We start from the raw sequence: 57,671 nt of genomic DNA, 5'->3' as shown, positions 1-57,671 counted from the left end.
ATTTTACATTAAGTTTTTAATCCCTGAAAATTAAAAGCCTGATTTAGAAAATATTGTAAAAAAATTAAGAAACATTTATTGAATTTTTATTCTTTTGGTACAAATTTTATTATTACATTTGATTGTATAACAACATTAATAAATATACAATATGAAAAAAACTATTGCAATGGCTGCATTAGCTGTAGCTGTATCTTTCGGTGCAATTTCTTGTAAAAAGAAAGTTTCTGATGCCGACCTTCAGACTCAGGCTACAACGGTAGTAACTTCTAATCCCAATGCTTCTGTTGAAGTAAAAGAAGGTGTAGCTCACTTAAGCGGTACTTTCGCAGATCAGCAGTCTAAAGACGCTATGATTGCAAAATTAAAAGCGATCACTGGAGTAAAAGATGTAATGGATATGTCTACTGTAGCTGCTGCTATTACTCCTGCAGCACCAGTTGAAACTGCTTCTGCTGTAGATCCTGCGGTTCAGAAAAAAGTTCAGGATGCGGTGAAGGATTTCCCTTCTGTAAAAGTAGAAGTTGTAAACGGACAGCTTACTCTTACAGGAAATGTTTCCGGCCTACAGGCTAGAAAAATCAAAGAATCTGTAGATGCTTTGAAAATCGGAAAGTATAACAACAACCTAATCGTAAAATAATTTAAAATGAGCGAATTACAAGATAAATATTCAAGCGTAGTTTCAGCAGCACAGTCTGCAGGGATCTCAAATCTTCAGGTTCAGGAGCAGGACGGAATTCTTTATGTTTCCGGAAATGCTTCCAACACTGCGGCTAAAGATGCTGTATGGAATGCTTTAGGAGCTATTGATTCTACTTATTCTGCTTCAGATATCAATATTGATGTACAGGTTGCAGGTCTTACTTCTGGAGCTTCTTTAACAGTAGCAACGGAAGATTCTAACCTGAATATCAGACAGGAACCTTCTACTGAAGCTGCCGTTGTAGGTAAAGCTGCTAAAGGTTCTTCTGTAACGCTGATTGAACAAACTTCTGATGACTGGTGGAAAGTGAAAACAGCTGACGGCCAGGAAGGATATGCTTATTCAAGATATTTAAGAGCATAATTTTTATTAAAAAATAATAAATTTTCACAAATAAAGCATAGAAACATCCCAATTTTGGGATGTTTTTATATTTTTACGGCTCTGAAAAAAAAACTAATGAAGAAAACTTTGGTGCTATTGGCTTTGATGTTCACAGCCTTTATTCTGCATGCACAAAAATTGCACATCGATGGAAAAATATCAGATTCTGAAAAGAAAGCGATAGAAAATGCCACCGTTTACCTTTTGAAAGAAAAAGATTCATCCATTATCAATTACACAGCCACCAATAAAGAAGGAAAATTTTCTCTGAAGATTGATGATGTAAAAGAACCTTCCATTTTGAAAATTGATGCTGATAAATTATCGTCTTATTCGAAAAAATTTGAAAAAATAGATCAGCCCTTATCTTTAGGAGATATCCAGCTTGAGAAACAAAGTATTGTCAACAATATTGATGAGGTAAAAATCACGGCATCGCCGGTAAAAATTAAAAAAGACACCATTGAATTCAGCGCAGCGGCAATAAAAGTAAGACCTGACAGTAAAATAGAGGAACTTCTGAAGCAAATTCCCGGTGTAGAAATCAGTAATGATGGAAAAATTACAGTCAACGGAAAGGAAGTGGATCAAATTATGATCAACGGAAAGCCTTTCTTTGATAAAGATGGTAAAATTGCCCTTCAAAACTTACCGGCAGATATCATCAAGAATATTCAGTTTACAACAACCAAGACAAAGGAAGAAGAATTGAGCGGGAAAGCTGCCCAATCTCAAAATACCACCATCAATTTTAATATTGACGAAAAGAAAAATAAAGGATTGCTGACAAGGCTTACGGTCGGCTACGGATCGGATAAACGGTATGAAGCAAGCGGGCTGGCCAGTTATTTTAAAGGCGATACCAAAGTAAGTATTCTTGCTTCTTCCAATAATATCAACTCACAAGGGTTTTCCAGGGATGAGGTTTTTGACAGTATGGGGAATGGCCGGAATGCATGGATGATGCAGGGTGGATCAGTATCAACGATAGGAAATGTGACGTATTACAACCAGGGAGGCGGTACAAGAGGAATTCAGCGTTCTACAACCATTGGATTGAATTACAGTGATAAAATGGGGAAAAATGCTGATCTGGATTCTTTCAGTCTGATGCATTCGGATTCTAATACAGAGTCGAGATCCAAAGTTTCCAGATCCACTCTTCTACCCAATTATACGCTTCAGACCAATTCTGAAAGTAATGGAGAAAATGAATCTAAGCAGTACAGCTTTGATACTTCGGTCAAAATCAAACTAGATTCTATGACAAGTGTTTATTTTTCCCCGAGATTTACTAAAAACAGCAGTTTTAGTTTCAATAATTCACAATCATCTACTTTGAAGAATGGCAGTCTTCTGAATGAAAGCAACTCCTATTCAAGTAATGATTCGGAAAACAATTCATTTAATCCTTACATCTATTTTTCCAGAAAATTCAAGAAAAAGGGACGTGTACTTTCAGCCAATATGAACAGTTCTATTTCTGAGTCTAAAAGGGATAATCTAAGCCAATCCCAGAATACATTTTATGATGAAAACGGGATAACAAAAGATAATCGTGATCAATTAGCCAAAAATAAAAATCAGAACAGCTCATTCAATTTCAGTGCAGGATATTCAGAACCCATTTCCGATTCGTCCAGTGTAAATTTTAAAATAAAATATGAAGCGAGATCAGCGAGGGATTTAAGGAATGTAAACGATTTTGATAATACTACCGGAGATTATACTAAATTCAATCAGCTTTTATCAAATAATATGAAACAGAGAATCAATCAGATCTCTCCTGAATTGAGCTATCAGATCAATAAAAATAAACTAAACTTCTGGGCTTCGGTGAATCTTGATATTTCTGATATGAAAGTTAACTCCATCTATAATGGACAGCAATATGACCTGCAGAAAAATTTCGTATTGCCTGAATATAATCTCAACCTTTACTATCAGCTTGGAGAAGGTAAAACCTTAAGTATCTATAATTACTCTAACTTCAACATTCCGACTGCAGAACAGCTGACTCCTTATAAAGATGAATCCAATCCTTTGATTACCTATCAAGGAAATCCCAATTTGAAAAATACCTGGATCAACAATCTTTACCTGTATTTCAATAATTATAATAAAGTAAAAAACCTCAGCTACTATTTCAATATTGGTTTTACTTACAGAAATAACGACATCATTAATTTTTCTACCTATGATAATGCAGGAAAACAAGTGGTGACTTATAACAACGTAAGCGGAAATAAAAGCATTAATGCCGGCGGGGGCTTCAGTAAAAACCTGAAATGGAAAAATAACAAACTGACCATTAACCCGACATTCAACATGAATTACAATTACAATAATGGTTTTGTTGACGGACAATCTTTTACCAGCAGCTCATACAATCTAAATCCTGGTCTTAATCTTGTGTATGAGATCAAAGATAAAATGACCATAAAACCTTCTTACCGACTTGGATACAGCTTCTCAAATTATACCAATTATAATTTAAAAAGTGTGAATACAGCCAACCAGTCATTAAAACTGGAACTGACCAATTATATGCTGAAGGGCGGATTTGTGTTTGGAAACGACTTTGAATATAATACCAATTCCAATATTGCTCCAGGGTTTAAAAAAGATTTCTATTTCTGGAATACCAGTCTGGGCTATTCATTCTACAAAAAACAGTTTACAGCAAAAGTGAAGATTTATGATGTTTTAAATCAAAATCAAAGCGTAAGAAGAACAATCACAGATTCTTATTTTGAAGACCGTGAAGATCTGATCCTGAAACGATACATCATGTTCTCTATCAGCATGAAACTGAACAAGTTTGCAGGTAAAAAACTGTAAAGAAAGCAACACCATACTTTTATATATATATTTTTGATAATGGCCGGATATTTCCGGCTATTTTTATGAATACAGAGAAGATTGATCAATAACAGTGTTTTTATTTTTAAATTAGCAGTAAATTTTTTTATGAAGATCCATATTTCAGTATTATGTATTCTTTTTTTCATTCTTGGAAAAGCTCAGAAGACGGAACAGAAAGATACTTTCGTTAAAGACAATTTCACCAAGAAAGAATTTTATATTCCGATGCGTGATGGAGTGAAGCTTTTCACAGCTGTATATATCCCGAAAGATATATCAAACAAAAACAAATATCCGTTTCTGATGCAGAGAACCTGCTACAGCATCGCCCCATACGGAGAAAATGAATATAAAACAAAGGTAGGTCCCAATACTTATCTTATGAAAGACAAGTATATTTTTGTGTATCAGGATGTACGCGGAAGATATATGAGTGAGGGTACTTTTACCAATATGACTCCACAGGTAGAACGTAAAACCAAAAAAGATGTTGATGAAAGTACAGATACGTATGATACCATCGAATGGCTTTTGAAAAATGTAAAGGACAATAATGGTAAAGCTGGTCAGTTCGGAACATCTTATCCGGGATTTTATACTGCTGTAGGAACATTGTCACAACACCCTGCATTAGTAGCTTCTTCGCCTCAGGCACCTATCTCAGATTTCTGGAATGATGATTTTCTTCACAACGGAAGGTTTATGTTAGGCTATTTCAGAACATTCCCTGTTTTTGGAGTTCAGAAAACACAACCTGAAAAACAGGCCTGGTATATGGATTCTTTCATCAAACAGACTTCTGAAGACGGATTAAAATTCTACAGAGACATGGGTACCCTGAAAGAGGGGTATGAAAAATATTATAAGAATAATTTCTTCATGACAGAAATAATGAATCATACCAATTATGATGAATTCTGGCAAAAAAGAGGCCTTCTTCCTCATTTGAAGAACATCAATCACGCTGTAATGACTGTTGGGGGATGGTTTGATGCAGAAGATCTTTCCGGTCCTCTGAATATTTATAAAACAATTGAAAAAACAAGTCCTAAGGCTAAAAACACGATAGTAATGGGACCTTTCTCTCACGGTGGATGGTCTCAGGAGCAAGGGAAACATTTCCACAGTGAAACCTATTTTGGAGACAGTATTGCAACCTACTACCAGAAAAATATTGAAACAAAATTCTTCAACCACTATTTAAAAGGAAATACAAAAGAAGATGCCGGACTTCCTGAAGCACTGATGTATGACACCGGAGCTAAAGAATGGAAGGAATTTACTTCTTACCCTCCTAAAAATGCTCAGAAAGTTAATTTTTATTTAGCAGATAAAACCCTGAAAAAAACTTCCGGGCAAGGATATTCTGAATATTACAGTGATCCTAATAATCCTGTTTTAAGTTCAGATCACTTAAAAGATTTCAATGGCTTTACTCCAAAAAATTATATGTCGGAAGACCAGAGATTTGCAGTCGGAAGACCTGATGTATTGACTTTCACAACAGATGTTCTGACGGAAGATATGGCATTTGCCGGAGAGATCATGGCCAAACTGAATATTGCATCTTCTTCTACAGATGCGGATTTTGCGGTAAAACTAATTGACGTTTACCCTGAAGATTTCAAACCTGCAGAAAAGAAAGATGGCGTTATCTATGGTAACTATCATCAGATGGTAAGAAGTGAAATAATGCCTGCCAGATTCAGAAATACTAAAGAAAAAGGAGAAGCTTTGATTCCTAATCAGAAAACAGCTGTTAATTTCAGACTTCAGGATGTGGTTCACACCTTCAAAAAAGGACATAAAATCCAGATTCAGATCAGCAGTACATGGTTCCCGCTTTTCGCTATCAATCCACAGAAGTTTATGGATAATCCCAATTTTGCAACCAAAGAGGATTATACCAAAGCGTTTATTAAAGTATATGATGACAGCTCTATAGAAGCTGAAGTTTTAAAATAAATTGGAAAAGCTGTTCAAACGAACAGCTTTTTTATTTTTCAGGTTTTGGCTAAAGCCGGATGAATTTATTCTTTTTGTTTAGTGGGCTAAAGCCCATTCCTATTGATAGAAATGATTAGCTTAATTTTCGATAATCAAAAATTAAAGTCTGCGTAATCGATCTAATCTGTATTGAGATTCCTACGGAATGACAAACGTTGTGGGTAACGTCTCTCTAAAAAAATTATTCTTCAATGGTTCTGAAAGTAAGGTTTACTCTGGGAGTTTTCACTTTTGTAGTGGGTGGAAGCCTGTGAAGCCAATGGTCCTGAGTAGTTCCTTTCATAACTAATAAACTTCCGTTTTCAAGGAATATTTCTACTTTTTCTTTGGTAGTTTTATGTTTAAATAAGAATTTTCGTTCTGCTCCAAAGGTCAGAGAAGCAATGGCACCATGTTTCTTCAAATCCGTTTCACCATCGCTGTGATAGGCCATTCCTTCGCTCCCGTCATGATATAAATTGAGCAGACATGAATTGTAGGTTTCTCCTGAAACCTCTTCACATTTTTTCTTTAATTCCAGTAATTCGGGAGTCCAGAATTTGGCATATTTTGTTCGTTTAGAATACGTATATTCAAAAGGCTTTTCGCCGAACCAAGCCACTTTACGTTTCGTTAAAATCAGTTTTCCAAAGATCATTGCTTCATCATTTTCCCAGGGAATCTGGTTCAGCAAATAGGTATAAAAAGAATCAGAAAGTTCTTTAGAGAAAACCTTTCCGTAATAATGAACAGTTCCGTCATTCGGAAGTATATTGATTGGATAGTCTGATATTTCTTCGAAGAGGCTCATCATAGTTTTTTAATTTAAATGCTTTTGTTTTGTAAAAGGTACGATGTAAAATGTATTTATTATTTCTATAATTAAACACAAATTACACCAATATTTTTCATAAATGACACAGTAACTTTTGTATCAATAGAAACTGACTTTAGCCCGTTTAATAAAAAATGATTTAATCTATTGGCTTTAGCCAAAACTTAAGGCTCAATATTTTTCAACCGCAAAAGTCATAAAAGTTCTAATATATTTAAGTAACAAGATTCATGCATAAAAGTATACTAAAGTCTTCAAAAATCTTTGATTTTCTTTTGTGAGCTTTATAACAGATAATTTTTAATCTTATTATCCATCTCTCAAAATCCTTTTGTGTCTTTTGTGGTAAAAATACGTTACGAATACATCTGTGAACCTTCCCAGCCAACAATCATCTGTTTTCTATCGCTTCCCCAACGGTATCCTCCAAGATGTCCGGTAGACTGAATCACACGGTGACATGGGATAAGAAATGCAACAGGATTACTTCCAATAGCTGTTCCTACCGCTCTGGATGCTTTAGGATTTCCTATTTTTTCAGCCAGGCTGCCATAAGTAGACAGTTTCCCCATAGGGATTGTCAGCAGACTTTCCCAGACTTTAAGCTGAAAATCGGTTCCTTTTAAATGTAATTTTATAGTATTGAGTTTTGTCCAGTCTTTATCGAATATGGACAGTGCATTCTTTTGAAGCGCATCCTGGTGCTCTGTAAAAGAAGCATTGGGAAACTTTTGTTTCAGCTCCCCGAATGCTGTTTCTTTATTGTCTTCAAAAGCCATATAGCAGATTCCTTTTTCTGTAGAAGCTACTATTATATTTCCGAAAGGACTTTCAGAAAAGCTGTAATGAATACTAAGGCTTTTTCCGCCATTTTTATATTCTGCCGGAGACATTCCTTCTACCTTCACAAACAGGTCATGAAGCCTGCTGGTACTGGAGAATCCTGTCTCGTAAGCGGTATCAAACAAACTTGCTTTTTCTTCCTTCAATAAGCTTTTGGCATATTCAAGACTGATGAACTGCAAAAACTTTTTCGGACTTGTTCCTGCCCAATCTGTAAAGATCTTCTGAAAATGGGCGGGACTTAAGTGAATATTCTCTGCCACTTCCTCCAAACTTGGCTGAAGCCTGAAATTGCTCTGGATATATTCTATTGCCTTCGCAATTCTGTTATAATCTATCTGACTTTGTGTGGACATTGTATTGTTATTTTACCTCACAAATTTCCAAAGAATATACGGCAGAAAAAATCCGATTCTTGCGGAATATTAGTTGTTGTTATAAATATCGTTATAAGCAAGCATTTTATAATATAACTTAGCCGCAAGGAAAGCGGTTGGCTTAGCCATTGGAGAATCCATTAATTCTACAATATCAAATGCTACTACGTTACATTTTTCAAATACTTTTCTTAACAATTCCAGCGTTGGATACCATTGTAGCCCACCTGGCTCAGGAGTTCCTGTAGAAGGAGCAATAGAAGGATCAAAAGCATCAAGATCTATTGTAATATATACGTTTCCTGAAACTTTTTCCAATACATCATTCACCCAGTTCTCGTTGTTTGCAATCTCGTGAGCAAAGAACACTCTACCTTCCGGTAAATACTGAGCTTCTTCCACATCCATAGAACGGATTCCCACCTGAACTAAGTTATGCTTCTGGTTAGCTTCAAACACTGCACAAGCATGGTTAGAAGTAGAACCGTGGAATTCAGGACGTAAGTCTGTATGAGCATCCAACTGAAGAACTGTAAGGTTTTCAAATTTCTCTCCTACTGCACGGATAGAACCGATAGACACAGAGTGTTCACCTCCAAATAAAGTAAATACTTTCCCTTCATGATTCAAAAGTTCTTTGGTTTTCTGGTAAACAGCTTCTGTCATAGCCTCCGGACTGGAGTTTTCAGAAATTTCTCCTGCCAGATATACTCCCTGAAGATAAGGTTCTGTTTGGGTTTCAATATCATAAAGCTCCATGTTTTCAGAAGCATCTAAGAATAATTCAGGCCCTTTATCAGCTCCTTTTCCCCATGTTGAAGTTCCATCGTAAGGAACAGTTACCAACATTACTTTCGAATTCTCTAGCGTTGCGTTTTCCTCGGGAATTCCTGCGTATGTTTTCATATATAATTATTAATTAAAAAATTAAATGATTGAAAGATTAAATGATTTCACAAAGATACAAAATAGTACCTGAGTTATAAATAATGAACGGTTTGTTATGAATTTTTAACCTTCCTTTCTGTTTTTTAAATTTTTAAATCTTTCAATGTTTAAATTTTAAAGTTATTTTTGCACAAAACTTTTAATATGTCTTTAAAAGCTGTTCTTTTCGATATGGATGGAGTGATTGTAGATACAGAGCCATTGCATAGAAAAGCTTATTTCAAAACGTTTGATGAATTGGAAATTGCGGTTTCCGAAGAGCTGTACACCTCTTTTACCGGAGCTTCTACCAAAAGAGTTTCTGAAACTTTAATCAATGAATTTAATTTAAATCAGACTTACGAATCCATTGCAGGAATCAAAAGGTCTCATTTCAAAGATTATTTTTATAATGACGATGAATTTGATTTAATTCCCGGGGTAAGAAAACTGATTGAACATTATCATGAAAATGGAATAAAGCTTATTCTGGCTTCTTCAGCTACCATGGTAACGATCAATATGGTTTTTGAAAAATTCGGTTTGGAAAAATATTTCAGCGGAAAAATCAGCGGTGCCGATTTAAAAGAATCAAAACCTCATCCTGAAGTTTTTTTACTGGCTGCAGAAATGGCAGGTGAACCTGTTGAAAACTGTATGGTAATTGAAGATTCTACCAACGGAATTCTCGCTGCACATCGGGCTAAAATTTTCTGTGCGGCCTACAGAAGTCCTCATTCAAAAAATCAGGATTATACATTGGCAGACACCGTAGTTTCTGATTATGAAGAATTGGAACTGGATAAAATTTCAAAATATTTCTAAATAAAAAGCTCTCAGAATCTGAGAGCTTTATTTTATAAGTTTTGGCTAAAGCCAATTGACTTTTTTATTGATTATAAAATTATTTATACCCAAGAATTTTCAGGATATCTTCCGGTTCCTGTTTCTCACGGAAAATTTCATATTGCAACTCTCCGTTTTCATCCTTTTGAATCAGGACGTGTCTCGGCTGGGGCATCAGACAGTGGTGTACACCACCATATCCTCCAATCGTTTCCTGGTATGCTCCTGTATGGAAGAATCCGATATACAATGGCTTGGTATCACTGAAAACCGGTAAATAAATTGCATTGGTATGCTGTTCAGAGTTATAATAATCATCTGAGTCACAGGTTAATCCTCCTAAGAATACCCTTTCATAAGAATCTTCCCAACGGTTTAACGGAAGCATGATAAAGTGTCTTGAAATTGCCCATGTATCAGGAAGAGTGGTCATGAAAGAAGAGTCAATCATATTCCATTTTTCTCTGTCATTCTGACGTTTCTGAGAAATGATCTTATAAAGATTCGCGCCGCTTTCCCCTACCGTAAAGCTTCCAAATTCCGTATAAATATTCGGTTCTTCTACTCCTTCTTCTTCACAGAATTTCTTGATCTGAGAAACAATCTCTTCTACCATATACTGATAGTCATAATCAAAGTTCAAAGAAGTTTTGATTGGGAATCCTCCTCCGATATTCAATGAATTCACTTCAGGAGCGATTTTCTTCAAACGTGCGTAGACACGAAGACATTTATACAATTCATTCCAGTAGTAAGAGGTATCCTTGATCCCCGTATTGATGAAGAAGTGAAGCATTTTCAATCTTGCATTCGGGTGTTCGGCAATCTTCTGACTGTAATAAGGAATAATATCTTTATATCCGATTCCTAATCTTGAAGTATAGAACTCGAATTTCGGTTCTTCTTCTGATGCGATTCTGATTCCGATATTAAAAGTAGAATCAATGCTTTCCGTAAGTTTGTCCAATTCTCTGTAATTATCCAGAATTGGGGTAATATTTTCAAAACCGTTGTTGATCATATCTGAAATATTTGTCAGATAATCATCAGTTTTGAAACCATTACAGATTACTTCAATGTTTTTATCTACCTTCCCTTTTTCGTAAAGAGATTTTACAATATCCATATCATAAGCAGAAGATGTTTCTATCGAAATATCATTCTTTAAAGCTTCTTCCAATACAAAATTGAAATGACTGGATTTTGTGCAATAGCAATAGGTATAATTCTTTTTATATCCGGTTTTTTCAAAAGCTTCTTTGAACCAGCTTTTGGCCTTCTGAATATTTTGAGAAATTCTCGGCAGATAGCTAATCTTTAGCGGAGTGCCAAATTGTTCAACTACATCCATCAATGGAACGTCGTGGAACAACAAATTGTTCTCAGATACATTAAATTCCTCTGTAGGAAAATATAATGTCTGATCAATAAGTTCCGAGTACTTTATTTTCATTTCTAAACAAGTGAATTAAGAAATGCAAAATTGCTAAAAAAGTTTGATTTTTGGGTGTTAAAATTATTATAATTTTAAATTAAGACCTAATATCATATCCTGCAAAAATTTATCTCTGATAATCAATAGGTAAACTTTTGAATATACGCTGTTCTTTTCGTATCTGAAATCCCTAATACCTGCTGAATATAGGCATCTGTAGAGCCATACTTTTTATTGATCTCTTCAAAAGCAGCATCAAGGTATCTTTTTTCTACCCAACTCAGTTTTTCAAGCACCTTTAAATCCATCTTTGGATAGATAAAATGTAAGCGATTGGCAAGACGAAGTCTTTTCTGAATAATATCTTTTCTGTAGTTATTGGATAGAAGATATTCATTATAAATGGTTTCTTTATCAAACTTCAAAATCGTTAAGATGAGCGCGGTGGTAATCCCGGTTCTATCTTTTCCCGCAGTACAGTGATACAAAACCGGATCTTCAGATTCCAGAATCTCTGTAATGATTTTCTTGATGGTTTCAGGATTTTCCGTAACATATTCACGATAGAAATCGATCATTCTTTTGTCTGCATCAGAAGCATTCACTTTACCTTTAAGGACAAGTTTTTTCGCCTGAGCAAGCTGATCACCTTCATCTTCAAACGCGGAATATTTTTTATAGGTTACCGATGCAGGAAGCTGATCCGGGTTCTGCGAGATTTCCTTAGAATTTCTAAGATCAATAACTTCTTTTATGCCCAGTTTTTCCATATCATCAAAGGATTTCTTTTTCAGCTGGTGAAGATGGGCACTTCTATAGAACCTTCCCTCTTTTAAAGTTCTTCCTTCTGTATTTTTAATATTTCCAACCGTTCGGAAATTATTCACTTTTTTAATATGAATTACTTTTTCAGTTTCATTTTTACCATATTCAGGTGTTTCAAAATGTTGTGTTTTGCATGAGAAAATACAGCATAATGAAATGGTGAAAACTGATATTTTAATTAATCTATTCAATTGTTTTTAATAAGTTTTGGCTAAAGCCAGTGGATTCGTATTTTTATCAAATGGGCTAAAGCCCATTTCTATTGATATATAATCAGATCCTTTTAATAGATTGCTGGATATTCTATTTCATTGATTCCTACAAATAATAAAACATCACCTGATTTATATTCTATGGAAATCTCATCTTCAACAGCAAAATTTCGGGTTCCTATTCTTGAGGTAATACTTAGAGTTTCATTCGTCAATGGCCAGTTGAGTCCTTGAATGGTTATATTATTCACCGATGGAAATGGATAGAGAGAAATCATTCTATTTTTCGTTCCTTCCAATTTAAAATGATTGGGAATAAAATAATATTCTGAAAATTCATCAAAAAATTTAATATTCATCCGATCTTTAAATGTATAAGCAACGGTGAGATTTCCAAGAAAATGATCCTGTTCGCCCCCACTTCCTCCAAAAACATCAATTTCCGAAAAGCCTCTTTCCAGAATAATTTCCAAGGCTTTGTGAAAATCTGTTTTTTCCTGATCCAATGTAAGGATAAATTTTCCTTGATACATATCTTCGTCTGATCCGGAATGCGAATCAAAATCACCAGATATAAAATCCAGCTTACCCAAGGGAAAGCTCAGTCTTTTTAGATAATGAAAAGCCCCGTCTGTACAGGCAATCAAACCATAGTTTTCCGGATTTGGTAACGAATTGGGAGCATCTCCGTTGATGAAAAGTAATGCTTTATCTTTCATTCGGGTTCCAGTATTCTTCCGGTTCGTTGTTCAGTTTTGAAATATATCTTGCCAACACAAAAAGATAATCTGAAAGTCTGTTTAAATATTTAATCAATTCAGGACGTACTTCTTCTGATTCATTCAAAAATACCAATGAACGCTCTGCTCTTCTGCAGATGGTTCTTGCAGCGTGCAGAAAAGTTGCAGATTTTCCACCTCCTGGAAGGATAAAATATTGAAGCGGTTCAAGTTTGTCTTCAAAAGCATCCATCCACTGTTCCAGTTCTTCAATTTCTGTTTCTGAAATAATGATCGGCAGACGTGATTTTCCGTTGGCCAGCATCAGTTTATCTACAGGTGTAGCAGCCTCAGAACCTACAGTAAACAAGTCAAACTGTATTTTCTTCAATTGTCTCAACACTTCTTCATCTTCAATATGGCTTTTTGCAATCCCAATGAATGAATTCAGTTCATCTATATTTCCATAACTGTCTACTCTTGCGCTGGCTTTGGAAACTCTTGTTCCGCCATATAATGCCGTCTGACCTTTATCTCCTGTTTTCGTATAAATTTTCATACTACTAAAATACCTTTTTTTGTATAAAGTACAATGTAAAAAGTAGTAATAACCGCCTATTCTGCCTGAAAAATAATTAGCTGACATTAGGAGTTAATGTCAGCTACTATTTGTATATCTGGGTTCTATATCTTTTGAGATTGCTTATTCTTTGTTAAACATGACCAAGCAAATGTCTATTCATTTATTTATAGATTAAAAAGTATAATTAACATTTAGCTGAAAAATTGTTCCGCTAAATCCAAACTGGTTCACCTCCCAAGGATATTTGAATCTTCCTCCAAGATCTGTTACTACATCTCCTTTACTATCTATTACATCCGGATAAATATTAAATAAATTATTCACAACTCCGGAAACTTTAAGGTCATTGGTGATTTTATAGGTTAAAACGATGTCTGTAATTACCTTACCAGAAAATGTCTGATCTTTGGCCGGATCAGTTGCGTGTTGCCATGTAACAGAACCAAAATAAGTATTATTTAAGTTAAAATTAAACTTTGAAATATCATACGAAAGACTAAGAATAGTTTTTGTTTTTGGTCTTGCAGAGGTAATTCTGGATTGTTCTTTTCTATCAAAAAAGTTTTCTGAGTAACCATTTTCAGCCAAAATATTCGGAACAGCAATATTATCTACTATTTTAGTTTCGTTATAATTGAAAGCAGCAATAACTCCCAATCTTCCTTTGCCAATAGCGGAAGTATAATAATTTGCGACGAAATCTACCCCTTGAGTAACTGTATTGACAGCATTCGTGAAAAACTTCAGGGAAGTTATTTTATTATTGTCTAATATTACTTCCACAGGGTTTGTTATGTCCGGACTTCCCGGAGCACCTGTTTTATAACCAATATCTCCTGAGAAAAGTACCCGGTCTTTAATTTTTATTCTATAATAATCGGCAGTAATCGTAAGGTTTTTAAAAGGTTTTATGGCAAATCCTCCAGTAATGTTAAAGGCTTTTTCAGCATTTAATTTTGGTACACCAAGATCAGATCTTACAATTTGAGAATCATTATTAAAAGTACCCTGATTAGCTACAGTATTCCCTGTAATTTTGGTTTGAACATTGGAATAATAAATCTGGTGTAATGAAGGTGCCCGGAATCCTGTAGAAACAGACCCACGGAAAACTAATTTATCATCTAACAATTTATATCTTGCATTTCCTTTCCAGGAAACGTTATTTCCAAAATCACTAAAGTTTTCATATCTCACAGTTCCTCCAATCAACAGGTCTTTCGTAATATCCCATTCAGCATTCATATAAGCTCCGATATTCTGACGATTTTTATTGACTTCATTCTGAGGCTGCAGTCCTGGAAATGATTCTGCACCACTTCCTATATAAGATGCTTCCTCTCCCGCTTTCGCCTGATAGTTTTCATTGCGCACTTCTGCTCCAGCTCCTAAAACAAGCGCACCAAAATCCCGGCTGATATCTATGTTTCCTATAATATTACTGAACTGATGGCCACCTGCTTTAAAACGGGTTGGTGAATTGTTACCCAAAGATGTATTAATAGTGTTTCCTACTACATAATCTACTGCATTAGAGCCAAAGGTTGCACTCCCATCAAAACTCCATTTACCAAACATTCCTTTCCATCCGGAAGTTAAATTATAATCATAAACATCTGTTTTAAATTCCGGTTGAAATCCATTATAAGGTTGTCCTTTTGGAGTTAATAAACCAAAATCTGAAGCTACCCAATAAGGTGTTCTATACAAACCATAGCTAGTTCCATTTCTGTAAGTTGTACCACCAAAAGCATAAAATTTGCCCGTTTCACCTGTCGGCAATTCAAAATTTACAAACATGTTAGCAACTCTTGTCTCCGGCAGCCCTATAATCATTCCTAAACCAGGATTAGCCTGCGTCCAGGCATTATCCACACCAAAAAGTCCGTCTTTTGTAACAGATCCCGCACGGTTAGTTTTATTTTGGGAAGAATATCCCAATGTAAGATTCAAACTTCCATTTTTTGCAACTTTGATTCCTGTATTAAAATCTGCTCCGATATTAAAGCCGTCTCCTTCCGAAGTAATACCTGAAAAAAGGTTGACTGTACTTTTTCCAACGCTGTTTTTAAGAATAATATTGATCACTCCTGCAATAGCATCAGAACCATATTGTGCAGAGGCACCATCTCTCAATACCTCTACATTCTGTAAGGCGGCAGATGGAATACTTTTCAGATCTGTACCTACCTCACCTTTTCCTGGTGTATCATTTACGTAAATTAAAGCACTTTGATTTTTTCTTTTACCATTTACCAAAACCAATGTTCTGGATGGCCCTAATCCTCTTAAATCTGCCGGATCAAAGTGAGCCGTTGCATCAGAAACAGTTTGTTGTGATGAATTAAAAGAGGGTACAGCATAGGTTAAAGCTTTATCAAAAGTAATTTGCCCTGTAGATTTTAGCTGTACTGCCGAAATATTATCAATAGGAATTGCTGAAGTAATGATGGTTCTGGGCTTAGTTCTACCCGTTGTAACCACAACTTCATCTATTTTATTTTGTTTTATGCTGTCCTGAGCATATCCCATGGCACCAGCTCCGCTTAATACCAGTGCACAAATTTTCTTATTAAATAATTCCTTTTTCATATCAATTGACAATTATTCAATAAATCTAGTAAAAATATCACTATTAAATATAAAAATAAATCATATGATATGAATAATATTCCATAACCACGCAAATGATGTTTATTTACAAAAATCAATAAATTCACAAACACCAAGTAATTTATTAATAATATAAAAAGAAATGTAGTAATAATTTCCTAATTATATCTGAAAAAGCGATTAACTTACACCAGAGAATAAATATGATTTCATTCTTTCTGATAAGTAGTTTTCCTAGCTTGAGATTGCTTCACCTATGGCTCGGAATGAGTGTATATAAAAAATGGCCGTTAAAACGGCCATATCCAAATTATTTATTTACCTCTACGTATTGTATGATGGTCTGATTTTTTGGGTTGTAGATAATTGTACTACTGTTGGGAAACCTTTTCAATTTATAATATTGAATGTTTTTATCGGATTTTATATCTTCCAGAATACTTGTATCAAAGGTATTATCAGGGAGAAATTTTGATAAAAGACTAATTTTATCAATAATGTTTTGCCCATCAATCTTACGGGCTGTCTTTTCTGATTTACTTTCATCAGACGTTGGCTGGCCTTCTAAAAACGGGAGTAACACGGCAATGTCTACTTTGTATTTAAAAATGTAACCTTCAGATCTTCCCGGGATTTTAATTTTTTTTCCTTTTTCTTCAGAAACAATGGCTGCACCTGTACCAGGGAAAACCGTATTAAACTTAACGTCTTCGGAGTTGGTTAAGGAATTTATAGATTCATTGACAGTCTTTTTTACTGTTTCTTCCACAACCTGCTGTGTTTTTTGCTGCACAGTTTCTGTTGTTTTTTGAACAGTCTGATCAATTTTCTCCTCTATTTTATTGCATGATACTAATAAAAAAGCGGTAACAACAGGCAAAATATACTTCTTCATAATTCTAATAATAGCGTTTTTTGTTATTAATATCCTTCCTTCTAACGGAAAAGTAGGTCAGGATATTTTAGCAAAGAAAAAAATATTTTTTCAAAATCAAAAATCCTACTGACAAACTGTTGTCATAACCATCTATTACCTTTGTATCAACAACAAACAAAACAAATACATTATGACAACTACAGCAACAGCCACAAAACAATTCATGACTTCTGAACAGATATTAAACGACTGGCAGGGACACAGAAATCTAACGAGAAGAGTAATTGAATCTTTTCCTGAAAAAGATTTGTTTGAATTTTCAATTGGCGGAATGAGACCGTTTGCAAAACTGGCAGTAGAGCTGATTGGTATTGGCGGACCTGCTTTAAAAGGAATTGTTGAAGGAACTATGGAAGCTTACAATGAAGAAGCTTTTAATCCAAAAACAAAAGAAGAACTTTTAAAAAAGTGGGATGAAGAAACAGGTGTAATCAACCATTATTTTAATATGATTTCTGAAGAGCGTTTCCAGGAAACTTTTAATTTATTTGGAGAATATGAATTCCCGGTATATCAGAACATCCTTTATTTTGTAGATAACGAGGTTCACCACCGCGGGCAGGGATATGTTTATCTGAGAGCTTTAGGAATTGAACCACCTTTCTTCTGGGAAAGATTTTAATTTTAAATAAAAGTGAAGCGGTAAAATTGCAAAAAGGCGGAAATCATGAAAAATACATCTGCAATGTCATTTATCAACAGTGGTTTTCCTCCATCTCAACAACTTATATCATTTTTTGCGACTAAACAAATTTAGCTTTTTTGCGATCTTGCCCTTGGCTTATTAACCATTTCATTTATTTGCCTCAATTAAGTCTTTAAACCTCAACAATTACTCTGTTGGGGTTTTATTGATGCCTTTCTGCCATTTTTACAAGCAGTTCGTTCAATCTGGCACGAAGACTTTCAGGCTCCAGGACGGTAGCGTAGTCTGCGAAAGTGATAAGCCAGCGGGGAAATCCATCACTGATCCATTCTGTTTCAAAAGTAAGTTCTACCCCTTGATCAGTTTCCACTTCTTCTGTCAATCCATAATATTTTTTAGAATTCACCAGATGAGACATTATTTTTTTGTCTACCAACAGTTTGGCTTTGACTTTATTTCCGTTCGATTTTCTCCGATAATCATTCACCTGTCCATATTCCTGTAAAAAGGGATTTAAGGTTTTTGAAATCTCTAAAATCCGGTCTATCCGGAATTGTCTGAAATCTTTTCTCAAGGTACAGAATGCCATGATGTACCAAAAATTAAACTCAAAGAACATCCCGACAGTTTCAATGGTTCTGTTGTCTATTCTTCCATCTACCGTCTGATATCTTATATTCAATTGGGTTTTGTCTGCGATGCTTTCTAAAATAATAGGAATCACATTTTTAAGAGAATCTCCGGAATCGGTATGAAAACTAAAAACATCAATCTGTTTTTCAATATTCTGAATCAAATTTTTATCAGAATTTCTCAATACTGAGCGTACTTTTTCCATGGCTGCCTGATAATGGCTTCCTAAACTTTGATGGGAAAATTTCTGCATCAGCTTTTCGGCAGTAATGAAACTTAAAACCTCTTCTTTGGTAAACATAATGGGAGGAAGTTTGTACCCATCCATTAAAGAATAGCCATTACCTGCTTCGCCTACAATGGGAATCCCCGCATTTTCCAGGGTTTTTACATCACGGTAAATGGTTCTGATACTTACATCGAACTTTTCAGCCAGATCCTGTGCCCGAACAATAGGTTTAGATTGTAATTGGGTAAGAATAGCGGTTACCCGATCAAGTTTTTTAAGGTAGTGATCGTTCATTATATCACAAAGCTAAAATTCTTTTTCGAGGTATGTCTTATAAATGGGATTGCTTTTTTTATTAATTTTATTTTTCACAAAACAGTCTCTTCTTTATGCATCACACTCATTTCATTCAGTCTATTGAAAAAATTTTAAAACCGGAACAGGCAGTGATAGACGGGCTTGTTTCTCATCTGGAATCCAAAACTTACAGAAAAGGTGATTTTCTGTTAAAAGGCGATGAAACCTGCAAATATTTTTATTTTATCGAAAAAGGACTTGTCAAACTATTTTTCGACAATGGTGATAAAGATTTTATTATGACATTTTTTGCAGAAAATGCTTTCTTCGCTGAGTTGAGTGGTTTTCTTACCGGACAGCCGTCAAAATACATGATCGTTGCTCTGGAACCCACTGAAGTTCTTCGTATACACAAAGATGTTATTGAAGGATTATGCAAAAAATATCACACGGCAGAAACACTTTTCAGCAAATTGTACTCAAAAGCTCCGGTGAATATGATGGGAAGAATCAGTGAAATGCTGGAAGACGACGGGAAAAAACGTTATCATAATTTCATGAAACAAAGACCTGATCTTATTCAGCGTATCAGTCTTGGAGATCTGGCAGACTATATTGGCATCACTCAGGTTTCTTTAAGCAGAATCAGAGCGCAGAAGTTTTAGAGGAAAGGAAGCTTCTCTCTTCCAGCTTTTAAAATCTTTCCTTATAAAATTTATCATTTGTAAAAAAAATCAGGAAAATACAGTTCTACATTTGTCACATAATTAATCAAAAACAAATATTATGTCACAAAGAATCAACGCATTTGCGATCGGAAACAAGGCTGTAAATGCACTTCACAACATGGGATTTCAGGTACAGAATTCATCACTGGACAATTCATTTCTTGAACTGATGTATTTCCGGGTTTCACAAATGAACGGATGTGCTTTCTGCCTGGATATGCATTCCAAAGAATTAATAGCAAAAGGTGAAACTGAACAGAGAATATTTCTGGTAAGCGCCTGGAGAGAATGTTCGTTTTACACAGATAAAGAAAAAGCAGGACTGCTATGGGCTGAAACTTTAACGGCTTTAAATGGTAAGGAAGTGAGTGATGAAATTTATACTAAGGTAAGTCATTATTTTTCTGAAACCGAAATCGTAGATTTAACAATGGCAGTTATTGCGATCAACAGCTACAACAGGATAAATATTGCTTTCGGAGCGGATGTAGGCACCTATCAGGTTCCGGAAAAAGCGCATTAAACGATTGTTATGAAAATCAAAAACTCAGCCTTTCCGCTGAGTTTTTTTATTTAATTTTCTTTAAAAGTATTCACCAGTTTATCAAGATTCAGGCTGCGGGCTGATGCATCAAATATCTCCCGGTAAGTACCTTCTTTATTGTAAAGTTCATCATGAGTTCCATTTTCTACCACTCTTCCTTTTTTCATCACATAAATGATATCCGAATCCAGAATCTGTGACAGGGAATGAGAAATGATGACAACAGTTCTTCCTTCTTTTATGGCATCCAGAGAATTCTTGATCTGTTCGGTGGCAATAGCATCAAGGCTGGCTGTAGGTTCATCCAGAAAGATAATCGGAGGATTTTTCAGAAACAGCCTGGCAATAGCAATTCTCTGCTGCTGTCCACCGGAAAGCTGCGTAGCATCATGCAGGTATTGATCCGGAAGATCCATGATCTGTTCATGGAGATAAGCTTTTTTTGCAGCCTCCTGAATTTCTTCAAAACTTGCATTCATGTCTCCATAGCGGATATTATCTTCTATGCTTCCCTGAAAGATGTGATTTCTCTGAAGTACCAGCCCAAGATCACTTCTCAGAAAAGTATTGTCAAATTCATTAAGATTTATGCCGTCCAGAAGAATTTCTCCGGAATCAGGAAAATAAAATTTGCACAAAAGATTAATGATCGTTGACTTTCCTGCACCGCTCAATCCTACCAAAGCTGTCGTTTTTCCGTTTTCAATTTTCATAGAAACATCATGTAGAGCTTTTGTACCATTGGGATAAGTAAAATCAACATTTTTAAGTTCAAAAGTTCCTTTGATTTGTTTTTCTACAAAGGTTCCGTTTGATTCGGTTTCGTTATCTGCATTCAGGATATCAAAATACCCTTCAGCATAGATCATGGCATCATTCATATCATCATAAATCCTGTGCAGCTGGCGGATAGGTGCCGAAACGTTGTTGAAAAGCATAATATGAAGCATGATAGCACCGATCGTCATTTGCTGATCCAAAACGAGATAAACGGTTAAAAGAATGATCAAAACAACTCCGAACTGTTCAATAAACGTTTTTAATCCATCGTAAATAAAATTAGTTCTTCTTGTGATCATCTGGCTTTCCATCAGTTCCATCTGAAGATCATACTGTTTTTTTCCTTCAAATTTTTCACGGACAAAACTTTTAATGACCATAATGGAATTGATCAGATTCAGAAGTCCCGAGGTCTTTTTTTCTCTCTGATTTCTAAGCTGCCGGCGTACTCCGTTCAGTTTTTTTGCCTGCAGGGAACTGATGTAGAAATAAATCGGAACAATAATCGTAGAAACAAGCCCCACATACACATTCTGCATATACATAATGATCAGCGCAATAATGGCATTGGAAAAGAGTGGTAGAATATCAATAAAAAAATTCTGTACCAGTTTTGTCAAGCTTTCTATCCCACGGTCTATTCTGATCTGTAATTTTCCGGATTCATGATTTTCATCGTTAAAATAGGCAACTTTATAAGTTAAAATTTTATCAATAGCTGACTGAGCTAACACAGAACTCACATTGATTCTGATTTTTTCACCATAAAACTTCTGTCCGAAATTGATGAAAATATTGAGCAGTTCTTTCCCCAGCAAAATAATTGAAATGATGATAAGAATATGAATTCCCTCTGTCATCGGATGTGGGAGATGGGTAAGATTGGTGACCTCATCTACCGTATATTTCAAAACAATCGGGTTTACCTGTGCTGCAAGAGCGCCCATAAAAGTAAGAAACAAGGTTCCGTAAATCATAGGTCGATAAGGTCTGATGAATGGGACAAGCTGTTTATAGATTCCGAATAAGGTTACGGTTCTGTTAAAAGGTTTAGCCATAGAAATCATTTTTAAATGAAAAACGTACCGCTTTCAAAAGAAAAAGGTACGTTTTATTATGATGTTCAGCAAATAAATGCTTTATATTTTATCCTTCAAACAGATAAGTTGTAAGATAGTGCAGTTCTTTTGTGCTGGCTTCTTTAGACTCTGACTCTGCCTGTTCCAGAGAATATTGGGAATTGATTTCTTTTTTCTGGAAAATAAATGAGTTGTTGGCATTCTTATCTATAACTTCATCAAAGATATGCTTAATTTCAGGGTTTCCTAGTGAAGCAAAACTAATATCTTCAAAACCGTACATCCGTCTCAAATCATCAAACTGACTAAAATTTTCACTGACAAATCCCTGCAGCTGCCCTTTTGAATCAAAGTTTCCTGCCCATATGTTGTAGGCGTATTTTTTCTTTTTAGGTTTATCCAAAATACTCTGATACACGAAGTTTTCACCAAGATAGGCTTCTCTTACCTGCGGATCATTGGCAAGGTCTTCCGGAAGTCCTTCTTTCAGGATCTTTCCTTCAAACATGATATAGGTTTTGTTGGTAATTGCCAATGTCTGCTGTACGTTATGGTCGGTAATCAGAATTCCGATATTTTTATCGACGAGGCTTCTTACGATTTTCTGAATATCTTCAACAGCAATGGGGTCTACCCCTGCGAAAGGTTCATCCAAAAGAATAAAGTTCGGGCTTGTAGCAAGACAACGTGCGATTTCGGTTCTACGTCTCTCTCCTCCGGAAAGAAGATCTCCTCTGTTTTTACGGACATGCTGTAAAGAAAATTCTTCCACCAGTTCATCGCATTTCATCTGTTGCTCACGTTTTGAAAGCTTGGTCAGCTGCAATACACCCATAATATTTTCTTCTACAGAAAGTTTTCTGAAAACCGAAGCTTCCTGAGCAAGATATCCGATTCCCTTTTGGGCTCTGCGGTACATTGCATCTGTAGTAATCTCCTGTTTATCCAGGAAAATTTTTCCTGAAGTGGGCTTAACCAACCCTACGATCATATAAAACGATGTGGTTTTTCCTGCTCCGTTCGGACCTAGCAAACCAACAATTTCTCCCTGTTGAACCTGTACAGAAACGCCTTTTACAACTTTTTTAGGACCATATTCCTTGATTAAGTTTTCTCCTCGTAAAATCATAGGACAAATATATCAAAAATATAAACTTCACTTCTATGTTAATATCAACTTGTTGATTTAAATGTAAACTTGTTCACTTCCAAATCATTGTAACTTTTCACTATTTTTAACTACTTATCGTAAAACATCACAATCAATTATAATCATTAAGAAATGGAAAATTACGGTTACACCAAAACAGAAAATGGACAAAACCAGCAAAGCAACGTCCCATACCGTTCGGAAAAGAAACTTCCTGCGGCTTTATTGGGAATTCTTGTGGGCTGGCTGGCTTTAAATAAGTTTTATCTGGGCTATACAAAAGAAGGCGTTATCCAGTTAATCCTAAATATTGTTACTTTAGGAGCAGCTTCTGTGATCCCTTTTATTGAAGGTATTTTATATCTTTTTATGAGTGACAAACAGTTTGACGACACTTATGTGTACGGGAAAAAAGGTTGGTTATAACAATATTAAATCATCAAGTTATTTAAAATAAACAGGCTGTTCTTATCTGAACAGCCTGTTTATTTTTATATTGAAATGATTAATCCGGCGGGCAAGCTAAATGATTAATTGTACATGGATGCCAGATTCCTTTACACCATGTCCCGCAGCTTGGATTATCAATAATCACTTCTCCACCTTTGATTTCCTTCAATTGATTTCTTTCAATCTTTTTTAGATTTCTCATAAATAAATTCTTTTGATGTTTTAATTATTTTCGTTTCTCGAAATTAGCTTTACTCAAAAGTATATTTTTTATTTACGCGGAAGTTTTCAAATCAGCCCATTAACTTAACATTAACGTTGCTATCTTAACCGTTTATTTATTCAAAAGGATAGCCGCTTCTTTTGCAAAATAAGTAAAAATCATGTCCGCTCCTGCTCTTTTGAAACAAGTTAAACTTTCAATGATCGTTTTGTCATTATCCAGCCAGCCGTTCTGAGCAGCCGCTTTTACCATGGCATATTCTCCACTTACATTGTATACTGCAATCGGAAGATCAATAGTTTCACGTACTTTGGAAACAATATCCAGATACGGAAGTCCCGGTTTGATCATAATAACATCCGCTCCTTCGTCAATATCTTTAAATACTTCATTCAGTGCTTCACGGGTGTTGTGGAAATCCATCTGATATGTTTTTTTATCTTTCGGAATTTCCATGTCATCTTTTGGAGCACTGTCTAAAGCACTTCTGAAAGGTCCATAGAAAGAACTTGCATATTTGGCAGCATAGCTTACAATTCCTACGTCTGTAAAACCGCTTTGTTCCAATGCTTCACGAATTACCTGTACTCTACCATCCATCATATCACTTGGCGCCACAAGATCTGCTCCTGCTTCTGCATGGGATACTGACATTCTTGCCAGGGCATCATTGGTAGCATCATTGATAACTTTTCCGTTTTCAATGATTCCGTCGTGTCCGTAAATTGAATAGGGATCCAGTGCTACATCAGGCATAACAATCATTCCCGGAACGGCATCTTTGATTGCTTTGATTGTACGCTGCATCAATCCGTCCTTGTTCCATGCTTCTTTTCCTGTATTGTCTTTTAGGTGTTCGGACACTTTCATGTACAAATTGACAGCTTTTACTCCTAAAGAAAATAATTCCTTACATTCTTTCACCGTTAAATCTATACTCCGCCTAAAAATACCCGGCATAGATGGGATTGCCTCCTCCTTGTTTTCGCCCTCCATTACGAAGATCGGCATTACAAAATCATCAGTTGTAAGCACATTTTCTCTTACCAAACTTCTGATAGATTCATTAACTCTAAGTCTTCTATTTCTTGAATGTATCATTTTGGAATACTTTTTGAATAAGTTTCTACAAATTTAATATAAGTTCTACAAAAAACTATTGTATGAAATTATAGAATTTATTACATTTGTTACATATATTCGAGAAATTATAAATTTGATGAAAAAACTTTTACTTTTATTTCTATTTGTAGGCACTTTTGTTGGATTTTCCAACAATTTAAAAGCTCAGCTTAGAGAGCCGGGTTCCATCACTCAGAAAGCGGATGATGGGGTGTTGCTTGCTTATCCAAATCCTGCAAAGGATTTCCTTATCATTAAGGCAAAAGATTCTTCTTTAAGAATCAAAAGTGTGACTTTTTATTCTATTTTGGGTATGCAGGTCGCTAACTATACAGTGAATATGAATTCCGGTGAGATTAATATTGAAAAATTGAAACCCGGAAAGTATATGATCCGATATATTTTAAGCGACAACACGCAGAAAGTTACTCAAATCGTGAAACAATAAATTAAAATCCTGATAATCATCAGGATTTTTTCTTTTACATTAATTCTGTTTTAATATTTCCGTAACTTTCGGGACTTTCTTATACTAATTGTAAAAAGAACAATTTAATGCTAAAAGCTGAACATATTAAAAAGACCTACAATGCCGGAAAAAAGGTCGCCCTGGATGATTTCAGCATCCATGTTCCAAAAGGCAGTATTTATGGCCTTTTAGGACCCAACGGAGCCGGAAAAACTTCTTTTATCCGTATCATTAATCAAATTACTCAGGCAGACTCCGGAGATATCTTCATCAACGGGCAAAAACTGAATCCAGATCATATTAAAGACATCGGCTATATGCCCGAAGAAAGAGGATTGTACAAAAACATGAGTGTTGGTGATCAAATCCTATATTTCGGGGAACTGAAAGGGATGAGTAAAAGCGATGCTCTGAATGAAGCCAAAAAATGGTTTGAAAAACTGAACATCGACCAATGGTGGAAGAAAAAGCTGTCTGAACTTTCTAAAGGAATGGCACAGAAGATCCAATTTGTAGTAACCGTTCTCCACAGACCACATCTTTTAATTCTTGATGAACCTTTTTCAGGTTTTGATCCCGTAAATGCCAACTTAATCAAAGATCAGATCATTGATCTTAAGAATAACGGAACAACCATCATTCTTTCTACCCACAGAATGGAAAGTGTAGAAGAGATGTGTGATTATGTTGCTCTGATCAACAATTCTAAAAAAATTATTGACGGAAGGGTTTTTGACGTAAGGGAAAAATTCAAGAAAAATATTTTTGGAGTTACACTTTCTGAAGTCAGTAACGACCAGTTTGACAATTTTAAGAATAAGTATGACATCTTCAATGTATCAAACGAAAATAATCTTGTTTCTTTTGATCTGAAAAATGAAGAGAGTCAGAATAATGTTCTTCTTGATCTTGTACAAGTGGGTAAAGTGAGATCGTTTGACGAAAGAATTCCTAGTATGAATGAAGTGTTCATTAATGCTGTAAGTAACCATCCTTAATTTTATGAATAATATTTTTTTAATTACCAAGAGAGAATTTCTTACACAGGTTAAGAAAAAATCCTTCATCATATTAACACTGCTGGCGCCCATAATGATCATTGCTTTTGGAGCGGTGGTTGGCTTAATGTTCAAGGCAAATGAGTCACACAGTATTATAGAAGTGGTTGATAAGAGCGGATTGTTTATGAATCAGCTTAAATCTAATGATAAATTAAATTACGTTTTTGTTTCTGCCGCAGATGAAAAATCCAAGATCAACAATTTAAAAGGAAATGAATCTCTGGATGGTATTTTGATTCTTCCGGAATTGAAAGATCAGAATTTCGATGCGCTTGAAAAAGAGGCAAGACTTGTGATCAACAGTAAAATAGGATTTGACACCAAGCAGAAAATTGTTTCTGACATCAGCAATGTTGTTAAAAAAGAAAAAATCAAACAATTGGGTATTCAGGAGACTCAGCTAATTGATCTTGATAAAAGCTTCGCATTAAAGACCATTAATGTTACGGATAATAATAAAGAGGATTCCGATCTGGCTTTTGGAGTGAAATCCGGACTGAGTATGATCCTGATGTATGTTACCTTTATGTTTATCATTATTTATGGGGTAAGGGTAATGCGAAGTGTACTTGAGGAAAAGAACAACCGTGTTGTAGAAATTATTATTTCTTCTGTAAAACCTTTTGAGCTGATGATGGGTAAGATCCTGGGGGTAACGATGGTTGCACTGACACAGTTTCTGATCTGGATCACCATGTCTATCATAGGAGCACTGGTCTTAAATACTGGTTTCTCACCTCTTCAGAAGGGTATTCCGGGTGGAAATGACGAGATTGCAAGTAAACTGGATGTGGGACAGCTGGCTACTCAGATCTCGCACAGTTTGCTGGAACTGAATTTCCCACTGATTATTTTTGTATTCATTGTTTTCTTCCTTTTAGGATATATTTTTTACAGTTCTATTTATGCAGCAATTGGTTCTGCAGTAGATAACGAAACAGAGACACAGCAATTTACTTTATTTGCAATTTTACCTTTAACATTGGGAATGTATGGAAGCTTCACTCTGATGAACAATCCTGACGGACCACTAGGCTTTTGGCTGTCAATCATTCCGTTTACTTCACCGGTTGCTATGATTGCGAGAATTCCATTTGGAGTTCCTGCCTGGCAGATTGCATTGTCCATTGGATTATTACTGACAACCACTATTTTCATGATCTTCCTGGCCGGAAAAATCTATCGTGTAGGTATTTTGATGTATGGCAATAAAGCTACTCTAAAAGAGCTTTGGAAGTGGATAAAAGGATAAATAAGCGAAAGGACTAAGAAGTAAATATTACCCATCAGCCTTTTTACAATTTTATAATAAAAAAATCCCGGAAAACTAAGTTTTCCGGGATTTTATATATTCTGAGATATTCTATTTGAATATATAGCTTAAAGTAAGTGCAATTACCTGTTCTGATTTTTTCTTATCACTACCTCCTTTTTCTTTTACAAGACCAGGGTAAGTATCAGAAAGTCCTAAATCATATTTCAAAGCTACTTCGAGTTGTCTCTTATAGCTATACCCTACGCCTAGTCCAAGTCCCCAGTTAAAGCTTTTTGCTTTTCCGTTTACTCCTGCCGGTTGTGTAGGATCAGTAACGTCCGGATCATAGTAAGGTCTTCCTACAGGAGGATTCTTTACGTCCTGACTTACCAAGAAGTTAAATCTAGGCCCAATCATTCCAAAGAATTCTGATTCAGCTTCAGAAAAGTATCCTTTGAAATAAAGTGGTACACTCAGATAGTTATTGGCATATACTGCATCGTAACCATCTTTACCTTTAGCATCTTTATCTTTCCCGGTTTCTCCAGCACCATAGTACAGGACTTCAGGTTGTATAAAGAATTGGTTTGCCTTCCCTACGGGGATCAAAGCCAAAGCTCCACCTTGGAAGGTATATCTTGGGCCAGAGGGATTGTGGGCATTTGCTACTCTTGAGTAGTTTAAACCTGCTGTAAGACCGAATCTTGTATTATTCCATTGCACCTGTGCAAAAGATAATGCAGAAAGCGTCAAAGCTGAGGCTAATAAAAGTTTTTTCATATGATGTGGTTTTATGTTATCCTAGAATTTTTGCTACAGTAGCGCCAATGTCAGCAGGAGAGTCTACAACGTTGATACCGTTTTCTCTCATGATTTCCATTTTAGCCTGAGCAGTATCTTCATCACCACCTACGATAGCACCTGCGTGTCCCATAGTTCTTCCTTTTGGAGCAGTTTGTCCAGCGATGAATCCTACAACTGGTTTCGTAGAACCACTTGCTTTGTACCATCTTGCAGCTTCAGCTTCAAGACCACCACCAATTTCACCAATCATTACAACAGCTTCAGTTTCAGGATCGTTGATGAATAATTCTAATGCTTCTCTTGTAGTTGTTCCGATAATTGGGTCACCACCGATACCGATAGCCGTAGAAATACCGTAACCTGCTCTTACAACCTGGTCAGCAGCTTCGTAAGTAAGGGTACCTGATTTTGAAACGATACCTACTTTACCTTTTTTGAAAACGAAACCTGGCATAATACCAATTTTAGCTTCTTCAGAAGTAATGATTCCAGGGCAGTTTGGTCCAATTAATCTGCAGTCTCTGTCAGCAATATAAGATTTTACTTTTACCATATCAGCTACAGGAATACCTTCAGTAATACATACAATCACTTTGATACCTGCTTCAGCAGCTTCCATGATAGCATCTGCTGCAAATGCCGGTGGTACGAAAATGATACTTACATTTGCTCCTGCTTTTTCAACAGCATCAGCCACTGTATTAAATACCGGTTTTCCTAAGTGCTCGCTACCTCCTTTTCCTGGAGTAACACCACCTACTACATTTGTTCCGTATTCAATCATCTGACCAGCGTGGAAAGTTCCTTCGTTCCCTGTAAATCCTTGTACAATTACTTTAGAATCTTTGTTTACTAAAATTGACATTTTATTGTTGTTTTAATTTATTTATTATTTTATTAATGCTCACAAATTTACTTAAATTTCTTTGATTTTGGATAAAACCTTTGGAATAGTTTATTTGAGATTTCTCAGCTTTACTTCTTTTTTCAGATAAGTCTTGAAATCTTCTGCAAACATCCCAATATAGGTTCCTTTTTCCAAATCTCTGTTCACTCCTGTTTTTCCCAAAAGTACAGATCCTGCTTCAATTTTATTGCCGGAAGCGATGCCTACCTGCCCCCATAACGTCACCTCATCTCCAATGATACAACATCCTGCAATTCCTACCTGAGAAGCAATCAGACATTTTTTTCCGATAACGGTATCATGTCCGATCTGAATCTGATTATCCAAAACAGAACCTTCACCAATGATGGTAGAATCTGTAACACCTCTGTCAATCGTGCAGCCATTTCCGATCTCCACATTGTTTTCGATGATCACATTTCCTACAGAAATAAGACGGTCAAAGTTTCCATTTAATTTTCTGTAATAAAACGCATCACCTCCCAAAACAGTATTGGACTGAATAATGACATTATCACCAATTTCCGTACGGTCACCAATCACTACATTAGGAAAGATAAGGGTATTTTTTCCAATTTTCACATTGTTACCAATCACTGCGGAAGAGTGAATCTTCGTACCCTCTCCTATTTCCACATCATGAAGTACTTCTGTGAAATTATATATTCTGGTAAAATGAGTATTGATTTTATTAAAGTCTCTGAAAGGATCATCAGAAACTAAAAGCGCTTTGCCTTCCGGGCACTCTACTTCTTTATCAATTAAAATAATAGTAGCGGCAGAGTTTAAAGCTTTGTCATAATATTTGGGGTGGTTTACAAAAACGATATCCCCTGGCTTTACCATATGAATTTCGTTCGTACCCAATACTTCAAAGTCTTCAGGGCCAACAAATGCTGAGCCTATTAAATCTGCAATTGTTTTAAGCTTTTGCGGAGAATGGAATCTCATAACAATAGATTTTCTTATAAAACAAAATTCGGAGTGCTAATGCAAACCGAATTTATGTAAATTTTATTTATTATTTCACTCTTTCTAAGTAGCTACCGTCTTCAGTGCTTACTTTAATTTTGTCTCCCGGCTCAATGAACAAAGGAACCATTACTCTTGCTCCTGTTTCAACGATTGCGTTTTTAAGAGCGTTGGTTGCAGTGTTTCCTTTTACACCCGGATCAGCTTCAATCACATCCAGATATACTGACTGTGGAAGTTCAGCAGAAAGTGGAGTTTCGTCAATTTCTTTCAAAATAATTGTTACTTCTTCACCTGCTTTCATCAGGTTTGAGTTTTCAATCATTTCTTTATTTAAATATAACTGAGAAAAATCATCGTTATTCATGAAGTGGAAACCGTTCTCGTCATCGTAAAGATACTGGAACTTTCTAGTGATTACTTTTACTTCATCAATTTTGTGGCCAGCAGAGAATGTATTATCTAATACTTTTCCGTTTGTCACAGATTTTAGTTTTGTTCTTACAAATGCAGGACCTTTCCCTGGTTTTACGTGAAGAAACTCGATTACTTTAAAAATATCGTTGCTAAATTCGATGCAAAGACCTTTTCTGATATCGTTACTTGTTGCCATTAATTATATAAATATTTATTTTCTTTTTTTAATTTCGATACCTTGTCCTTGAGGCATCATTCTATTAAATGTATTATTATTGAATGTATTCACGTTGTTATTCAACCTGATTACATTCATCTGAATATCAGATTTATACTGATCAGTTGTTCCTAATATTGAACTTCCGATACTTTTCTGTTTCAGAATACCATTTAAGTTATTCTTAGCAATACTATCATTAGACTCTTCGGAAATTTTTCTTTCTATAGTAAAAGGCTTTTCTTTTTTTCCTGTTTCAGACTTTTCTGTTTGCTGAGCAAACAAAAAAGATGTTGCAGAAAGTGCAATAAGTACAATTAAACCTTTCATTGTCTGATAGTATTTAAGTTAAATTAATCTCTATCCTTTCCGGTACCATATCCTTTTACGATACCTCTAGGTGAGTTTTGAATAAACTGTAGAATTTCATCTCTTTCAGCCGTTGGAAGCATTTCTTTTTCAATATATGCCAATGCTTGAGAAACATTCATCTTCATCTGGAAAATAGCTCTGTAGATCTTTTGAATTTCAAAGATTTTCTCGTTAGAAAAACCTCTTCTTCTTAATCCAACAGAATTGATCCCTGCATAAGAAATTGGATCTCTCGCTACTTTCACATAAGGTGGAATATCTTTTCTAATTAAAGATCCTCCGGAAATCATGGTATGTTTTCCAATTTTACCGAACTGCTGAACAGCTGATAAACCTCCCATTACGGTAAAGTCACCAATTTCAACATGTCCCGCAATACCGCAACCATTTGCAATAATCACATTATCTCCTATAATACAGTCATGAGCAACGTGTGAAGTTGCCATGATCAGGCAGTGGCTTCCTACTTTTGTATATCCTAGAGCTTTGGTTCCTCTATTGATCGTTACACATTCTCTTAAAGTAGTATGATCTCCAATAATTGTTTGTGTATCCTCTCCATCGAACTTCAAGTCCTGAGGGATCGCAGAGATTACAGTTCCGGGAAAGATTTTACAATCTTTTCCGATTCTTGCACCTTCCATAATGGTAACGTTAGGACCAATCCATGTTCCTTCTCCAATTTCTACGTCCCCTGCAATTGTAGTAAATGGTTCTACGATTACATTTTTGCTGATTTTCGCACGTTTATCTACGGCTGCTAATTGATGAATCATTTAATCAACTTTATTTTTTGCAACTTGAGCCATAAGCTCTGCTTCTACTGCTACTGTATCTCCTACGTATCCATATCCCTGCATATGAACAATTCCTCTTCTGATAGGCTCTATCAATTCAATTTTGAATATCAGAGTATCTCCAGGAATTACTTTTCTTTTAAATTTCACCTTATCAATTTTGATGAAATAAGTAGAATAGTTTTCCGGATCCGGAACGCTGGCCAGTACCAGGATACCTCCTGTCTGCGCTAATGCTTCTACCTGAAGTACTCCAGGCATTACAGGTTCTTTAGGGAAGTGTCCAACGAAGAATGGCTCGTTCATTGTCACATTTTTCAAACCTACTACGTGAGAGTCTGAAAGTTCAAGTACTTTATCAATCAATAAGAACGGAGGTCTGTGAGGCATAAGCTTCATAATTCCGTTGATATCAAATACGGGTTCTTTTGTCAGATCAAAATCTGGAACGTTTTTCTTTTTCTGCAATTTCCACTGACGATTTAATTTTTTCGCAAACTGAGTATTCACATAGTGTCCCGGTTTGTTGGCAATAACTTTACCTTTTATTTTCACTCCTGCTAAAGCCAGGTCACCAATTACATCTAATAATTTGTGTCTTGCAGCTTCGTTAGGATAATTTAAATTAAGATTGTCAAGAATACCGTTTGGTCTGATAGACACATTGTCTTTTCCAAAGGCTTTCTTTAGTTTTTCTGTAGTTTCAGGAGTAAGATCTTTATCTACATATACAATAGCATTGGAAATATCTCCACCTTTGATCAAACCGTGATCTAAAAGCATTTCCAACTCATGCAGGAAACTGAATGTTCTTGCTGATGAGATTTCGTCTTTAAATTCTGAAATATTTTTAAGAGTGGCATTCTGAGTACCTAATACTTTAGTCCCAAAATCTACCATTGTTGTTACTTCGTAAGTATCTGAAGGGATGATTGTGATTTCCGAGCCAGTTGCCGGGTCACTATAGGTAAGCACTTCTTTTACAACAAGATATTCTCTTGCCACACCTTGTTCTGCTACACCAACGCTTTCGATAGCTTCAACAAAGTATTTTGAAGATCCATCCAGAATAGGTGGTTCAGAGGCATCCATTTCTAAAACTGCGTTATCAATATCACAACCCACAAGAGCTGCCAAAAGGTGTTCGCAAGTGGTAATTTTTACCCCTAATTTTTCTAATGTAGTTCCTCTTTCTGTTGCTACAACATAATTTACATCTGCTTCTACCTGAGGATGTCCCTCCAAGTCTGTTCTTACAAATACAAAACCTGTATTTTCTTTAGCAGGTTTAATGGTAAGTTTTACTTCTCTACCTGTATGAAGGCCAATTCCAGAAAGAGTTACCTCTTGCTGAAGTGTTTTTTGCATATCACTCATTAGTATTATCTTTTGAGTTATTCTCAAGATTATTTATTCTATTTACTATTCCAGGCAGATTCCTGAAGTGAACATAACTTCTCAAATAGTCATTATAACTGATGGCTGGTGAGCCATACAATGTTTCTCTATCATTAACGCTGGAATTCACACCACTCTGAGCCTGAATTTTCACCTGATTTCCTATTTTGATATGTCCTACAACACCTACCTGTCCTCCAATCTGATTCCAGTCACCAATAGTAGTAGAACCTGCAATTCCGGCCTGTGCTGCAATTACATTGTTCTGTCCTATTTTCACATTGTGAGCAATCTGAATCAGGTTATCAATTTTGGTTCCTTTTCCTATAATTGTAGAGCCTATTGTTGCTCTGTCAATACTGCAGTTTGAGCCAATTTCAACATCGTCTTCAATAATTACATTTCCAAGCTGTGGTATTTTTTTGAAACCTTCGGCTGTTGGCTGAAAACCAAAACCGTCACCCCCAATTACCGTATTGGAATGAATTACACAGTTATCTCCAATGATACAATAGTCATAAATTCTGGCGCCGCTGTCTATTTTACAGTTTTTACCAATTTTCACTCCTTTTCCTATATATACATGTGGATAGATCTGTGAGCCTTCCCCGATTTTAGCTTTCTCAGAAACATAAGTAAATGCTCCGATATATGCTTTATCTCCTATTACCGCTGTATCATGAATGGAAGAACCATTCTCTATGCCTTCTTTTCTTCCCTGCATTTCCTGATATAAATTCATCAGGATCTGAAAAGAAAGATAGGCATCTTTTACAACGATTAAGGTAGGGTTATAATTATTTTTCTCCAGAAGATTTTCCGAAATGATGATAACAGAGCATCGTGAGGTATCCAAGAAATGAGAAAATCTATCTTGTGCTATAAAAGAAAGATGTCCTGATTCCCCATTTTCAATTGGTGAAACCCCGTTAATAAGTGCATTCTCATCACCTATTATTTTTCCGTCAATAAAACTTGCAATTTGCGAAGCTGTAAATTCCATATTCTGCAAAGATAAGAAATTCTAGAATTTGCAAACATTTTTTGGTTTCAGATCGTAAATTTTAATATTATTTAAGAGTCTAGCCTGGAGATATCTCTTGGAAACATAAGGATATAGCGGGTAGTCTTATTTACAATTAACCCTGATAAAAGTTGATCTTCCGACTCATGAAGCCTTGTTCTTTTACCATTTTTATGCAATAAATAGATTGGCTGCTTCTCCGCATGATAGGGTAAAAGTTTTCTTTTTATTTCATGAACCAATTCTTTTCCATTATTGATTTTGAAAAATTCATTGGTATTTTTTACTTTTTCATCAATTATTTCCTGCGCAAATGGATGTGATGAAATAATTGTTTTAGGTAAATTTCTCTGAATTACACATTTACACCAATATGATAACACAAAGTCATCCAAGTTCTGCCATTCTTTCATCGCCTGAATCACATCATTGTCATCAAGACTCGTAAATCTCTCCACATCTTCATCTGTTGCAGCACTCTTTTCACGGTATAAAAAATATTTAAGATTATCCGTTGCAGGAAGCTCTGTACCTTGGGAAATCAGATATTTTGCTCTTTCAAGGATTTTAACCAAAAGAAACTCTGCTAACGCTGAAGTTTTATGATAATAAACCTGCCAGTACATAAACATTCTGGCCGTCAGAAAATTTTCAATAGAATAAATTCCTTTCGCATCAATCACCAGTTCACCTTCTTCACAGACATTCATCATGGAAATAATTCTCTGGGTATTAATATTCCCCTCAGATACACCGGTAAAAAAACTATCTCTTTTCAGATAATCCAAACGATCCACATCCAGCTGGGAAGAGATCAATTGGTTGAAAAATTTTCTATGATATTTCCCCTGAAACATCTCAATAGCCATTGATAACTGACCCTCAAATTCCTCATTCAGCTTATTCATCAAGAGCAAAGAAAGATTTTCATGATGCCAGTCATCCATCAGCATACTTTCCAGCGCATGAGAAAACGGACCATGACCAATATCATGCATCAGAATAGCCAGCATTGCTCCTTTTTCCTCTTCTTCAGAAATTTTCACCCCTTTCTGCTTCAATGTCTCCAATGCGGTAAACATCAGATGCATTGCTCCCAGGGCATGATGAAATCTTGTATGAGTAGCTCCCGGAAATATCAGATTCAAAAGTCCGGTCTGCCCGATTCTTCTTAATCTCTGAAAGTAAGGATGCTCAATGATATCAAATAAAATTTCGTGAGGAATTTTGATAAATCCATGAACAGGATCGTTGATGATTTTTAGCTTATTCTGCATTGAAACGTCAATATTAGTAAACAAAGTTAGGCATTTTTAAATTTAGACTTTTATTAAATTACCATTAAAACAGGTGGTTTAAAAACTGATAACATTCATGTTTTTCACAAACAACAGCTACTTAATACCGTTAAAAATCTCTCCGATTCATTTTTAATTTTAATTCTATCTTTTTGGGGAAACCTTTTGCTGTTCTTGTAGTAAAGGACTATCTTTGAGAGAAAACACGCCAACCCTTAATGAGAAAGTATTCTCTTTTCTTTTTATTACTTTTAAGTTTAAATTTTTCCGCACAACTTATAACTGAAACACAAAAACTGGAATCCCTCTGCAGAGTTTGGGGATTTTTAAAATATTATCATCCTCATGTAGCAAAAGGAAACCTGAACTGGGATAAACAGTTATTTCAGAAGATTGACGAAATTGAATCTATTAATGATAAAGAAACGTTGAATGACTTCTATTCTGACTGGATCAAAAGTCTCGGAGAAGTTACACCCTGTAAAGAATGCTCAGTAAAGGATGATAAAGTGTATTTTCTTAAAAATTTTGATCTGAGCTGGATAGATAATCATCAAATTTTCTCCAGAGACCTTTCTCAAAAGCTTCATTATATTGAAAACAACCGCAATCTTGGTGACAACCATTATTTTGGAAAAGGCGGAAGAAAAATATATTTCAGAAACGAAAAATCTTATGGTTCAAAATTTACTTCAAAAAAAATCAGTTTATTGGAACTATTCAGATACTGGAATTATGTAGAGTATTTTTTCCCTTATAAATATGAAACGGATCAGAACTGGAATGATGTTCTTACGGAAATGATTCCCAAATTCCTTATGGTTGATCGTGATGAAAATTATCATTTAACATTGGCAGAACTGGTTACCAAAACAGATGATTCCCACGCCTATCTTTCATCAAAAGAAATACAACTTACTTTATATGGAAACCGGAAAGTTCCTGCAGAGTATTCTTATGCCGAAGGAAAACTCGTGATTACAAAAATCAATACCACAAGATCGCGGGATAAAAGTCCTTTACACGAAGGAGATGTTATTTATGACATTGAAGGAAAAACAATTCCACAAATAGTCAACAATTTTGGAAAATATATTCCCGCCTCCAATTCATGGGGTAAATTCAACAAGGCAAAAAGCAAACTTCTCTTCAGCAACAGCGATTCTATTTCTGTAAAAATTGAAAGAGAAGGACAAAATATGGAAATCAAAATCAAAACGTATTTTGCCAAAGATATTATTCACGAAAAAAGTAAAGCTCCCCGAAAATGGAAATTTATGGATAAGGAAAAGAAAATCGGGTATGTCAATATGGGGATTATAGAAAAGGAAAATCTGGATGAAATGTACAACAGTTTAAAATCTTCAAAATCTATTATCTTTGATCTTAGAAATTATCCCAAGCAAACGATTATCCCTTTAAGCTATCTTTTGCTCCCCGAACCTTCCGTTTATTATCAGTTTACTTTTCCTTCTCCTTATTATCCCGGTAAATTTTACAGCAGAAAAAATATGACAGGCCGTAAGAATCCTGAATACTATAAAGGAAATGTAATCGTTTTAGTAGATGAAAGTACCCAAAGCCAGGCAGAGACCACAACAATGATGTTTAAGCAGCATCCAAAAGCCAGAATTATAGGGAGTAATACTTCAGGAGCCAACGGAGATGTCATTATGTTTAAAATAGCCGATCTTGATACTCAGTTTACAGGACTTGGAGCTTATTATCCTGACGGACGGGAAACACAGAGAATTGGTATCATTCCGGATATTCTCGTGAGACCAAGTGTAGAAGGGCTTAAAAACGGAAAAGACGAAGTCCTGGAAAAGGCTCTGGAATATATAAAAACCACTGATTGAATGAAACAAAATAGTGAAATATCAAACGGTATTTTCATTTAACTAATATTTAACTTTTAATCTTTCTATTTTGTGAGATTTTAAAAGGATTTGGTCAACATTTTGATAGAATAACCATGTAAAAAATAAATTATGTCAGAAAAGATATTATGGATCGATGATGAAATAGATTTACTTAAACCTCATATCGTATTTTTAGAAAAAAAGGGCTACCAGGTAACCCCCGTTAATAATGTAAATGAGGCTTTGGAACTTATGGATTCAGAGAAATTTGCTTTAACGTTAATTGATGAAAATATGCCGGGTATCTCCGGACTGGAAGCCATTCCTATGATTAAGGAAAAAGATAATTCCTTAAAGATTGTAATGGTTACCAAAAGTGAAGAAGAACACATTATGGAAGAGGCCATCGGATCACAGATTGCCGATTATATATTAAAGCCTGTAAATCCTAACCAGATATTACTTTCCCTAAAGAAAAACCTTCAGGAAGATAATCTTGTTGAGCAAAAAACGATTTTACAGTACCAGCAGGAATTCAGAAACCTTTCTATGGAACTTTCATACCTGAGAACCTATCAGGAATGGGCAGAATATTATAAAAAGATTCTTAGCTGGGAAATCAAATTTGATAAGGTAGCAGACAATGAATTTGCCGACCTTCTGCAGTCTCAGAAAGAAGAAGCCAATATTCAGTTTGCCAAGTTTATTGAAAAAAATTATGCGGATTGGCTTATTGATTCAGACAAGCCTCTAATGAGTCACACGCTTTTCAAGGAAAAAGTAAAACCTGAGGTAGAAAAAGAAAAAGTTCTTTTACTGATGGTAGACAACCTTCGTTTTGACCAATGGAAAGTAATTGAACCTTTATTTACAAAATATTACAATAAGATATCGGAAGATTATTACTATAGTATCCTTCCTACCGCTACACAGTATGCGAGAAACTCTTTCTTTGCTGGATTAATGCCTTCTGAGATCGAGAAACGTTTCCCTGATAAATGGTTTAACGATAATGAAGAAGGAAACAAAAATGAATTTGAACGTGACTTCCTGGAAGATCAAATGAAAAGGATTGGTTTAGGATCAAAATCTATGAAGTATCTTAAAGTACTGAATGCCGATTTTGAAAGAAAAATCTATGATGATTTCAACCAGCATAAAAACAATGATCTGCTTGTAATTGTATACAACTTCATTGATATTCTTTCTCACGCAAAAACAGACAACCACATCGTAGATCAGCTGATCCGTGATGATAAGACTTTCCGTTCTCTTACTTTCAACTGGTTCGAAAACTCTTCTTTGCTGAAGATCGTAAAAGCAGCAGCAGAAAACGGCTATAAACTGGTTATCACCACAGACCATGGAACGGTATATGTGAAAAAGCCAAGTAAAGTGGTGGGAGACAGAGAAACTTCTACTAATATCAGATATAAAACAGGTAAAAGTTTAACGTATGATGACAGTGATGTATGGGCAATTACCAATCCGGAAAAACTTTTCCTTCCAAAAGGAAACTTAAGTTCGAAATATATTTTTGCTAAAAACAATATTTTCCTGGCTTATCCTAAAAATTACAATCATTTTGTTAATTACTATAAAGAAACCTACCAACATGGAGGAATTTCACTGGAAGAGTGTATTATTCCTTTCAGTATTTTAGAACCCAAGTAGTTTTTTTCATAGTTTATTTAATTTTGGGTTTAAAGCGGAAAAAATCATTCGATTTTTTCCGCTTCTTTTTTATAGTTCATATCTTCGTAAAAAATAAATCATGTTTATTATTTCGCTTACCTATAAGAGTTCTATTGAAAATATAGAACGGCTTATTCCCCAGCACAATATTTTCCTTGATAAACATTATGAATCCGGGAAGTTTATTGCTTCAGGAAGGAAAGAACCCAGAACGGGAGGTCTCATCATAGCCACTGCAGAGTCTAAAAATGAAATTGAACAGATTATCTCTGAAGATCCTTTTTATATCCATCAGGTAGCAGACTATGATATTACAGAATTTATCCCTTCGAAATACAATGAAAATTTTAAACTTTTTATAGAAGACTAATGAGATTAATCACATACAACGTCAATGGAATCAGAGCCGCTTTTACAAAAGATTTTCTGGGCTGGCTAAAGACTGCTGATCCGGATATCATCTGTATTCAGGAGAGTAAAGCCGGAAACGATCAGATAGACATCGAAAGCCTTGAAAAATTAGGTTATCACAGTTATTGGCATTCAGCGGTAAGAAAAGGCTACAGCGGGGTTGGAATTGCCTCAAAAATCAAACCCAATCATGTGGAATATGGCTGCGGCATTGAAAGCTATGATAATGAAGGGAGAATCATCCGTGCAGATTTTGACGGATATTCCGCGATTTCTGTGTACGTTCCTTCTGCTTCCAATATTGAGAGACTGGATTTCAAAATGCAGTTTTGTCATGACTTTCTGGAGTATATCAAAAATTTAAAGAAAGAAATTCCCAACCTGATTATATCTGGTGATTTTAATATCTGTCATCAAGCGATTGATATTCACAATCCAATTGGTTTAAAGAATGTTTCAGGGTTTCTTCCTATGGAAAGAGAATGGATGACCAATTTCATGAATGAATGTGAACTGATAGACAGTTTCAGATTTTTTAATAATGATCCGGACAATTATACATGGTGGAGCTACAGGCAAAATTCCAGAGAAAGAAATAAAGGCTGGAGGCTTGATTATAACTTCACCTCTTACAGTTTAAAGGATAAGCTCTCCAGGGCTGTTATTTTAAAGGAAGCTGTACATTCTGACCATTGTCCTGCTTTATTGGAATTGGATGTATAATCAACAAGATCTAGATGCATACAAAAAGCCAGCTGATTCAGCTGGCTTTTTGTAATTTAAATCATAAAACTAATCGACAATTTCATATTCGACCGGAATTGTACCATGACTGATATCTCCAATCTCATCGAACGCAGCTTTAGACATGTCTAAAGATCTTGATGAATGGTAAGGCCCTCTATCATTAATTCTCACTATTACCTCTTTACCATTTTTAAGGTTAGTCACCTTAACGTTTGTTCCAAATGGAAGCGTTCTGTTTGCTGCAGTAAACTTTGAGTTATCAAAGACTTCTCCGCTAGCAGTTTTTCTACCGTTAAATTTATCGTGGTAGTACGATGCATAACTTGTTTTTTTCGCATCTAAGGCATTACTCGTAAAAGAATAAACACCTAAGGTTGAAATCATCATTATGATTACGAGAATGAATCTTTTCATCATCTTGAACTTTTATTGGTTTTGACGGGACAAAAGTATCAGGAATCTTTAGAAAACACTATTCGATATGTTAAAAACAGTTAACAAAAGATTAAACAAATGTTAAATACCGTTGTAACCGCCTATGGACAGGGCTCTTAAGTCATAGTGTTAAAAAGTGTTAAAAAAATATCTAAAAAGTTAACATAATTAACTAATGCATGCATAATTTAAATTTTCGCAATCTAAACACTACTGATAATCAACAAATTACAAAATCCATAAAGTTAAATCAAAATCCGAAAATCAATCTTAAAAAAATTAAAGTCTTAAGAACATGATTCCTGAAAAACTTTCTGACAGAAGACATCTGCTTCTATAAAACAAGATGTCTGAACCATTTTTTAACACCTATTTATTTTGTTAAAATTTATAGACTGCTCCGTTATTCAACAAATATCAGCTTTAAGCCATTCAAAAAATGAATAAGTGACGACCTGTTACCCGAAAAAAGAAATGAACGTAAATCTCTTAAAAAGAAAAAACCAATGATTTCTCATTGGTTTTATATGTAATTAAATAAATGTCTTATTTTAAATATTCTAATACATAATCATAGGTACCGTTAGGATACACTACAGACATACTAGGAGATCCTGTAATAGCATTTCCTGGAGTTGCAACTGGATTAAAAGAATATAAACTTCTATCATAAACAGTGTTTGTACCTGCTTTATAGATTGTAATACCATACATAGTAGTCATTCCTGTAGGAGCTGGGATATTAACTGCCGTAGAAGTACCACTTGCAGTGAAAGTTCCTTTGATAGCATAAAGCTGCTTATCAACTCCCGGGCTGATATTAATTAATGTATTTGTTGTTGTTTCTGCTGTTCCGACAGTTACTTTAGGTGAAGTTGAAAGTGAAACCCATCTACCAGTAGAAGTTGCAAAACCATTTGCTGTTCCACCAGTTGGATTAGAGAAATAATAATATCCTGGAGTAACACTTGTAGCAATACCAGAAACTGTTGTTCCAGTTCCGCTATTATAAACAATCATACCATCATAAGCTGTTGGGAAGTTATCTTCATCTGTAACAGGAGTTGCAAATGTGAAAGCTGTCAGGTTTGTTCTTGGAAAAACAAGTCCTTTCCCATCACTAGCACTATCTGTAAAACCTCCAGTACTTCCTGATGCATCAAGGAAAGCACCTTGTCCTTGTATATTTCCGCTGGCAAAACCATTTGTTCTAACCTGCGCATTCGTATATTGAAGCATTGCCACTACAGAGGCAAAAGCTAATAAAACTTTTTTATTCATAACTAAATGTGTGTAAAATTAAGATTAGTTTACAGAGTAAGACTGCCATGCAGTACCATCATAAACAAAAGCAATACCTCTACCTTGAACAGTAATAGAATTAACAGAACTTGCATTCATTCCGGTTATACTAACATTGGAAGATCCTATCCTTACGATAGTAACTGTTTTACCTTTAGTAGCAGCACTTACAGGAATAGTTGCCAAGTTTACTGAACCTGCTGTATCAATAAATACATAACCATTTAAGTCTGCAGCAGATAAATCTGATCCATTTGTAGAGATTCTTACAGAAGGAGCTGCTACAGCACCACCGCCACCACCTACAGTAATCCAAGTATTGGTAGTCTGGCCATCATAGTAGTAGAACCCTACTGCTGTAACGTTTGTTGTTTTAGGAGTTGCTGTACCGTCAATCGTCGTAACGAAAGCAAGCGCTCCATTCTGAGCTGCAGTATAAGCCGCATCTTTAGCTAATAATTGAGCTCTTGTCATACGAGGGACTAATAAGGCATCAGGTCTAGCGTTGTCCGTAGTATTAGCTACTACGTCTAGCGTCGCGGCAGGTGTGGTTGTGTTAATCCCCACTCGCCCCTGCTGAGCCTTAGAAAGGGCCGAAAGGCCAACAAGCATAATTGCTGTTAATAAAAATTTTTTCATAAGTTTTTAAAGATTTTTAATTACATTTTTTTCATCAATATTTTCAAAAAAAGGAAAATACATCCCAACTTGTGAATCTCATATTGAAACTAATACATTTAATTGAATCTAGCTTCATTATTAATGATTAACTCATTGAAAGCATATAATTTAAAAACATTGCTTCTTGCGCAAATTTAAGATATAATTTTCAAATTTATATACTTTATAATAGAAAATTAAAAAATCTTAATTATGCAAAATATTAACAAATTGATTATCAATAAAATAAAAATAGACTCCCGAGAAAATTCTACGTTAATTTTTATTAATAATTTAATTTATAAATCTTATTTTTAATTGATTAGTAAGCATTTAGCTAGACTAATTCTCCGTATAAGTCAAACTCTTCTGCTGAAGTAATTTTCACCTCTGCAAATTCACCTATGGAGATATAGGTATCTTCAGCAGAAACCAAAACGGTATTGTCCACATCTGGTGAATCATACTCCGTTCTTCCTACAAAATAATTCCCCTCTTTACGGTCAAAAATGCATCTGAATATCTTACCTATTTTTTCCTGGTTCTTTTCCCATGAAATCTGAGACTGCAGTTCCATGATTTCTTCTACTCTTGCCTCTTTTACTTCTTGTGGAATATCATCTTCCAATACATAAGCTGTAGTATTCTCTTCATGAGAATACGTAAAGCATCCTAATCTGTCAAACTTCTGCTCTCTTACCCAGTCTTTAAGTTCCTGGAATCTTTCTTCTGTTTCACCAGGATATCCAACAATAAGAGTTGTTCTGATCGCCATATCCGGAACTTTTTCTCTGAATTTGCCTAAAAGAGCATCTGTTTTTTCATGGGTAGTTCCTCTCTTCATTGATTTCAACAAATCAGAATTGATATGCTGAAGAGGGATATCTATATAGTTACAAACTTTAGGTTCTTCACGGATAATATCGAGAACATCTTCCGGGAAACCGCTAGGAAAAGCATAATGAAGACGAATCCACTCTACTCCTTCTACCTTCACCAATTCTTTTAAAAGATCTCCTAACGCTCTTTTTTTATAAAGGTCAAGACCGTAGTAAGTAAGATCTTGTGCAATAAGAATTAATTCTTTTGTTCCTTTTTTCGCCAGTTTCTGAGCTTCTAAAACCAGTTTTTCGATAGGGGTAGACATATGGCCTCCTCTCATCAATGGGATCGCACAGAAAGAACATGGTCTGTCGCAACCTTCTGAAATTTTAAGGTATGCATAATGTTTTGGAGTGGTTGTAAGCCTTTCTCCTACCAGTTCATGTTTATAATCTGCTCCAAGATGTTTCAGCAGCATCGGAAGGTCTCTTGTCCCAAAATATTGGTCTACATCCGGAATTTCTTTTATCAAATCCGGCTTATATCTTTCTGACAAACATCCTGTAACGAATACTTTTTCAACTTCACCTCTATTTTTAGCATCCACATAATCAAGGATGGTATTGATAGATTCTTCTTTAGCATTATCAATAAATCCGCAGGTATTGATTACAACAATGTCACCACGGTCTTCATGAACCACTTCTTTGCCGTTAGCTTTCAGCTGGCTCATTAATACTTCAGAATCATATACATTCTTGGAACACCCAAGAGTGACTACATTGATTTTCTTCTTCCCTACAGATTTTGTACGCATCGTTTTGATTTTGAGTCTGCAAAGATACAAAATATTGAAGAGTTAAGAATTAAAAAATGAAAACCACCTTATAAAAGTGGTTTTCAGTGATATATTTTAAAAGTTTTTGTCTTTAAATCCAGGAGCGTTCTGGTCTTTTTCCGAAAGTATAGCATCTTTTTCATCAACTTTCCAATCAATATCAAGATCGGGATCATTGAACTTTACGCTGCCTTCTGATTCTTTGTTATAAAAATTGTCACATTTATAGGAAAATACAGCGTGAGTACTCAGTACTGCAAATCCGTGTCCAAAACCTCTTGGCACATAAAGCTGTAGTTTATTTTCTGCGGTAAGCTCTATTCCGAACCATTCTCCGAAAGTAGGAGAATCCTCTCTAAGGTCTACAGCAACATCCCATACACTACCTTCCAGGCATGATACCAGTTTTGCCTGTGCGTGCTCACCTTTCTGAAGATGCAGCCCTCTCAATACTCCAAAAGAAGATTTGGAAATATTATCCTGTACAAAGTGACCGTTCATTCCTGTCAGTTCTTCGAATTTTTTTTCGTTGAACTTTTCAAAGAAGTAGCCTCTCTCATCTTCAAATATGGTAGGCTCTATGATATAGCAATCTTTAAGCGGGGTTTCTTTAATTTTCATAATAGTAAAAAAACTCTATTTCAATATGGTTATTATTGTTTTAAATAAAATCTTTGTATCATTTTTGAAAGACATATTTTCGTAATAATCAAGATTCATTTTTACTTTGTTCGGAAATAATATTTCATCATTATACTCCAACGGATTCTTCTGGCTGTTCAGAAGATTTTCTTCATCACTATATTTAATGCTTGCTTCACAGGTTAATCCTGGTTTTAATTCCAGAACTTTTCCATCCGCTCCAGCAAGTTTATCGTAATACCCTTCAATATCCGGTCTGGGGCCTACAAAACTCATATCTCCTTTTAAAATATTAAACAATTGCGGAAATTCATCAAATTTGAATTTCCTGAGTATCTGTCCAATTCTGGAGCACACTCTTTTCTTGTCATGAATTGTTTTAAATTTAAATATGATGAATGGCTTCCCATACTGTCCTATCCGGGTCTGAAAAAAAATTCCATTTGACGATGTGTCGAGACTTGCAATCACGAATAAAATAATCAGTACCGGCATGAGAAAGAGGGTCAATAATACCGCTAAGATAAAATCAAAAACCACTTTCCAATATTTATACTGATTCATTAAATTCAATGATATTAAACTCCGAAGTAGCTACGGATTACGTTTGCTATTCTTTCTCTGTCATCATCTGACAAGTTAGACCCTGAGGGAAGACACAATCCGTTATCAAACAGATTTTCAGAAATTTTTCCTCCGTAATAAGGAGAGGATTCAAAAACCGGCTGTAGGTGCATCGGCTTCCAAAGCGGTCTTGATTCTATATTATCTTCTAAAAACGCAAGCCTTAAACCTTCTCTGTTTTTTCCTGTAACCTGCGGATCAACAATAATGGCAGATAACCAGTGGTTTGAATAAAAATCGTTTCCAGGCTCAGAGAATACTGTTACTCCTTCAATATTTTTGAAGATATCAAAATAGAAATCATGCATTGCTCTACGGGCTTCCACTCTGTCTTTAAGTACTTCCATCTGCCCTCTTCCTATTCCTGCAACAATATTGCTCATTCTATAGTTGAAACCAATATGTGAATGCTGGTAGTGAGGTGCATTATCTCTTGCCTGAGTAGAAAGGAAAACTGTTTTATCTTTATCTTCCTGAGTATGACAAACTAAAGCTCCTCCTCCTGATGTGGTAATAATTTTGTTACCATTAAAGCTTAATACTCCAAAACGTCCGAATGTTCCACACGCCTGCCCTTTGTAAGTAGAACCCAGAGCTTCCGCGGCATCTTCTATAACAGGAATCTGGAACTCCTGAGCAATAGCTGTAATTTCATCCATTTTTGCCGGCATACCATACAAATGAACTACAATGATAGCTTTGGGTTTTGTTCCTTTTTGAATTCTGTCTTCAATGGCTTCTTTTAAAGCTTTCGAACACATATTCCAGGTATCCGATTCGCTGTCTACAAAAACAGGAATTCCTCCACAGTACGCAATAGGATTAGCTGATGCTGAGAAAGTCATTGACTGGCAAATAACCTCATCACCATGCTGTACTCCGCATTCAATAAGCGCAAGGTGCAATGCTGCAGTACCCGCAGAAAGAACAGCAACTTTTGCATTTTCACCTAAAAACTGCTCCAAATCTTTTTCAAATCCGTCAACATTAGGTCCTAATGGCGCTACCCAGTTTTCTTCAAATGCTTCGTTGATATATTTTTGTTCGTTACCTCCCATGTGGGGTGAGGACAACCAGATTTTAGTATTCATATTTTTGATTAGTAATTTGTTTATATAATATTTTTCTTAATAATTCTACCGGGATTTCCCACTACAACTGAATAATCAGGAATGTCATTAATAATTACCGCTCCGGCACCTATTACACACCATTTTCCTACTTTAATTCCTTGTATTACCGACGCACCGATTCCAATCTGAGAACCTTCTCCAATTTCCACTCCTCCTGCAAGTGCCGAATTGGGTGAGATATGAACGAAATCTTCAATCACACAATCATGATCTACAGAGGCATTGGTATTGATAATACAATGTTTACCAACAGTGGTATCAGCATTGATCACTACGCCACCCATTACTACTGTTCCTGGTTCAATCTTTACAGAGTCCGAAATTATAGATTTTGGGTGTATTAAGATACCTATCTCATTGTTAATTTGTTCCGATATTTTTTTTCGAGTAAAATTATTTCCGATTGAAATAATCAGTTTTTCCTTATCGTCAGGTAAATTATTTAATACAGGAAAGCCATAGCATTCATTTTTAGTGATATCTTGATCTATGAATGCCTTAATCTTTATGTCATTAGCCATTGCAATATCTGCAATTACTTTTCCGTGTCCACTTGCTCCAAATAAATACATAATGATCAATTAATTTCCCTGAAAGGGTTCTATGGTTACATGCCCATCAGCAGAAACTCCTTCTCTTATAAAAACTTTTTTAGCAGTTAAAAAGAAGATTTTCACATCTAACATCAATGATATATTTTCTACATACCATACATCGTAATCAAATTTTTGATTCCATGATATTGCATTTCTACCATTTACTTGCGCCCAACCTGTGATTCCTGGTCTCACGTCATGCCTTCTGGCCTGATGTTCATTATATAGAGGTAAATACTGAACCAAAAGAGGTCTTGGTCCAATAAGTGACATATCTCCCTTTAAGACATTGATTAATTGTGGAATTTCATCCAAAGATGTTTTACGGACGAAAGAGCCTATTGCTGTTAATCTTTCTGCATCTGATAAAAGGTTTCCGTTAGAATCCTTTTTATCATTCATTGTTTTAAACTTTATAATTTTAAAGATCTTACCGTTTCTACCAGGTCTTTGTTGAAAGAAAAATGGTTTACCATTATTGGAAATAAACAATCCAATCATTACGATAAGAAAAATTGGAAGCAGAAGGGTAACTCCTACGAGAGCAACTACAAAGTCGAAAATCCTCTTTAAATAATTTTTGTACATTTTTAGAAATTAAGTGTATCAGTCATCATATACTTTTTATAAATATTTTTTTAAATTTCCTGTGTTTTTACTGTATAACCAATACCTATAATTATTGAGCTAAAGTACAAAAATTCCGGTATATTGAAAAGATTGCAGGAAGTCTGTACTAAGGTAAAGTATTGCAAAAATAACGCAAAAATCAGTTTATAGTATATATTTCCCTTTTGAATCTTCAAAAATAAAGCAGCATTTTTTAAAACAGGTAAAAACTTCAGGAAATAAATAATTAACCCTAAAATACCCGTAGCCATTAAAAGTTCTAAAAAGATGTTATGCGGATGAACCCCATCCTCATATAAAATCCTTCCACCTAAAAAGCGATTTGAATTAAAGATATCAATAGCTCTGCTGTATAAAGGTCCTCTTCCTGATGTATCGCCATGTGCAACCCATTTATATATTCTGTTAAAGCTTGTTATTTGCTCATTTCCATAATATTCATGTAAAATGACCAAGCCTATGAATAATAAAACCAATGTAATTATATATAATAAGTATTTTTTATTTCCTTTTAAAAGAACCATATAAAAAAAACACATGAAAACAGCTAATAACGGACTTCTTGCCATAGATTGAATCACATTGAAGAGGCCTAAAGAAAGACTGAAAAATAAAAAAAATGAATTATAATCTTTTTTACAAAACAGAAGCAAAAATAACGATATGATAAACAATGAGGCTCCTATATGCCCATACATAATATAGTATGTACTAAAAATATGATCCAATGTTATAAAACCATATATATAGTTGACAACGAGAAGACCACATAAAATAGTGATACAATAATTTGTTATACTCTTGAAGTCTACTTTACTGTAATTAATACATAATAATGCAAAACTTGGCAAAAGGATTATAAATAAGATCCTGAAAATATCTTCATTCTTTGATAATAGTACATCCTGATCAAACGAATAATTATTAAACGAATAGATAAGCTTGATGATGTAAAAAATCCAGAATCCTGCAAGGCTTATTATTGAAATATTTTTAAGATTAATATTTCTTCTTTCTCTATAGATGATTAATAAAGAAAATAGAATGATTAATATTCTATAGGGGACAGAAAAATTCCTGGGGTCCATTCCCAAAGGTTTTGCAAAAGAAATGGCGATAGTATTTCCCACCATAACAGACAACAGGAATAGTTTATCAATGAAATTATTATTAATAGTAATTTTCAAAATAGCCTATTATTTATTTCAGCCAGTGCAAAGCTACTTCTTTTGCTTTAGGGAATGAAATAAAATAGCATCCATATATTGTTTCCCTAATACCGGATACGTTCTGTTTTCAAAAATCCATTTTCTGCCTCTATCACCTATCGCAATTCTTTCTTCTGAGCTCATATTGGCATAATATAAGATTGCATTTTTGATATCTTCTGCAGAAGTACTGTTGATAAATTTACCACAATCCGCTTCATTTATCATAGAAGGATATCCTGTATACGAAGCAATAATCGGTTTTGCAGCCAACATATATTCTACCACTTTATTCATAGATTGTCCGTAGTCCCACACTTTTGAATCTTTAGTAGATAGATACAGAATATCGCAAGCTTCAAGAAAATATTTAACTTCACTTTGCTGGATTCTTTGTAAAAATGTAACATTGGAACAATCTTTTAACTGCTCTTCGTAAGATTCTCTGAGATCACCACTTCCAACAAGTACAAAATGGATATTATGATCTTCCTTCATCATCTGTATGGTTTCAATAAATGGTTCCAATGCATTGGTAACTCCCATACTTCCGGCATAGCCAACAATTACTTTACCTGACAGTATTATCTCTAAAAACGGATTTTTCTCTTTCAGGAATTCTTCAGAATAATTTTCAGGATCAAATCCTAATGGAGAGCAATGGAAAGGTTTTTTATAGCCCAATAATTCTTCTACGTGTAAATCCAGCCTTGGCATTGTGCCTGCAACCAGATCAGCTTTCCTGTATCCAAACTTTTCTATAAATCCTATCAGTAAAACAAGAGGATGTGATTTGGAAAAACCGGCTTCTTCTGTCATCGTTAAAGGCCAGATATCACGGATTTCAAAAACTAAGAAACTTCCAAATTTCTTTTTCAGATAATAACCATAAATAATAGTAAAAATAGAAAGTGACGAAACAATAATCACATCAGGTTTTGTCATCCTGGAAAGTTTCATGGAAAATAGCTTTCTTTCAAAATCAAACCATGATAAAATCCTATCTATAGATGCTGTTTTAGTATATTTTTTTGTTTTAATCCATCTTATGGCTACTCCATCCTGCTCTTCATCATTATAGATTTTGTCAGTTTCAGGACAGTTGGTAAAATGATTGGAATCTGAAGTTATCATGAGGGTATTATTCCCCTGTCTTTTAAATTCTCTTGCCAAATAAAACAAACGTGACGGAACTTTTGCGTATTGTGGTGGTGAGGCATATTTGGAAATCAGCCAGATATTCATCAGTATGTATGTGTTTATTTTAAGTTTACAATTTCTTGAAAATACCCTTTATTATCGTTGATAAAAGGATTTTGATTGGAATAATATGAATATTTAAGTGAAATTTTATCATACATCATATTTACCTCATTTGTATTGAGCATCTTCCACCATCCATAAAAAATATGTGTATAATCCTCAGAAGGTGATAATCCCTTATCTCCTTTTTTAAGATTACTTCTAAAATTACTGTTATTCCCATCGACAAAATTATTGAAGGTGTAAATCCCGTCTTTAGGGTTATACATTGCAATATTATTCAATAATTGCCTCGAAAGCAGAGTATTAAGTTTATCTAAATATTGAAATTTTGTAGTATCAGACTGAAATGCTAATTTCAGAATATGGAGATAAGCCGGCATTCTTGAAAAATGAGATGCATCCCAATTAACATTTTGATTCTTTTTTAAGACCACATCCTGAAAATTGGGGTGATCTTTCCAGACATTGGGCTGCAAATACCATACATTATCCTGGAATACTACTTTTTTCTGCATTACCTTATAAAAAGAATTTTTAATGTTTATCAAATCCCTTGTAGCGGTAAGTGAGGCATCTTTTTCTATAAGTGAAAGACTAACTCCTGTTCCCATAATATAAAGCTCAAGATCAGTAAATGCACTATAATAGCTCATATCTCCATTATATTCACCAGTCAGCAAAAACTCTACTCTTTGTTTTACTCCATAGAATTTCCTGGATTCAGCTTCCCAAATATTTGCATAGGCATTGTTCCAATAGTTTAATATCTCTTTTTTGATGAAATTAAACATTTTTGTCTTTTCGGCATCACCACGTATTCCACTTCTTCTAAGATATTCGGAAACTGTAAAATAGAAAGTTCTTTTACTTAAATCATCTATATCTGCTCTATTCTTTATGGTAAGCAGCCTTTCATAAGTAAAAAGTACCTGCAGCCTTTTTATAATTTCCTGATTTTTCGTATCATAACCATATTGTATCGGAATATATAAAAAAGCAGCACAATCATAAGCTGCATTGGGCCAATTTGCCATTTTTGTTTCGGAAGCAAAAATATCATTGTAATGGTTGATGAGATTAACGATTTCTGTCGTTTTCAGATTTTGCTGTCTGAATACAGGCTCAACCGATATTAATGAAGCTTTATTTACAGATGCTTGTACCACCGTGCAAATGCTGATGGTACAAAACAAATAAATAAAAATAAACCTCAGTTTATAAATTAATAAATTTTTCATCTATAAATAGGCATTTAATAATTAGTATCAATTATTGCTTATACAATTTTGGAATATTGTTAACGATTTTTATCACACGTTCAAAATCCAGTCCTAAAGTATCTAGATACCATCTGATGTTCTGATAACGTGGAGCATTCTCTATTTCGACAAGTTCTAAAGCTCTTTCTCTTGTCATTTGTCCTTCTCTGATCTGATTACTTCTGAATGTATCATGTTCTGTAAAACCGGCTACGGTATAATATACATAATTATAAAAAGCTGCTGTACCATCTCCGATTCTCCAGGTAGTAGTGGTGTCTATTGCTTTTTCCCAATCATAATGATTTAAAAGTGTATCATCTACCTGCTCTTCATCCCATCTCCAGTAATCAAAAATATGATAGTAATCCTGTTTATCAGTAAAACTACGGTAATATTCTCCTGAAAGCGTATCCCAAAGTGAACTATTGAAATATCCCGGACTCTGCATCATCGCTCTGAATCTTTTAGAGTGGTATCTCAGCTGTTTCATAGCACCATGGCTGTATACTCTTTTTTCTTCAAAATCAGGTTCAATATCAAGAAATCCTGTTTTAAAGTGGGTCACTTCCAACGGATTCACCCCCCAAAGATTTAGGTTAATTCCTGTTTGTTTCTTGATATCTTCTACATATCTGAAGAAATGTTTATCTCCTGCTGTAAGCATTGCCATCATCCCTAAATGCGGAGCTTTAAGCCATGCTTCAAGGTTCATTCTGATATTCTTTCTTTTGAGTGAAATATCGGCAGCTACAATAATGTTTTCTACCCCAAGATCTGCACACATACGGCTGATATTTCTTCGGCCAAGATCTGTTACCATTCCCCAATCATAGGTATATGTAACGGGCTTCATTTCCAGCTCTTTTACAATAAGATGTAATCCATAGCAGCTGTCTCTACCTCCTGAGAAAGGAACGATACAATCTAATTCTTTTCCTTTTCTTCTGTAAGGTTCAACCAGTTTAAATAATTCTTCTTTCGGTTTAGGATTATTTCTTGGTTTATAATTTTTACAGTAATTGCATACTCCTGCTTCATCAAATTTTATAAAAGGCATTGTTTCCGGCAGTATACATTTTGTACATCTTTTGATGCTTATCTTTTTGTATTCCAATAAGCCCTCTTCAATTGTATTAAATTTAAATTCAGGAATCAAATTTTCTACTCTGCTTTTCTCATCTACAATATTCAGGTTTTCTTCTGACACAGGGATGTCAATAATCATAGCTTCATCTTTTATCTGACTGATATTCTCACAGCCAATAATTTTAAGCCCATAATTTTCTGAAGCAAAATAAGTTTTATCTTCATTGTACCCCACGTATAAACTTCCGTTATTGGAGAAAAGAAGCAATTTCCCTTTTTCTGGTAACACAAGAGCACATGCAATAACTCCCCTACATAGAGAAAGTATTTCTTTAGAAAGATCTTCAATTTTGTTCTCCTTGTTGCTAAGAAATTCTTCTGCAATGGCTACAATAGCCTCGGAATCAATCTTCAGTTGTCTGCTTACTGATAATTTACTCCAAACTTCATCTTCATTTACAATGATACCGTTGTGTATAGCACATATATTTCCTCTCACCACTGGCTGATTGTCCCCCAGACCATTAGTAATTAACCTACTATGTCCCAGCACAATATTATTATTATACGGCTGTACTTTGTTCAGTAATTTTTCAATACTATAATCTGCTCTGTTTACCTTATAGTGATTATTTTGATAATAGATCAAACCACTGGAATCCACTCCTCTTTGCTCAGAATGTTTTACCAGAGTTTGAAACTTCTGTTTGTTGATATGAGTCTTTGATACGACTCCAAAAATTCCACACATTTGTCTTTATTATTTATTCTTTATTTTTTAAAATATCATTATACATTTTTAGTAACTCACTTTCCTGAAAGTTCCAACTAAGCGGGTAAAGGTCTTTTTTCACCCTATTATTCAAATCTAAATGCTCAACATCTTTTACGATTTCAAATAAATTTTCAGCATCCAAGCTACTACATTTTCCTAAATTATATTCAGCAACAATTTTTTTGATATCAGGGAAATCTGATGCTAAAATATATAATTCTGAAAAGGCATATTCAAATAATTTATTCGGTAAGCAATAATAATCACTTAAAGAGACTGCTTCCACCAGACAAAGCCCTACATCTGCGGATGTAGACACCTCTACTACCTGATGATGCGGAACTGCTGGATGGTAATGAATATTATCATTATTGAGTGCTATTTTTTTAATTTCATCAACATATTCACCATAACCAATAAAAACAATATGGGAATCTACTTCTTTTCTTTGGAAAACATCAAGATACAAATTTACACCTCTTCCTACTTCACTTATTATTCCCAGGTATAAAAAAATTTTTTTCCCTTCAGGAATATTAAATTTTTCTCTGAGATAATTATTTTTAATATTTTCTTTCTGAGAAGGATCAAGCAAAGGAGAATTTAATATTAATACACTTTCCTTTTTCCCAAGATGCTCATCATACCAGTCAATAATTGAAGGGCTCACACTAATCAGGATATCAATATCTTTCCACAACATTTTTTCAATGAAAAGAGTATACTTTGAAAGTATTTTTGATTGACCTGCCTTATCTGATTCAAGTTCATGGGCATCATAGATCAGTTTTGATCCACAAAATAATTTGATCATTTTAGCTATGGGTAAATACAGGGTATCATGACAATGAATGACATCCGGTTTATATTTAATCCCAGGAAAAACCATTCTAATAAATGCTTCTATAAGATTAAGAAAATATCTGACAGGTCTTGGTAAAAATTTCAGATTTTTTGTAGCGATATTGAACACCTTAATAAAAGGCATATGTTCTGTTTCGTATTTATGTCCTTCAGAATCATCAATACCATAAGCAACCAAGGTGGTATTTTCAATTTTCCGGACAGCCTTCAGCTCTTTTAATATCCTACTATCATATCGGATATCTGTAGGCGAAAGATGAAGTATTTTTTTATTCATTTTTTTTATATCTAGGCATTAAATAAAGTAAAAAGCAAACGGCTAAAAACCCACCTGAAATAAGTGCCGTAAAAAAAGCTCCATTGATAAATAAGGCTCCGAAAGAAAAACTAGAAATCAAATATATTCTTGCATCTAATTTAAAGCTTGACATATCAAATACTCTGAAGAAAAAAGCTCTCAAAAGTGGAAATACCAGAAGGGAAACCCATCCAAATTGTGCATAATCACTTCCAATCAAACCTGTATTGGAAGACATATCCGGGTCATTAAAATAGGTTGCTGCTATTATATAAGGAGAATTATTCTTATGATTTACAGTGCTTTCAAACCAATGTCCGAAATGCTCTCTGAGATAAAGTAATTCATGAGTAGAAAAGTAATCGTAATGAAAATAGGCTAATAGCGTAGGTGTAAAATAGGTTCTTGAATAAAGACCAGCAATACTGATCTGAACACTCTCACTTCCAAATTCGACAAAAAATATCAAAATAATGTTGAAGCCAATAAATGCATGCAGGAGATACTTATTATATTCTTTCTTATAAAAAAAATAAATAAGTATGGTCAATATCAATAATACAAAATCCGTTTTATGTGCACCAAAGGAATACATCATTAAACCAAAGAAGAAAAATACACAGCTCAAAAAAACATTTTTTTGTATCAGATAATACATAAAAGAAATGGTAATGAACATACTTGCTATCGGACGGAGATAATTGATAAACGACGGCATGTTTAATTCACTGACTTTCGCTCGTATTTCATATACTTCTTCAAAATCAAACTTAATACTAAAACCATTATATATAACGGAGAAAACGATCATCATCAGCACCACCGTATACAGCAAAATTTTAAATAAAATCATCGATTGAGAGTTATCAAAAATTTTATAATATTCTACTTTTCCATATCTTATATAAAACAAAAAGAGCATGGCACAATATATAACACTATACAAGAAGAACTCAAAATTATTGGTATATACGCAAAAAGTTAAATTCGGTAAAAAGTATAAGAGATATATCACCATAAGAATTAAACTTGCAGGAGTATCTTTCTCTAAAATCTTTTTAAAAAAATAAGTATAAAATAATATTGCAACGTAAGAAAGATTATTAATTGTATGACTAAATTCTCTTTCATAACCAAGATATCCGTAATGTACAGATATTGAATTAACATAGAGATAATCTAAAGATAATTTATATATAATAAAAAATATTAGTAGTGTAAAATACTTCATAGCAACAAAAAAATCAAGACTTATTAAATAGTAAAGAAAGTAATAAATATCTAAATAGAATTACTCCTACATAAATCCAAATAAATAAATCTATTGTAGAGCTCTTTCCTAAAAAAAATGAAACAAGCAAAACTAAAGTAGTAATTACCTCCCAAACGAGAAAAATTTTATTTTTCCGCTTAACCAATACACCGCTTGAGTAATGAGAAAAAGATGCAGAAATAATAGTGGTGAAAATTATTATTTTACTCATATCAAAGGCTTTTCTCCATTTATTGATGTCAAAAATTAAAGAGAAAAAATATTCACCAAAAATTAAATATACTATAGCAAATAACAAAGAAACTAAAAATAATAATCCAACGTAGGTATTCATTTTCTTATTAAGTTTAGCTTTATTGGTTTCTGACAAATCCTTGTAGATTAACCCATTTAAACTTTCAGATATTAAACTTAATGGTTTATTCACAATTTTAGAAGCCATGAAATAATTCCCCAAAATAGCTTCTCCAAAATAATGCTTTATAAAAAAACTAGGCAGCTCTGCATTAAAAGTATTAATAAAATAAGCTGGCATCTGGTGCAATGGAAAGGATTTATATTTTATTATAATGTTATAAAACTCTCTGTAAACAAAATTCCTTCTTTGTATTTTGAGATAAAACAAGATAAATATAGTTGCTAAAAAATTTGGTATCACATAAGATAATACCAAAACCCAGTATGATAGTTTTATATAATAACCAGAAAGTATAATGATAACTGCAAACACAGAGTTTAATATCATTGATTTACTTACAACATTCAACAAACCTTTTTTTATAAGAATATCTTTTGATGCACTATATAAAGATTGACTAAACGCAACCAATGGTACAATTAAAAAATAGTAATCTATATCAAAAAATAGCATTGAAATAAGTATAACGAAAAAGGAAATTAATGAGATGGTTATACTTAAAAAAATGGAAACAGCATACAGCATACTATATTCCTCGCTCTTTGCTGGTAACATGATTGCTTTGTTGTAGGACAAAGTATAAAAATATGCCAATGGAGCAGAAATTGATAAAATAAAGGACAGAACTCCAATTTCGTAATCAGAATAAATTCTTCCGGTTAATGGAACTGCAATCAGTAATATTAATTGAGATAATATATTGCTCCCTAAAAAAGATATTATTTTTCTTTTCATAAATTTAAATAATCTTCTTTAGTTCTCTTAAAAAGAGTTTTATATACAATATATACAAACAATTTAAAATTTTTGTTTACATATGCTTTTTTGAGTTGTGATAAAAAAATATCTAACACTGAAC

55 protein-coding genes and 1 pseudogene (1 of these 56 only partly in view) are annotated in these 57,671 nt (G+C 34.5%); 16 read left to right on the top strand and 40 right to left on the bottom strand.

Going from position 1 to position 57,671, the window contains the following annotated elements:
• Positions 1–151 precede the first annotated feature (151 nt).
• The 4 genes from GFU89_RS09205 (at position 152) to GFU89_RS09190 (ending at position 5,920) form a co-directional block, all read left to right on the top strand.
• Entirely contained in the window at positions 152–643 is a 492-nt protein-coding gene (locus GFU89_RS09205; protein ID WP_318846843.1) for a BON domain-containing protein, read from the top strand.
• Between the two features lie 6 nt (positions 644–649).
• Positions 650–1,069, top strand: a complete 420-nt coding sequence (locus GFU89_RS09200) for an SH3 domain-containing protein (RefSeq protein ID WP_047387028.1) — start codon at positions 650–652, stop codon at positions 1,067–1,069.
• Between the two features lie 96 nt (positions 1,070–1,165).
• Positions 1,166–3,931, top strand: coding sequence for a TonB-dependent receptor (locus tag GFU89_RS09195; RefSeq protein ID WP_318846842.1), 2,766 nt, complete (start codon positions 1,166–1,168; stop codon positions 3,929–3,931).
• Between the two features lie 129 nt (positions 3,932–4,060).
• A complete protein-coding gene (locus GFU89_RS09190; RefSeq protein ID WP_318846841.1) occupies positions 4,061–5,920 on the top strand; it encodes a CocE/NonD family hydrolase in 1,860 nt (619 codons plus the stop codon).
• A gap of 223 nt (positions 5,921–6,143) precedes the next feature.
• Here GFU89_RS09190 and GFU89_RS09185 read toward each other — a convergent pair whose 3' ends face one another.
• The 3 genes from GFU89_RS09185 to speB form a co-directional block, all read right to left on the bottom strand.
• Positions 6,144–6,752, bottom strand: a complete 609-nt coding sequence (locus tag GFU89_RS09185; RefSeq protein WP_318847166.1) for an alpha-ketoglutarate-dependent dioxygenase AlkB family protein — start codon at positions 6,750–6,752, stop codon at positions 6,144–6,146.
• A gap of 380 nt (positions 6,753–7,132) precedes the next feature.
• Entirely contained in the window at positions 7,133–7,975 is an 843-nt protein-coding gene (locus GFU89_RS09180) for a methylated-DNA--[protein]-cysteine S-methyltransferase (protein ID WP_318846840.1), read from the bottom strand.
• A gap of 69 nt (positions 7,976–8,044) precedes the next feature.
• A complete protein-coding gene (gene speB, locus GFU89_RS09175; RefSeq protein ID WP_318846839.1) occupies positions 8,045–8,902 on the bottom strand; it encodes an agmatinase in 858 nt (285 codons plus the stop codon).
• 186 nt (positions 8,903–9,088) lie between these two features.
• On the opposite strand from speB, the gene GFU89_RS09170 reads away from it, so the two are divergent.
• Positions 9,089–9,748 carry an HAD family phosphatase gene (locus GFU89_RS09170; protein ID WP_318846838.1) on the top strand — a complete coding sequence of 220 codons (660 nt, stop codon included), beginning with the start codon at positions 9,089–9,091 and terminating at the stop codon, positions 9,746–9,748.
• Positions 9,749–9,827: 79 nt separating this feature from the next.
• Here GFU89_RS09170 and GFU89_RS09165 read toward each other — a convergent pair whose 3' ends face one another.
• The 6 genes from GFU89_RS09165 to GFU89_RS09140 all read right to left on the bottom strand — a co-directional run bounded on the left by GFU89_RS09165 (position 9,828) and on the right by GFU89_RS09140 (position 17,051).
• Positions 9,828–11,222 carry a decarboxylase gene (locus GFU89_RS09165; RefSeq protein ID WP_047378719.1) on the bottom strand — a complete coding sequence of 465 codons (1,395 nt, stop codon included), beginning with the start codon at positions 11,220–11,222 and terminating at the stop codon, positions 9,828–9,830.
• A gap of 122 nt (positions 11,223–11,344) precedes the next feature.
• Positions 11,345–12,220 carry a tyrosine-protein phosphatase gene (locus GFU89_RS09160; RefSeq protein ID WP_318846837.1) on the bottom strand — a complete coding sequence of 292 codons (876 nt, stop codon included), beginning with the start codon at positions 12,218–12,220 and terminating at the stop codon, positions 11,345–11,347.
• Between the two features lie 92 nt (positions 12,221–12,312).
• Entirely contained in the window at positions 12,313–12,960 is a 648-nt protein-coding gene (locus tag GFU89_RS09155; RefSeq protein WP_318846836.1) for a thiamine diphosphokinase, read from the bottom strand.
• Positions 12,950–13,519 (bottom strand): cob(I)yrinic acid a,c-diamide adenosyltransferase, encoded by a 570-nt coding sequence (locus GFU89_RS09150; protein WP_318846835.1) that lies wholly within the window; start codon positions 13,517–13,519, stop codon positions 12,950–12,952. The genes GFU89_RS09155 and GFU89_RS09150 overlap by 11 nt, the downstream gene beginning before the upstream one ends.
• Before the next feature lie 195 nt (positions 13,520–13,714).
• A complete protein-coding gene (locus GFU89_RS09145) occupies positions 13,715–16,135 on the bottom strand; it encodes a TonB-dependent receptor plug domain-containing protein (RefSeq protein ID WP_318846834.1) in 2,421 nt (806 codons plus the stop codon).
• Positions 16,136–16,466: 331 nt separating this feature from the next.
• Complete coding sequence (locus tag GFU89_RS09140; RefSeq protein WP_318846833.1) at positions 16,467–17,051, bottom strand: hypothetical protein; 585 nt, start codon at positions 17,049–17,051, stop codon at positions 16,467–16,469.
• Positions 17,052–17,223: 172 nt separating this feature from the next.
• Between GFU89_RS09140 and GFU89_RS09135 the strand changes: the two genes are divergently transcribed.
• Complete coding sequence (locus GFU89_RS09135; RefSeq protein ID WP_318846832.1) at positions 17,224–17,715, top strand: DinB family protein; 492 nt, start codon at positions 17,224–17,226, stop codon at positions 17,713–17,715.
• Positions 17,716–17,941: 226 nt separating this feature from the next.
• On the opposite strand, the gene GFU89_RS09130 is transcribed toward GFU89_RS09135, so the two are convergent.
• Complete coding sequence (locus GFU89_RS09130; RefSeq protein WP_318846831.1) at positions 17,942–18,895, bottom strand: YafY family protein; 954 nt, start codon at positions 18,893–18,895, stop codon at positions 17,942–17,944.
• A 95-nt stretch (positions 18,896–18,990) separates the two neighbouring features.
• Here GFU89_RS09130 and GFU89_RS09125 point away from each other — a divergent pair, with 95 nt between their 5' ends.
• Together GFU89_RS09125 and GFU89_RS09120 are read left to right on the top strand one after the other, a co-directional pair.
• Positions 18,991–19,563, top strand: a complete 573-nt coding sequence (locus tag GFU89_RS09125; RefSeq protein ID WP_318846830.1) for a Crp/Fnr family transcriptional regulator — start codon at positions 18,991–18,993, stop codon at positions 19,561–19,563.
• 121 nt (positions 19,564–19,684) lie between these two features.
• Positions 19,685–20,149, top strand: a complete 465-nt coding sequence (locus GFU89_RS09120; RefSeq protein WP_318846829.1) for a carboxymuconolactone decarboxylase family protein — start codon at positions 19,685–19,687, stop codon at positions 20,147–20,149.
• Between the two features lie 50 nt (positions 20,150–20,199).
• On the opposite strand, the gene GFU89_RS09115 is transcribed toward GFU89_RS09120, so the two are convergent.
• Both GFU89_RS09115 and lptB read right to left on the bottom strand, forming a co-directional pair.
• Positions 20,200–21,927: an ABC transporter ATP-binding protein gene (locus GFU89_RS09115; RefSeq protein WP_318847165.1), complete on the bottom strand. Its 1,728-nt coding sequence runs from the start codon at positions 21,925–21,927 to the stop codon at positions 20,200–20,202.
• Between the two features lie 505 nt (positions 21,928–22,432).
• A pseudogene (gene lptB, locus GFU89_RS09110) lies at positions 22,433–23,158 on the bottom strand (LPS export ABC transporter ATP-binding protein); the annotation flags it as partial.
• Positions 23,159–23,311: 153 nt separating this feature from the next.
• Between lptB and GFU89_RS09105 the strand changes: the two are divergent.
• Entirely contained in the window at positions 23,312–23,605 is a 294-nt protein-coding gene (locus GFU89_RS09105; RefSeq protein WP_318846828.1) for a TM2 domain-containing protein, read from the top strand.
• 79 nt (positions 23,606–23,684) lie between these two features.
• On the opposite strand, the gene GFU89_RS09100 is transcribed toward GFU89_RS09105, so the two are convergent.
• Positions 23,685–23,831, bottom strand: coding sequence for a bacteriocin-like protein (locus GFU89_RS09100; RefSeq protein WP_318846827.1), 147 nt, complete (start codon positions 23,829–23,831; stop codon positions 23,685–23,687).
• Positions 23,832–23,963: 132 nt separating this feature from the next.
• Positions 23,964–24,953 carry a porphobilinogen synthase gene (gene hemB, locus GFU89_RS09095; protein ID WP_318846826.1) on the bottom strand — a complete coding sequence of 330 codons (990 nt, stop codon included), beginning with the start codon at positions 24,951–24,953 and terminating at the stop codon, positions 23,964–23,966.
• Positions 24,954–25,071: 118 nt separating this feature from the next.
• On the opposite strand from hemB, the gene GFU89_RS09090 reads away from it, so the two are divergent.
• The 3 genes from GFU89_RS09090 to GFU89_RS09080 all read left to right on the top strand — a co-directional run bounded on the left by GFU89_RS09090 (position 25,072) and on the right by GFU89_RS09080 (position 27,756).
• On the top strand, positions 25,072–25,422 hold the full coding sequence (locus GFU89_RS09090) for a T9SS type A sorting domain-containing protein (RefSeq protein WP_103231678.1): 351 nt from the start codon (positions 25,072–25,074) through the stop codon (positions 25,420–25,422).
• 107 nt (positions 25,423–25,529) lie between these two features.
• Positions 25,530–26,441 carry an ATP-binding cassette domain-containing protein gene (locus GFU89_RS09085; protein ID WP_318846825.1) on the top strand — a complete coding sequence of 304 codons (912 nt, stop codon included), beginning with the start codon at positions 25,530–25,532 and terminating at the stop codon, positions 26,439–26,441.
• A gap of 4 nt (positions 26,442–26,445) precedes the next feature.
• Positions 26,446–27,756 (top strand): ABC transporter permease, encoded by a 1,311-nt coding sequence (locus GFU89_RS09080; protein WP_318846824.1) that lies wholly within the window; start codon positions 26,446–26,448, stop codon positions 27,754–27,756.
• A gap of 111 nt (positions 27,757–27,867) precedes the next feature.
• On the opposite strand, the gene GFU89_RS09075 is transcribed toward GFU89_RS09080, so the two are convergent.
• The 9 genes from GFU89_RS09075 to GFU89_RS09035 form a co-directional block, all read right to left on the bottom strand.
• On the bottom strand, positions 27,868–28,539 hold the full coding sequence (locus tag GFU89_RS09075) for a porin family protein (RefSeq protein WP_318846823.1): 672 nt from the start codon (positions 28,537–28,539) through the stop codon (positions 27,868–27,870).
• Between the two features lie 16 nt (positions 28,540–28,555).
• Positions 28,556–29,428 (bottom strand): succinate--CoA ligase subunit alpha, encoded by an 873-nt coding sequence (gene sucD, locus GFU89_RS09070; RefSeq protein WP_077419253.1) that lies wholly within the window; start codon positions 29,426–29,428, stop codon positions 28,556–28,558.
• Between the two features lie 90 nt (positions 29,429–29,518).
• Positions 29,519–30,421 carry an LpxD N-terminal domain-containing protein gene (locus tag GFU89_RS09065; protein WP_318846822.1) on the bottom strand — a complete coding sequence of 301 codons (903 nt, stop codon included), beginning with the start codon at positions 30,419–30,421 and terminating at the stop codon, positions 29,519–29,521.
• 70 nt (positions 30,422–30,491) lie between these two features.
• Entirely contained in the window at positions 30,492–31,055 is a 564-nt protein-coding gene (gene efp / locus GFU89_RS09060) for an elongation factor P (RefSeq protein WP_318846821.1), read from the bottom strand.
• Between the two features lie 15 nt (positions 31,056–31,070).
• Positions 31,071–31,406, bottom strand: a complete 336-nt coding sequence (locus GFU89_RS09055; protein ID WP_318846820.1) for a hypothetical protein — start codon at positions 31,404–31,406, stop codon at positions 31,071–31,073.
• 23 nt (positions 31,407–31,429) lie between these two features.
• Positions 31,430–32,224, bottom strand: a complete 795-nt coding sequence (lpxA, locus tag GFU89_RS09050; RefSeq protein WP_318846819.1) for an acyl-ACP--UDP-N-acetylglucosamine O-acyltransferase — start codon at positions 32,222–32,224, stop codon at positions 31,430–31,432.
• On the bottom strand, positions 32,225–33,622 hold the full coding sequence (locus GFU89_RS09045) for a bifunctional UDP-3-O-[3-hydroxymyristoyl] N-acetylglucosamine deacetylase/3-hydroxyacyl-ACP dehydratase (RefSeq protein ID WP_318846818.1): 1,398 nt from the start codon (positions 33,620–33,622) through the stop codon (positions 32,225–32,227).
• Positions 33,615–34,646, bottom strand: a complete 1,032-nt coding sequence (gene lpxD / locus GFU89_RS09040; RefSeq protein ID WP_318846817.1) for a UDP-3-O-(3-hydroxymyristoyl)glucosamine N-acyltransferase — start codon at positions 34,644–34,646, stop codon at positions 33,615–33,617. The genes GFU89_RS09045 and lpxD overlap by 8 nt, the downstream gene beginning before the upstream one ends.
• Before the next feature lie 71 nt (positions 34,647–34,717).
• Positions 34,718–35,944, bottom strand: a complete 1,227-nt coding sequence (locus tag GFU89_RS09035; RefSeq protein ID WP_318847164.1) for an HD domain-containing protein — start codon at positions 35,942–35,944, stop codon at positions 34,718–34,720.
• Between the two features lie 239 nt (positions 35,945–36,183).
• Between GFU89_RS09035 and GFU89_RS09030 the strand changes: the two genes are divergently transcribed.
• The 4 genes from GFU89_RS09030 (at position 36,184) to GFU89_RS09015 (ending at position 40,656) form a co-directional block, all read left to right on the top strand.
• Positions 36,184–37,824, top strand: coding sequence for a S41 family peptidase (locus GFU89_RS09030; protein WP_318846816.1), 1,641 nt, complete (start codon positions 36,184–36,186; stop codon positions 37,822–37,824).
• A gap of 132 nt (positions 37,825–37,956) precedes the next feature.
• Positions 37,957–39,501, top strand: a complete 1,545-nt coding sequence (locus GFU89_RS09025) for a bifunctional response regulator/alkaline phosphatase family protein (RefSeq protein WP_318846815.1) — start codon at positions 37,957–37,959, stop codon at positions 39,499–39,501.
• A gap of 100 nt (positions 39,502–39,601) precedes the next feature.
• Positions 39,602–39,892 (top strand): YciI family protein, encoded by a 291-nt coding sequence (locus tag GFU89_RS09020; protein WP_318846814.1) that lies wholly within the window; start codon positions 39,602–39,604, stop codon positions 39,890–39,892.
• Positions 39,892–40,656 carry an exodeoxyribonuclease III gene (locus GFU89_RS09015; protein ID WP_318846813.1) on the top strand — a complete coding sequence of 255 codons (765 nt, stop codon included), beginning with the start codon at positions 39,892–39,894 and terminating at the stop codon, positions 40,654–40,656. Before GFU89_RS09020 ends, GFU89_RS09015 begins: the two co-directional genes overlap by 1 nt.
• Positions 40,657–40,725: 69 nt before the next feature.
• Here the strand turns inward: GFU89_RS09015 and GFU89_RS09010 are convergent, their stop codons facing one another.
• The 17 genes from GFU89_RS09010 to GFU89_RS08930 form a co-directional block, all read right to left on the bottom strand.
• Positions 40,726–41,097 carry a septal ring lytic transglycosylase RlpA family protein gene (locus GFU89_RS09010; protein ID WP_318846812.1) on the bottom strand — a complete coding sequence of 124 codons (372 nt, stop codon included), beginning with the start codon at positions 41,095–41,097 and terminating at the stop codon, positions 40,726–40,728.
• A gap of 564 nt (positions 41,098–41,661) precedes the next feature.
• The gene (locus GFU89_RS09005; RefSeq protein ID WP_318846811.1) at positions 41,662–42,396 is read right to left on the bottom strand and encodes a hypothetical protein; all 735 of its coding nucleotides are present in this window, start codon (positions 42,394–42,396) and stop codon (positions 41,662–41,664) included.
• A 24-nt stretch (positions 42,397–42,420) separates the two neighbouring features.
• Positions 42,421–43,056: a hypothetical protein gene (locus tag GFU89_RS09000; RefSeq protein WP_318846810.1), complete on the bottom strand. Its 636-nt coding sequence runs from the start codon at positions 43,054–43,056 to the stop codon at positions 42,421–42,423.
• 358 nt (positions 43,057–43,414) lie between these two features.
• Positions 43,415–44,716 (bottom strand): 30S ribosomal protein S12 methylthiotransferase RimO, encoded by a 1,302-nt coding sequence (rimO, locus tag GFU89_RS08995; RefSeq protein WP_318846809.1) that lies wholly within the window; start codon positions 44,714–44,716, stop codon positions 43,415–43,417.
• A gap of 96 nt (positions 44,717–44,812) precedes the next feature.
• Positions 44,813–45,358 carry a dTDP-4-dehydrorhamnose 3,5-epimerase gene (gene rfbC, locus GFU89_RS08990; protein ID WP_318846808.1) on the bottom strand — a complete coding sequence of 182 codons (546 nt, stop codon included), beginning with the start codon at positions 45,356–45,358 and terminating at the stop codon, positions 44,813–44,815.
• Between the two features lie 15 nt (positions 45,359–45,373).
• On the bottom strand, positions 45,374–45,943 hold the full coding sequence (locus tag GFU89_RS08985) for a sugar transferase (protein WP_318846807.1): 570 nt from the start codon (positions 45,941–45,943) through the stop codon (positions 45,374–45,376).
• Positions 45,944–45,957: 14 nt separating this feature from the next.
• A complete protein-coding gene (locus GFU89_RS08980; RefSeq protein ID WP_318846806.1) occupies positions 45,958–47,094 on the bottom strand; it encodes an aminotransferase class I/II-fold pyridoxal phosphate-dependent enzyme in 1,137 nt (378 codons plus the stop codon).
• A gap of 20 nt (positions 47,095–47,114) precedes the next feature.
• Complete coding sequence (locus GFU89_RS08975) at positions 47,115–47,708, bottom strand: acetyltransferase (protein ID WP_318846805.1); 594 nt, start codon at positions 47,706–47,708, stop codon at positions 47,115–47,117.
• Between the two features lie 9 nt (positions 47,709–47,717).
• Entirely contained in the window at positions 47,718–48,320 is a 603-nt protein-coding gene (locus GFU89_RS08970) for a sugar transferase (RefSeq protein ID WP_318846804.1), read from the bottom strand.
• Between the two features lie 50 nt (positions 48,321–48,370).
• Positions 48,371–49,549, bottom strand: a complete 1,179-nt coding sequence (locus tag GFU89_RS08965; protein ID WP_318846803.1) for an O-antigen ligase family protein — start codon at positions 49,547–49,549, stop codon at positions 48,371–48,373.
• Positions 49,550–49,582: 33 nt separating this feature from the next.
• Positions 49,583–50,815, bottom strand: coding sequence for a glycosyltransferase family 4 protein (locus GFU89_RS08960; protein ID WP_318846802.1), 1,233 nt, complete (start codon positions 50,813–50,815; stop codon positions 49,583–49,585).
• A 14-nt stretch (positions 50,816–50,829) separates the two neighbouring features.
• Positions 50,830–52,074, bottom strand: coding sequence for a hypothetical protein (locus GFU89_RS08955; protein ID WP_318846801.1), 1,245 nt, complete (start codon positions 52,072–52,074; stop codon positions 50,830–50,832).
• A 31-nt stretch (positions 52,075–52,105) separates the two neighbouring features.
• Complete coding sequence (locus tag GFU89_RS08950; protein WP_318846800.1) at positions 52,106–53,935, bottom strand: hypothetical protein; 1,830 nt, start codon at positions 53,933–53,935, stop codon at positions 52,106–52,108.
• Between the two features lie 13 nt (positions 53,936–53,948).
• Positions 53,949–55,100: a glycosyltransferase gene (locus tag GFU89_RS08945; RefSeq protein ID WP_318846799.1), complete on the bottom strand. Its 1,152-nt coding sequence runs from the start codon at positions 55,098–55,100 to the stop codon at positions 53,949–53,951.
• The gene (locus GFU89_RS08940; RefSeq protein ID WP_318846798.1) at positions 55,093–55,974 is read right to left on the bottom strand and encodes a hypothetical protein; all 882 of its coding nucleotides are present in this window, start codon (positions 55,972–55,974) and stop codon (positions 55,093–55,095) included. The genes GFU89_RS08945 and GFU89_RS08940 overlap by 8 nt, the downstream gene beginning before the upstream one ends.
• A gap of 391 nt (positions 55,975–56,365) precedes the next feature.
• The gene (locus tag GFU89_RS08935) at positions 56,366–57,547 is read right to left on the bottom strand and encodes a lipopolysaccharide biosynthesis protein (RefSeq protein ID WP_318846797.1); all 1,182 of its coding nucleotides are present in this window, start codon (positions 57,545–57,547) and stop codon (positions 56,366–56,368) included.
• Positions 57,544–57,671 carry the 3' portion of a PHP domain-containing protein gene (locus GFU89_RS08930; RefSeq protein WP_318846796.1) on the bottom strand. 616 nt of this gene lie beyond the right edge of the window, so the window shows 128 of its 744 coding nt (coding positions 617–744); its start codon lies off the right edge, out of view; it ends in the stop codon at positions 57,544–57,546. Before GFU89_RS08930 ends, GFU89_RS08935 begins: the two co-directional genes overlap by 4 nt.

This window comes from Chryseobacterium sp. JV558, assembly GCF_033712365.1.
In the GTDB taxonomy this organism is placed as follows: Bacteria; Bacteroidota; Bacteroidia; order Flavobacteriales; family Weeksellaceae; genus Chryseobacterium.
This window is presented reverse-complemented; position numbering and strand designations above follow the sequence as displayed.

Excerpts from the sequence above, each read along its gene's own strand:
- GFU89_RS09010 (WP_318846812.1), bottom strand. The coding sequence starts at position 41,097 with ATGATGAAAAGATTCATTCTCGTAATCATAATGATGATTTCAACCTTA.
- GFU89_RS09140 (WP_318846833.1), bottom strand. The coding sequence starts at position 17,051 with ATGAAGAAGTATATTTTGCCTGTTGTTACCGCTTTTTTATTAGTATCA.
- GFU89_RS09055 (WP_318846820.1), bottom strand. The coding sequence starts at position 31,406 with ATGAAAGGTTTAATTGTACTTATTGCACTTTCTGCAACATCTTTTTTG.
- GFU89_RS09130 (WP_318846831.1), bottom strand. The coding sequence starts at position 18,895 with ATGAACGATCACTACCTTAAAAAACTTGATCGGGTAACCGCTATTCTT.
- GFU89_RS09045 (WP_318846818.1), bottom strand. The coding sequence starts at position 33,622 with ATGAGTGATATGCAAAAAACACTTCAGCAAGAGGTAACTCTTTCTGGA.
- hemB (WP_318846826.1), bottom strand. The coding sequence starts at position 24,953 with ATGATACATTCAAGAAATAGAAGACTTAGAGTTAATGAATCTATCAGA.
- GFU89_RS09195 (WP_318846842.1), top strand. The coding sequence starts at position 1,166 with ATGAAGAAAACTTTGGTGCTATTGGCTTTGATGTTCACAGCCTTTATT.
- GFU89_RS08960 (WP_318846802.1), bottom strand. The coding sequence starts at position 50,815 with ATGAATATCTGGCTGATTTCCAAATATGCCTCACCACCACAATACGCA.
- GFU89_RS09165 (WP_047378719.1), bottom strand. The coding sequence starts at position 11,222 with ATGAAAATAAAGTACTCGGAACTTATTGATCAGACATTATATTTTCCT.
- lpxD (WP_318846817.1), bottom strand. The coding sequence starts at position 34,646 with ATGGAATTTACAGCTTCGCAAATTGCAAGTTTTATTGACGGAAAAATA.
- GFU89_RS09065 (WP_318846822.1), bottom strand. The coding sequence starts at position 30,421 with ATGAGATTCCATTCTCCGCAAAAGCTTAAAACAATTGCAGATTTAATA.
- rfbC (WP_318846808.1), bottom strand. The coding sequence starts at position 45,358 with ATGAAAATTAAAGAAACCCCGCTTAAAGATTGCTATATCATAGAGCCT.
- GFU89_RS08980 (WP_318846806.1), bottom strand. The coding sequence starts at position 47,094 with ATGAATACTAAAATCTGGTTGTCCTCACCCCACATGGGAGGTAACGAA.
- GFU89_RS09025 (WP_318846815.1), top strand. The coding sequence starts at position 37,957 with ATGTCAGAAAAGATATTATGGATCGATGATGAAATAGATTTACTTAAA.
- GFU89_RS09170 (WP_318846838.1), top strand. The coding sequence starts at position 9,089 with ATGTCTTTAAAAGCTGTTCTTTTCGATATGGATGGAGTGATTGTAGAT.
- GFU89_RS09125 (WP_318846830.1), top strand. The coding sequence starts at position 18,991 with ATGCATCACACTCATTTCATTCAGTCTATTGAAAAAATTTTAAAACCG.
- GFU89_RS09135 (WP_318846832.1), top strand. The coding sequence starts at position 17,224 with ATGACAACTACAGCAACAGCCACAAAACAATTCATGACTTCTGAACAG.
- sucD (WP_077419253.1), bottom strand. The coding sequence starts at position 29,428 with ATGTCAATTTTAGTAAACAAAGATTCTAAAGTAATTGTACAAGGATTT.
- GFU89_RS09205 (WP_318846843.1), top strand. The coding sequence starts at position 152 with ATGAAAAAAACTATTGCAATGGCTGCATTAGCTGTAGCTGTATCTTTC.
- GFU89_RS09100 (WP_318846827.1), bottom strand. The coding sequence starts at position 23,831 with ATGAGAAATCTAAAAAAGATTGAAAGAAATCAATTGAAGGAAATCAAA.
- GFU89_RS08935 (WP_318846797.1), bottom strand. The coding sequence starts at position 57,547 with ATGAAAAGAAAAATAATATCTTTTTTAGGGAGCAATATATTATCTCAA.
- rimO (WP_318846809.1), bottom strand. The coding sequence starts at position 44,716 with ATGCGTACAAAATCTGTAGGGAAGAAGAAAATCAATGTAGTCACTCTT.
- GFU89_RS08950 (WP_318846800.1), bottom strand. The coding sequence starts at position 53,935 with ATGTGTGGAATTTTTGGAGTCGTATCAAAGACTCATATCAACAAACAG.
- GFU89_RS08985 (WP_318846807.1), bottom strand. The coding sequence starts at position 45,943 with ATGAATCAGTATAAATATTGGAAAGTGGTTTTTGATTTTATCTTAGCG.
- GFU89_RS09155 (WP_318846836.1), bottom strand. The coding sequence starts at position 12,960 with ATGAAAGATAAAGCATTACTTTTCATCAACGGAGATGCTCCCAATTCG.
- GFU89_RS08940 (WP_318846798.1), bottom strand. The coding sequence starts at position 55,974 with ATGATTTTATTTAAAATTTTGCTGTATACGGTGGTGCTGATGATGATC.
- GFU89_RS09035 (WP_318847164.1), bottom strand. The coding sequence starts at position 35,944 with ATGCAGAATAAGCTAAAAATCATCAACGATCCTGTTCATGGATTTATC.
- GFU89_RS09190 (WP_318846841.1), top strand. The coding sequence starts at position 4,061 with ATGAAGATCCATATTTCAGTATTATGTATTCTTTTTTTCATTCTTGGA.
- GFU89_RS09030 (WP_318846816.1), top strand. The coding sequence starts at position 36,184 with ATGAGAAAGTATTCTCTTTTCTTTTTATTACTTTTAAGTTTAAATTTT.
- GFU89_RS08975 (WP_318846805.1), bottom strand. The coding sequence starts at position 47,708 with ATGTATTTATTTGGAGCAAGTGGACACGGAAAAGTAATTGCAGATATT.
- GFU89_RS09185 (WP_318847166.1), bottom strand. The coding sequence starts at position 6,752 with ATGAGCCTCTTCGAAGAAATATCAGACTATCCAATCAATATACTTCCG.
- GFU89_RS09005 (WP_318846811.1), bottom strand. The coding sequence starts at position 42,396 with ATGAATAAAAAAGTTTTATTAGCTTTTGCCTCTGTAGTGGCAATGCTT.
- GFU89_RS08945 (WP_318846799.1), bottom strand. The coding sequence starts at position 55,100 with ATGAATAAAAAAATACTTCATCTTTCGCCTACAGATATCCGATATGAT.
- GFU89_RS09075 (WP_318846823.1), bottom strand. The coding sequence starts at position 28,539 with ATGAAAAAACTTTTATTAGCCTCAGCTTTGACGCTTTCTGCATTATCT.
- lpxA (WP_318846819.1), bottom strand. The coding sequence starts at position 32,224 with ATGATTCATCAATTAGCAGCCGTAGATAAACGTGCGAAAATCAGCAAA.
- GFU89_RS08970 (WP_318846804.1), bottom strand. The coding sequence starts at position 48,320 with ATGTACAAAAATTATTTAAAGAGGATTTTCGACTTTGTAGTTGCTCTC.
- GFU89_RS08955 (WP_318846801.1), bottom strand. The coding sequence starts at position 52,074 with ATGAAAAATTTATTAATTTATAAACTGAGGTTTATTTTTATTTATTTG.
- GFU89_RS09180 (WP_318846840.1), bottom strand. The coding sequence starts at position 7,975 with ATGTCCACACAAAGTCAGATAGATTATAACAGAATTGCGAAGGCAATA.
- GFU89_RS09105 (WP_318846828.1), top strand. The coding sequence starts at position 23,312 with ATGGAAAATTACGGTTACACCAAAACAGAAAATGGACAAAACCAGCAA.
- GFU89_RS09000 (WP_318846810.1), bottom strand. The coding sequence starts at position 43,056 with ATGAAAAAATTTTTATTAACAGCAATTATGCTTGTTGGCCTTTCGGCC.
- GFU89_RS09145 (WP_318846834.1), bottom strand. The coding sequence starts at position 16,135 with ATGAAAAAGGAATTATTTAATAAGAAAATTTGTGCACTGGTATTAAGC.
- GFU89_RS09080 (WP_318846824.1), top strand. The coding sequence starts at position 26,446 with ATGAATAATATTTTTTTAATTACCAAGAGAGAATTTCTTACACAGGTT.
- GFU89_RS09150 (WP_318846835.1), bottom strand. The coding sequence starts at position 13,519 with ATGAAAATTTATACGAAAACAGGAGATAAAGGTCAGACGGCATTATAT.
- efp (WP_318846821.1), bottom strand. The coding sequence starts at position 31,055 with ATGGCAACAAGTAACGATATCAGAAAAGGTCTTTGCATCGAATTTAGC.
- GFU89_RS09120 (WP_318846829.1), top strand. The coding sequence starts at position 19,685 with ATGTCACAAAGAATCAACGCATTTGCGATCGGAAACAAGGCTGTAAAT.
- GFU89_RS09085 (WP_318846825.1), top strand. The coding sequence starts at position 25,530 with ATGCTAAAAGCTGAACATATTAAAAAGACCTACAATGCCGGAAAAAAG.
- GFU89_RS09115 (WP_318847165.1), bottom strand. The coding sequence starts at position 21,927 with ATGATTTACGGAACCTTGTTTCTTACTTTTATGGGCGCTCTTGCAGCA.
- GFU89_RS09090 (WP_103231678.1), top strand. The coding sequence starts at position 25,072 with ATGAAAAAACTTTTACTTTTATTTCTATTTGTAGGCACTTTTGTTGGA.
- GFU89_RS09015 (WP_318846813.1), top strand. The coding sequence starts at position 39,892 with ATGAGATTAATCACATACAACGTCAATGGAATCAGAGCCGCTTTTACA.
- speB (WP_318846839.1), bottom strand. The coding sequence starts at position 8,902 with ATGAAAACATACGCAGGAATTCCCGAGGAAAACGCAACGCTAGAGAAT.
- GFU89_RS09200 (WP_047387028.1), top strand. The coding sequence starts at position 650 with ATGAGCGAATTACAAGATAAATATTCAAGCGTAGTTTCAGCAGCACAG.
- GFU89_RS09020 (WP_318846814.1), top strand. The coding sequence starts at position 39,602 with ATGTTTATTATTTCGCTTACCTATAAGAGTTCTATTGAAAATATAGAA.